Source organism: Pseudomonas sp. NY15435, from assembly GCF_048068295.1.
Taxonomy (GTDB): domain Bacteria; phylum Pseudomonadota; class Gammaproteobacteria; order Pseudomonadales; family Pseudomonadaceae; genus Pseudomonas.
Genome location: NZ_JBLUQA010000005.1, coordinates 451,737 through 507,717 on the forward strand (window position 1 = coordinate 451,737; position 55,981 = coordinate 507,717).

50 protein-coding genes (2 of these 50 only partly in view) are annotated in these 55,981 nt (G+C 65.7%); 26 read left to right on the forward strand and 24 right to left on the reverse strand.

Annotation, left to right across the window (positions count from 1 at the left end):
- Positions 1-297 carry the end of a LysR family transcriptional regulator gene (locus tag ACNFH5_RS14960; RefSeq protein WP_416747121.1) on the forward strand. Its footprint begins 627 nt before the window's first position, so the window shows 297 of its 924 coding nt (coding positions 628-924); the start codon falls outside the window, past its left edge; the stop codon is at positions 295-297.
- On the opposite strand, the gene ACNFH5_RS14965 is transcribed toward ACNFH5_RS14960, so the two are convergent.
- Positions 294-935, reverse strand: coding sequence for an HD domain-containing protein (locus ACNFH5_RS14965; RefSeq protein WP_416747123.1), 642 nt, complete (start codon positions 933-935; stop codon positions 294-296). The genes ACNFH5_RS14960 and ACNFH5_RS14965 overlap by 4 nt on opposite strands.
- 290 nt (positions 936-1,225) lie before the next feature.
- Between ACNFH5_RS14965 and ACNFH5_RS14970 the strand changes: the two genes are divergently transcribed.
- From ACNFH5_RS14970 to ACNFH5_RS14980, 3 genes are read left to right on the forward strand one after another with little or no spacing between them, the layout of a single operon-like run.
- Complete coding sequence (locus ACNFH5_RS14970; protein ID WP_416747125.1) at positions 1,226-2,392, forward strand: aromatic ring-hydroxylating oxygenase subunit alpha; 1,167 nt, start codon at positions 1,226-1,228, stop codon at positions 2,390-2,392.
- 3 nt (positions 2,393-2,395) lie between these two features.
- Positions 2,396-4,054, forward strand: a complete 1,659-nt coding sequence (locus ACNFH5_RS14975; protein ID WP_416747128.1) for a choline dehydrogenase — start codon at positions 2,396-2,398, stop codon at positions 4,052-4,054.
- Positions 4,055-4,063: 9 nt separating this feature from the next.
- Entirely contained in the window at positions 4,064-5,086 is a 1,023-nt protein-coding gene (locus tag ACNFH5_RS14980) for a GlxA family transcriptional regulator (RefSeq protein WP_416747130.1), read from the forward strand.
- Between the two features lie 738 nt (positions 5,087-5,824).
- On the opposite strand, the gene ACNFH5_RS14985 is transcribed toward ACNFH5_RS14980, so the two are convergent.
- Together ACNFH5_RS14985 and ACNFH5_RS14990 are read right to left on the reverse strand one after the other, a co-directional pair.
- Positions 5,825-6,580, reverse strand: coding sequence for a class II aldolase and adducin N-terminal domain-containing protein (locus ACNFH5_RS14985; RefSeq protein WP_416747132.1), 756 nt, complete (start codon positions 6,578-6,580; stop codon positions 5,825-5,827).
- A gap of 132 nt (positions 6,581-6,712) precedes the next feature.
- On the reverse strand, positions 6,713-7,900 hold the full coding sequence (locus tag ACNFH5_RS14990; RefSeq protein ID WP_416747133.1) for an NAD(P)/FAD-dependent oxidoreductase: 1,188 nt from the start codon (positions 7,898-7,900) through the stop codon (positions 6,713-6,715).
- A 209-nt stretch (positions 7,901-8,109) separates the two neighbouring features.
- Between ACNFH5_RS14990 and ACNFH5_RS14995 the strand changes: the two genes are divergently transcribed.
- The 10 genes from ACNFH5_RS14995 to ACNFH5_RS15040 all read left to right on the forward strand — a co-directional run bounded on the left by ACNFH5_RS14995 (position 8,110) and on the right by ACNFH5_RS15040 (position 23,123).
- Positions 8,110-10,311: an OsmC domain/YcaO domain-containing protein gene (locus ACNFH5_RS14995; RefSeq protein ID WP_416747136.1), complete on the forward strand. Its 2,202-nt coding sequence runs from the start codon at positions 8,110-8,112 to the stop codon at positions 10,309-10,311.
- Positions 10,312-10,999: 688 nt separating this feature from the next.
- Positions 11,000-11,500, forward strand: a complete 501-nt coding sequence (locus ACNFH5_RS15000) for a VOC family protein (protein ID WP_416747138.1) — start codon at positions 11,000-11,002, stop codon at positions 11,498-11,500.
- Positions 11,501-11,531: 31 nt separating this feature from the next.
- Entirely contained in the window at positions 11,532-11,921 is a 390-nt protein-coding gene (locus ACNFH5_RS15005) for a VOC family protein (RefSeq protein WP_416747140.1), read from the forward strand.
- Between the two features lie 56 nt (positions 11,922-11,977).
- Positions 11,978-12,610, forward strand: coding sequence for a LysE family translocator (locus tag ACNFH5_RS15010; RefSeq protein WP_416747142.1), 633 nt, complete (start codon positions 11,978-11,980; stop codon positions 12,608-12,610).
- A gap of 147 nt (positions 12,611-12,757) precedes the next feature.
- Positions 12,758-13,042, forward strand: a complete 285-nt coding sequence (locus ACNFH5_RS15015; RefSeq protein ID WP_416747144.1) for a hypothetical protein — start codon at positions 12,758-12,760, stop codon at positions 13,040-13,042.
- A 330-nt stretch (positions 13,043-13,372) separates the two neighbouring features.
- On the forward strand, positions 13,373-13,873 hold the full coding sequence (gene tpx, locus ACNFH5_RS15020) for a thiol peroxidase (RefSeq protein ID WP_024762304.1): 501 nt from the start codon (positions 13,373-13,375) through the stop codon (positions 13,871-13,873).
- A gap of 232 nt (positions 13,874-14,105) precedes the next feature.
- Positions 14,106-15,404 carry an MdtA/MuxA family multidrug efflux RND transporter periplasmic adaptor subunit gene (locus ACNFH5_RS15025; protein WP_416747146.1) on the forward strand — a complete coding sequence of 433 codons (1,299 nt, stop codon included), beginning with the start codon at positions 14,106-14,108 and terminating at the stop codon, positions 15,402-15,404.
- Complete coding sequence (locus ACNFH5_RS15030) at positions 15,401-18,523, forward strand: MdtB/MuxB family multidrug efflux RND transporter permease subunit (RefSeq protein WP_416747148.1); 3,123 nt, start codon at positions 15,401-15,403, stop codon at positions 18,521-18,523. The genes ACNFH5_RS15025 and ACNFH5_RS15030 overlap by 4 nt, the downstream gene beginning before the upstream one ends.
- Positions 18,523-21,639 (forward strand): multidrug efflux RND transporter permease subunit, encoded by a 3,117-nt coding sequence (locus ACNFH5_RS15035; RefSeq protein ID WP_416747150.1) that lies wholly within the window; start codon positions 18,523-18,525, stop codon positions 21,637-21,639. Before ACNFH5_RS15030 ends, ACNFH5_RS15035 begins: the two co-directional genes overlap by 1 nt.
- A gap of 26 nt (positions 21,640-21,665) precedes the next feature.
- Positions 21,666-23,123, forward strand: coding sequence for an efflux transporter outer membrane subunit (locus tag ACNFH5_RS15040; protein ID WP_416747334.1), 1,458 nt, complete (start codon positions 21,666-21,668; stop codon positions 23,121-23,123).
- Between the two features lie 6 nt (positions 23,124-23,129).
- On the opposite strand, the gene ACNFH5_RS15045 is transcribed toward ACNFH5_RS15040, so the two are convergent.
- The 7 genes from ACNFH5_RS15045 to ACNFH5_RS15075 all read right to left on the reverse strand — a co-directional run bounded on the left by ACNFH5_RS15045 (position 23,130) and on the right by ACNFH5_RS15075 (position 27,034).
- Positions 23,130-23,423, reverse strand: coding sequence for a hypothetical protein (locus tag ACNFH5_RS15045; protein ID WP_416747152.1), 294 nt, complete (start codon positions 23,421-23,423; stop codon positions 23,130-23,132).
- Between the two features lie 31 nt (positions 23,424-23,454).
- Positions 23,455-24,048, reverse strand: coding sequence for a C40 family peptidase (locus tag ACNFH5_RS15050; RefSeq protein ID WP_416747154.1), 594 nt, complete (start codon positions 24,046-24,048; stop codon positions 23,455-23,457).
- A gap of 112 nt (positions 24,049-24,160) precedes the next feature.
- Positions 24,161-24,589: a C40 family peptidase gene (locus tag ACNFH5_RS15055; protein WP_416747336.1), complete on the reverse strand. Its 429-nt coding sequence runs from the start codon at positions 24,587-24,589 to the stop codon at positions 24,161-24,163.
- A 366-nt stretch (positions 24,590-24,955) separates the two neighbouring features.
- A complete protein-coding gene (locus tag ACNFH5_RS15060; protein WP_416747156.1) occupies positions 24,956-25,381 on the reverse strand; it encodes a VOC family protein in 426 nt (141 codons plus the stop codon).
- 19 nt (positions 25,382-25,400) lie between these two features.
- Entirely contained in the window at positions 25,401-25,862 is a 462-nt protein-coding gene (locus ACNFH5_RS15065) for a hypothetical protein (protein WP_416747158.1), read from the reverse strand.
- Between the two features lie 93 nt (positions 25,863-25,955).
- Entirely contained in the window at positions 25,956-26,279 is a 324-nt protein-coding gene (locus ACNFH5_RS15070; RefSeq protein WP_138522940.1) for an antibiotic biosynthesis monooxygenase family protein, read from the reverse strand.
- Positions 26,276-27,034 (reverse strand): glutamine amidotransferase-related protein, encoded by a 759-nt coding sequence (locus ACNFH5_RS15075; RefSeq protein ID WP_416747160.1) that lies wholly within the window; start codon positions 27,032-27,034, stop codon positions 26,276-26,278. The genes ACNFH5_RS15070 and ACNFH5_RS15075 overlap by 4 nt, the downstream gene beginning before the upstream one ends.
- A 108-nt stretch (positions 27,035-27,142) precedes the next feature.
- Here ACNFH5_RS15075 and ACNFH5_RS15080 point away from each other — a divergent pair, with 108 nt between their 5' ends.
- A complete protein-coding gene (locus ACNFH5_RS15080; RefSeq protein ID WP_024762292.1) occupies positions 27,143-28,015 on the forward strand; it encodes a LysR family transcriptional regulator in 873 nt (290 codons plus the stop codon).
- Positions 28,016-28,061: 46 nt separating this feature from the next.
- Here the strand turns inward: ACNFH5_RS15080 and ACNFH5_RS15085 are convergent, their stop codons facing one another.
- Complete coding sequence (locus ACNFH5_RS15085) at positions 28,062-28,448, reverse strand: hypothetical protein (RefSeq protein WP_045207832.1); 387 nt, start codon at positions 28,446-28,448, stop codon at positions 28,062-28,064.
- Positions 28,449-28,675: 227 nt separating this feature from the next.
- Here ACNFH5_RS15085 and ACNFH5_RS15090 point away from each other — a divergent pair, with 227 nt between their 5' ends.
- Entirely contained in the window at positions 28,676-29,002 is a 327-nt protein-coding gene (locus ACNFH5_RS15090; protein WP_416747163.1) for an I78 family peptidase inhibitor, read from the forward strand.
- 63 nt (positions 29,003-29,065) lie between these two features.
- Here ACNFH5_RS15090 and ACNFH5_RS15095 read toward each other — a convergent pair whose 3' ends face one another.
- Together ACNFH5_RS15095 and ACNFH5_RS15100 are read right to left on the reverse strand one after the other, a co-directional pair.
- The gene (locus tag ACNFH5_RS15095; RefSeq protein WP_416747165.1) at positions 29,066-29,323 is read right to left on the reverse strand and encodes a hypothetical protein; all 258 of its coding nucleotides are present in this window, start codon (positions 29,321-29,323) and stop codon (positions 29,066-29,068) included.
- Between the two features lie 142 nt (positions 29,324-29,465).
- Positions 29,466-30,389 (reverse strand): LysR family transcriptional regulator, encoded by a 924-nt coding sequence (locus ACNFH5_RS15100; RefSeq protein ID WP_416747167.1) that lies wholly within the window; start codon positions 30,387-30,389, stop codon positions 29,466-29,468.
- Between the two features lie 123 nt (positions 30,390-30,512).
- Here ACNFH5_RS15100 and ACNFH5_RS15105 point away from each other — a divergent pair, with 123 nt between their 5' ends.
- Positions 30,513-31,286: a 3-oxoacyl-ACP reductase family protein gene (locus tag ACNFH5_RS15105; RefSeq protein WP_416747168.1), complete on the forward strand. Its 774-nt coding sequence runs from the start codon at positions 30,513-30,515 to the stop codon at positions 31,284-31,286.
- A 31-nt stretch (positions 31,287-31,317) separates the two neighbouring features.
- Here the strand turns inward: ACNFH5_RS15105 and ACNFH5_RS15110 are convergent, their stop codons facing one another.
- The gene (locus tag ACNFH5_RS15110) at positions 31,318-32,406 is read right to left on the reverse strand and encodes an FUSC family protein (protein ID WP_416747170.1); all 1,089 of its coding nucleotides are present in this window, start codon (positions 32,404-32,406) and stop codon (positions 31,318-31,320) included.
- 86 nt (positions 32,407-32,492) lie between these two features.
- Positions 32,493-33,920 carry an ArnT family glycosyltransferase gene (locus tag ACNFH5_RS15115; RefSeq protein WP_416747172.1) on the reverse strand — a complete coding sequence of 476 codons (1,428 nt, stop codon included), beginning with the start codon at positions 33,918-33,920 and terminating at the stop codon, positions 32,493-32,495.
- A gap of 117 nt (positions 33,921-34,037) precedes the next feature.
- Between ACNFH5_RS15115 and ACNFH5_RS15120 the strand changes: the two genes are divergently transcribed.
- Together ACNFH5_RS15120 and ACNFH5_RS15125 are read left to right on the forward strand one after the other, a co-directional pair.
- The gene (locus ACNFH5_RS15120) at positions 34,038-35,111 is read left to right on the forward strand and encodes a metallophosphoesterase (RefSeq protein WP_416747174.1); all 1,074 of its coding nucleotides are present in this window, start codon (positions 34,038-34,040) and stop codon (positions 35,109-35,111) included.
- 75 nt (positions 35,112-35,186) lie between these two features.
- Positions 35,187-37,250, forward strand: a complete 2,064-nt coding sequence (locus tag ACNFH5_RS15125; RefSeq protein ID WP_416747177.1) for a putative bifunctional diguanylate cyclase/phosphodiesterase — start codon at positions 35,187-35,189, stop codon at positions 37,248-37,250.
- Here the strand turns inward: ACNFH5_RS15125 and ACNFH5_RS15130 are convergent.
- Complete coding sequence (locus tag ACNFH5_RS15130) at positions 37,237-38,100, reverse strand: LysR family transcriptional regulator (protein ID WP_416747179.1); 864 nt, start codon at positions 38,098-38,100, stop codon at positions 37,237-37,239. The genes ACNFH5_RS15125 and ACNFH5_RS15130 overlap by 14 nt on opposite strands.
- A 123-nt stretch (positions 38,101-38,223) precedes the next feature.
- Here ACNFH5_RS15130 and ACNFH5_RS15135 point away from each other — a divergent pair, with 123 nt between their 5' ends.
- Genes ACNFH5_RS15135 through ACNFH5_RS15145 form a run of 3 tightly spaced genes read left to right on the forward strand, consistent with a single transcriptional unit; the run spans position 38,224 to position 40,545 of the window.
- Complete coding sequence (locus tag ACNFH5_RS15135; protein ID WP_416747181.1) at positions 38,224-38,859, forward strand: ankyrin repeat domain-containing protein; 636 nt, start codon at positions 38,224-38,226, stop codon at positions 38,857-38,859.
- Between the two features lie 25 nt (positions 38,860-38,884).
- Positions 38,885-39,340, forward strand: coding sequence for a nucleoside deaminase (locus ACNFH5_RS15140; protein ID WP_416747183.1), 456 nt, complete (start codon positions 38,885-38,887; stop codon positions 39,338-39,340).
- Positions 39,337-40,545, forward strand: a complete 1,209-nt coding sequence (locus tag ACNFH5_RS15145; protein ID WP_416747185.1) for a CynX/NimT family MFS transporter — start codon at positions 39,337-39,339, stop codon at positions 40,543-40,545. Before ACNFH5_RS15140 ends, ACNFH5_RS15145 begins: the two co-directional genes overlap by 4 nt.
- A 113-nt stretch (positions 40,546-40,658) precedes the next feature.
- Here the strand turns inward: ACNFH5_RS15145 and ACNFH5_RS15150 are convergent, their stop codons facing one another.
- From ACNFH5_RS15150 to ACNFH5_RS15170, 5 genes are all read right to left on the reverse strand, one after another.
- Positions 40,659-40,859, reverse strand: coding sequence for a hypothetical protein (locus ACNFH5_RS15150; RefSeq protein ID WP_416747187.1), 201 nt, complete (start codon positions 40,857-40,859; stop codon positions 40,659-40,661).
- Positions 40,860-41,185: 326 nt separating this feature from the next.
- Complete coding sequence (locus ACNFH5_RS15155) at positions 41,186-42,613, reverse strand: efflux transporter outer membrane subunit (protein WP_416747338.1); 1,428 nt, start codon at positions 42,611-42,613, stop codon at positions 41,186-41,188.
- Between the two features lie 5 nt (positions 42,614-42,618).
- Positions 42,619-45,822, reverse strand: coding sequence for an efflux RND transporter permease subunit (locus ACNFH5_RS15160; RefSeq protein WP_416747189.1), 3,204 nt, complete (start codon positions 45,820-45,822; stop codon positions 42,619-42,621).
- Between the two features lie 124 nt (positions 45,823-45,946).
- Complete coding sequence (gene mexE, locus ACNFH5_RS15165) at positions 45,947-47,182, reverse strand: multidrug efflux RND transporter periplasmic adaptor subunit MexE (protein WP_416747191.1); 1,236 nt, start codon at positions 47,180-47,182, stop codon at positions 45,947-45,949.
- A 342-nt stretch (positions 47,183-47,524) separates the two neighbouring features.
- Entirely contained in the window at positions 47,525-48,439 is a 915-nt protein-coding gene (locus tag ACNFH5_RS15170; protein WP_017517481.1) for a LysR family transcriptional regulator, read from the reverse strand.
- Positions 48,440-48,752: 313 nt separating this feature from the next.
- Here ACNFH5_RS15170 and ACNFH5_RS15175 point away from each other — a divergent pair, with 313 nt between their 5' ends.
- The 3 genes from ACNFH5_RS15175 (at position 48,753) to ACNFH5_RS15185 (ending at position 52,950) form a co-directional block, all read left to right on the forward strand.
- Entirely contained in the window at positions 48,753-49,772 is a 1,020-nt protein-coding gene (locus ACNFH5_RS15175; RefSeq protein ID WP_416747194.1) for a zinc-dependent alcohol dehydrogenase family protein, read from the forward strand.
- A gap of 463 nt (positions 49,773-50,235) precedes the next feature.
- Complete coding sequence (locus ACNFH5_RS15180; RefSeq protein ID WP_236200031.1) at positions 50,236-50,694, forward strand: (2Fe-2S)-binding protein; 459 nt, start codon at positions 50,236-50,238, stop codon at positions 50,692-50,694.
- 12 nt (positions 50,695-50,706) lie between these two features.
- Positions 50,707-52,950, forward strand: a complete 2,244-nt coding sequence (locus ACNFH5_RS15185) for a molybdopterin cofactor-binding domain-containing protein (protein WP_416747196.1) — start codon at positions 50,707-50,709, stop codon at positions 52,948-52,950.
- A 71-nt stretch (positions 52,951-53,021) separates the two neighbouring features.
- Here ACNFH5_RS15185 and ptrC read toward each other — a convergent pair whose 3' ends face one another.
- Positions 53,022-53,219: a type III secretion system co-regulatory protein PtrC gene (gene ptrC, locus ACNFH5_RS15190; RefSeq protein ID WP_416747198.1), complete on the reverse strand. Its 198-nt coding sequence runs from the start codon at positions 53,217-53,219 to the stop codon at positions 53,022-53,024.
- 209 nt (positions 53,220-53,428) lie between these two features.
- Here ptrC and ACNFH5_RS15195 point away from each other — a divergent pair, with 209 nt between their 5' ends.
- Positions 53,429-53,764 (forward strand): ribonuclease E inhibitor RraB, encoded by a 336-nt coding sequence (locus tag ACNFH5_RS15195; protein ID WP_024762270.1) that lies wholly within the window; start codon positions 53,429-53,431, stop codon positions 53,762-53,764.
- 541 nt (positions 53,765-54,305) lie between these two features.
- Here the strand turns inward: ACNFH5_RS15195 and ACNFH5_RS15200 are convergent.
- Complete coding sequence (locus ACNFH5_RS15200) at positions 54,306-54,965, reverse strand: DsbA family oxidoreductase (RefSeq protein WP_416747200.1); 660 nt, start codon at positions 54,963-54,965, stop codon at positions 54,306-54,308.
- Positions 54,966-55,137: 172 nt separating this feature from the next.
- A protein-coding gene (locus tag ACNFH5_RS15205; protein WP_416747202.1) for a TonB-dependent siderophore receptor crosses the window boundary here: on the reverse strand, positions 55,138-55,981 show its 3' portion. It continues 1,568 nt past the right edge of the window; 844 of the gene's 2,412 nt are visible here — the last part of the coding sequence; its start codon lies off the right edge, out of view; it ends in the stop codon at positions 55,138-55,140.

A 55,981-nucleotide genomic window follows, 5' to 3' on the forward strand; every position in this document is an offset into this window, starting at 1 on the left:
GAAGTGCGCTATGTGTCGATGGGCGGGGCGTTGTCGGTGAACAATGCCGAGGCCTACGAAAGCGCAGCGATGGGCGGGCTGGGCATCATCCAGGTGCCTATCCATGGCGTGCTCGATGACCTGGAAGCGGGGCGGCTGGTGCCGGTGCTGGAGCACATCCCGCTGCCGCCCATGGAAATCTCCCTGCTCTACGCCCATCGCCGCCTGCCGCAGCGGGTACGCGCCTTCATGCAGTGGCTGACGCAACTGCTTGGCGAGCCCGGTGTGCTGGGCACGCCCCTGGCCGCGAAGGCTTAGCTGGCCCAGTCGGAATTCAGGATCACCTCGCAGAAGTTGCCGCGCGCGAAGCTTGGGTCCTTCATTTCCAGCACGTCGGCCTTGACGTTGCCGAAGGTGGTTTGCGGCTTGGTTTTGATACCGTCGTAGAAGGCCTGCAGGATGTCCTGCTTGAACTGCCCGCCGCGCGGGTGGGCGGCGACCACGGCGTCGCGCTGGGCGTCGGGGAACTGCTGGTAGGCGATGCCCAGCACGTCCATTTCCACTCCGGCGGTGACCAGGGCGATCTCCGGCTTCATGTGCTGCGGGATGCCGGGCGTGGTGTGCAGGGCGATGGCGGTCCACACCGTGTCGATATCGCTTTCGGCGATGCCATGGCTGCGCAGGAACTGTGCCGCGCAATCGGCGCCGTCCACTTCGAAACGTTCGCACTGGCTGCAATAGCGAGGCATCAGGCCCATGTCATGGAACATCGCACCGGCGTAGAGCAGCTCGGCATCGAACTTCAGTCCCTTGCGCGCGCCGGTCAGCGCGCCCCAGTAATAGACGCGGGAAGAGTGGTGGAAGAGCAGCGGGGTGGCGTTGTCACGGACCATCTCGGTGATGGCCTTGGCGAGGCTGCTGTCGGGAACTTTGACACCGTTCAGATCGAGGCTCATGGCGGGCTCCAGGGCTGGATTGGCAAGGCGCGGCGCAGGCTGCATCGCGGTTGCATCCATTGGAAATCCGCAGGCGGTCGGCGACAACGAGGGCAAGGGAGCGAATCCGGACAGCCGTCGTTCGTTTGCTGCCAAGGGGCAATCTCCAGGCGAGTCGGCCTTGATGCGTCTGACGGAAAACTTGTCGTTTTTCATCAAGAGTCGCCGCAGGCCTGCCCCTAGATTTGTCCTCGAACCGAGCTGCCGGCCCATGAGCCGGCCACGCCAGAAGAAGCCGAGGAGAGTCGAACATGTCGTCCATCGAGAGCCTGAAACTGCGTACTTCCATCGACGGCTGGGACCGCCAGGACCCGGAGCAGGCCTTCACCCTGCCGTCGCGCTATTTCTTCGACGAGGCGCTGTTCAAGGCCGAACGCGACAACATCTTCCTGCGCTCCTGGCACGTCGCCGGGCACCTGAGCGAGTTCGCCGACATCGGCCAGTACGTAGTCTGCGACCTGTTCGACCAGAGCATCGTTATCGCCCGCAGCCGCAGTGGGGACATCCGCGCCTTCCACAACGTCTGCCAGCATCGCGGCAACCGCCTGCTGGAGGAACGCCGCGGCAACACCGGGGGCATCGTGCGCTGCGCCTACCACTCCTGGTGCTACGAGATGGACGGCGCGCTGCGCAGTGCGCCGCGCTGCGAGCGGATCAAGAACTTCGACAAGGAAGAATTCGCCATCCCGCAGGTACGCCTGGAGGAACTGGGCGGCTTCCTCTACTTCAACCTCGACCCAAACGCGCCGTCGCTGGCCGAGCTGTTCCCCGGCGCGGACGAGGAGATGCACCGGGTATTCCCGAACCTCGCCGACATGCGCCTGATCGAGGAGGCCGACGTCATCGTCCCGGCAAACTGGAAGGTGATCATGGACAACTCCATCGAGGGCTATCACTTCAAGCTGTCCGGGCCGTGCCACATCGACCTGGCCAAGCTGATCGACTTCAAGGGCTACCGCCTGACCAAGCGCGACAACTGGTGGACCTACATCGCCCCGGCGAATCTTGAGGCCGGCGAAGCTTACGGCGTGAAACTGCGCAGCGACCTCAACCCCGACGAGTGCTTCTTCAACATCGGCATGTGGCCGAACAACACCTTCTACACCTTCCCGTTCTCCGAGTTCCTCGGCACCTTCATCATGATTCCGCTGGACGCCGAACGTTCGCTGCTGCGCTTCGGCTACTACTCGGCGAACGAGCAGACCGCCGAGGTGAGCAAGGCCTGCATGCGCTGGATGAACGAGGAGTTGGGGCCCGAAGACATCGCCCTGAACATCAGCGTGCAGAAGGGCCTGCACTCCATGGGCTACGACCAGGGCCGCTACATGATCGACGCCGAGCGCAGCAACGAGAGCGAGCACCTGGTGCATCACTTCCATCGCCTGGTGTTCCAGGGCATTCACGGCGCGCAGCTCTGAGGAATGGTCATGGACTACGACTACGTCATCGTCGGCGCGGGGTCGGCCGGCTGCGTGCTGGCCAACCGCCTGGGCGCCGATCCGGCCGTGCGCATCCTGCTGCTGGAAGCGGGCCCAGCGGACGAAAGCTGGACCATCGACATGCCCTCTGCGGTGGGTATCGTCGTCGGCGGCACGCGCTACAACTGGAGCTACAGCAGCGAGCCGGAGCCGTACCTGGATGGCCGCCGTATCGCCACGCCACGGGGGCGCACGCTGGGCGGGTCGTCGTCGATCAACGGCATGGTCTACATCCGTGGCCACGCCCGCGATTACAACGGCTGGGCCGCGCAGGGTTGCGAAGGCTGGGACTACCAGCGCGTGCTGCCGTATTTCATTCGCTCGGAAAACCACGCCAATGGCGCCGATGATTACCACGGCGCGGCGGGGCATCTGCATGTCACGCCGGGGGATATCGACACGCCGCTGTGCGCGGCGTTCGTCGCGGCCGGCGAAGAGGCCGGCTACGGGCGCAGCAGCGATCTCAACGGCCACCGCCAGGAAGGATTCGGCCCGGTGGACCGCACCACGCGCCAGGGGCGGCGCTGGAGCACGTCACGCGGGTACCTGAGCGAGGCGCTGGGGCGCGGCAATGTCACCGTCGCCACGGGGGCGTTGGCGCTGCGTGTGGTCTTCGAGGGTGATCGCGCGGTGGGCGTGGAGTACGAACAGAACGGCCAGGCACTGACCGCCCGCGCGAACCGCGAAGTGCTGCTGACCGCCGGGGCGATCAATTCGCCGCACCTGCTGTTGCTGTCCGGTATCGGCCCGGCGGATGAGCTGCGCCAGCTGGGCATCGCGGTCAAGCACGACCTGCCCGGTGTGGGCCGGCGGTTGAACGATCATCCGGATAGCGTCGTGCAATTCATGTGCAAGGCACCGGTGTCGATCTATCCCTGGACCCGCGCGCCGGGCAAGTGGTGGATCGGTGCACGCTGGTTCGTCAACCACGATGGGCTGGCGGCGAGCAATCATTTTGAGGCGGGTGCTTTCATCCGTTCGCGCGCCGGCGTCGAACATCCTGATCTGCAACTGACCTTCATGCCGCTGGCGGTGCAGCCGGGCAGCGTGGCGCCAGTGCCGGACCATGCCTTCCAGGTGCACATCGACCTGATGCGGCCCACCAGCCTGGGCAGCGTCACCCTGCGCAGCGCCGAGCCCCGGCAGGCACCGCGCATCCTCTTCAACTACCTGCAGACCGAGCAGGACCGCGCCGACATGCGCGCCGGCGCCCGTCTGGTGCGCGAGCTGATGCGCCAGCCGTCGATGCGCGGGCTGGCGGGCGAAGAGCTGACGCCCGGCCCGCTGGCCCACAGCGACGCCGAGCTGGACGCCTGGGCGCGGCGGGTGACGGAGACCGGCTACCACGCCAGTGGCACCTGCAAGATGGGGCCGGCGCATGACCCTGAGGCGGTGGTCGATCCGCAGCTGCGCGTGCATGGGCTGCTGGGGCTGCGGGTGGTGGACGCGTCGATCATGCCGAGCATCGTCAGCGGCAACACCAATGCGCCGACGGTGATGATCGCCGAGAAGGCCAGCGATATGATCCGGGGATTGCCGCCACTGCCGGCGGCCAATGTGCCGGTGTGGCTGCACCCGCAATGGCAGTCCCAACAACGCTGAGGAGAGTCGATGGCCAGTGTTGCACCACCTTCCCGGTTTCGCCGCGAGCCCTTGCGGGTGGGGCTGTTGCTGTTGCCGTCGTTTCCCGGCCTGGGGCTGGCGGCGGTGGTGGAGCCGCTGGCCATCGCCAACTGGCTGGGTGGCGAGGCGCTGTTCGAGTGGAAACTGCTGTCGCTGGACGGCGAGCCGGTCACAGCCAGCAATGGCCTGACCAGCGTGGTGCACGAGGCCATCGACCCGGAGCGCGGCTGGGATGCCTGTTTCGTCATCGCCAGCTTCGACGTGCACAAGCATGCGCGCAATCGCCCACTGAAAAGCTGGCTGCGTCGGCAGGCGGCGTTCGGCACCACGCTGGCGGGCATCGAGACCGGCACCGAACTGCTGGCCGCCGCCGGGGTGCTCGATGGCTTTCCAGCGGCGGTGCACTGGGACAACCTGCAAGGCTTTCAGGAGAGTTACCCGAAGGTCCAGGCCCGCGCGCAGCTCTATACCCTCGACCGCCAGCGCCTGACCTGCGCAGGAGCCAGCGCCATCCTCGACCTGATGCTGGGCTGGATCGCCCAGCGGGTGGACGCCGACCTGTCGCGGGAGATCGCCATGCATCTCCTGCTGGGGGAAACCCGCGAGCCTGGCGCGCACCAGTTGCAGGGCCGGCAGAGCGACGCCCACGCCCACGGCGGCAAGGTGCGACGCGCCATCGCGCTGATGGAGCAGGCGCTGGAGGAACCGCTGGAGTGCGACGCCATCGCCGAGCGTGTCGGCCTCTCGCGTCGCCAGCTGGAGCGGCAGTTCAAGCAGCACACGGGGTTGTCGCCGCTCAAGTACTACATCGTCCTGCGCCTGGGGCGTGCGCACAGCCTGCTGCAGCAGACGCGCCTGAGCGTGGCGCAGGTGGCGGCCAGCTCCGGCTTCGGTTCGCTGGAGCATTTCTCCCGCGCCTACCGCGCGCATTTCGGCTGCCCACCCAGCGAGGACCGCACCCAGACCTACACCGCACCGGTGATGCGTCAGCCGTTGGGGCGCGATAGCTGACGGCGTAGAGGCTTTCGTAGGAGCGGACTTCGTCCGCGATGCTCTCCGGCGCGAAGCGGGGCCAATCGCGGACGGAGTCCGCTCCTACGCAGGTCTGCAATCAGGAGCGTCAGCTTCGTAGGGCGAGTAACCCGGAACGGGTTATCGGCCCTACGTTCCTGCGCCGGTGATGCGCCAGCCGTTGGGGCGCGATAGCTGACGGCATAAAGCCTTTCGTAGGAGCGGACTTCGTCCGCGATGCTATCTGGCGCGAAGTGGGGCCAATCGCGGACGGAGTCCGCTCCTACGCAGGTCTGCAATCAGGAGCGTCAGCTTCTCGTAGGGGGCGTAATCCGGAACGGGTTATCCGCCCTACGTTCCTGCGCCGGTGATGCGCCAGCCACTGGGGCGTGATAGCTGACGGCGTAGAGGCTTTCGTAGGAGCGGACTTCGTCCGCGATGCTATCCGGCGCGAAGTGGGGCCAATCGCGGACGGAGTCCGCTCCTACGCCGGTCTGCAATCAGGGGCGTCAGCTTCTCGTGGGGCGAGTAACCCGGAACGGGTTATCCGCCAGTCACGGCGGGTAACGCCCGTGGCGATATCCGCCCAACGTTCCTGCGCCGGTGATGCGCCGGCCACTGGGGCGTGATAGCTGACGGCGTAGAGGCTTTCGTAGGAGCGAGCTTGCTCGCGAACAACTCCTCGGCAGCTCGGTGCCTCCGGCGGTTCGCGAGCAAGCTCGCTCCTACAGGTATTCGTCATTGCGCGAAGCCGGGTTCGCTCTCCATCAGCATCTCCCGCAGCGCGGAGAAATGCCGCTCGGCAAACCCCGGATACTCCAGCCACTGCCGCATGGTCTTGCGCGCCACCTCGTCGCTGGCGATGCGCAGCGGGCGGCCGCTGGCCAGGGCGGTAAGGTAGACCTCGCAGGCACGCTCGAAGTAGTACAGGTCATCGAAGGCCTGGGCCACGCTGGGTGCCGCGACCAGCACACCGTGGTTGCCCATCAGCAGGATCGGCTTGTCGCCCAGCAGGTGGCTGACGCGCTCGGCCTCGTCGCCCAGGCCCATGCCGTCGAAGCCTTCGTCGATGGCCACGCGTTCGAAGAAGCGCATGCTGTTCTGCTCGATGGGTGGCAGGCGTGAGTCAGCCAGGCAGGCGAGGGCAGTGGCGTACTTCGAGTGCACATGCAGGATGCAACGCGCCTGCGGGTTGTTGCGGTGCAGTGCGCCGTGCAGCGCCCAGGCGGTGATGTCCGGCGCATCCGGGCGATTGAGTGCCTCGGGGTCGTCCGCGTGCAGGCGCAGCAGGTCGCTGGCGCGCATCTGCGAGAAGTGTCGGCCGTAGGGGTTGATGAGGAAGTCGCGGCCATCGGCGGACAACGCCAGGCTGAAGTGGTTGGCGATGGCCTCGTGCAGGTTCAGGCGCGCGGTCCAGCGGAAGGCGCAGGCGAGGTCGATGCGGCCCTGGCGTTCCAGGCCGGTGTCGAGGGTGCGGCTGGCAAGCGTTGGCATGGCGGCTCCGGGTTCGATACCCGTGCCGGGCTGGCCGGGTCTGGTGTCCCAGTCTAGGGCCGCGCCGCCGCCACACTTGATGCAGAACGACCGGGCGTGCCGCTCGGCCGGTCGTCGAATGCGTTGCCAGCCCTAGACGAACTGCGCCGCCGCGTAGCCCGAGGCCCAGGCCCACTGGAAGTTGAAGCCGCCCAGGTGGCCGGTGACGTCCAGCACTTCGCCGACGAAGTACAGGCCGGGGGATTTCAGCGACTCCAGGGTCTTGGAGGACACCTCGCGGGTATCCACGCCGCCCAGGGTGACTTCCGCCGTACGATAGCCTTCGGTGCCGGCCGGTACCAGCTGCCAGTCGCCCAGGCGCTCGGCGATCGCCTTCAGCTCGCCGGGCGTGTACTGCTTCATGGGCTTGGAGACAAACCACTGCTCGGCCAGCAGACCGGCCATCTTCTTGGTGAACAGCTCGCCCAGCAGCGTCTTCAGCTCACTGTTGGGGCGCTCGCGCTGCTGTTCGACGAGCCAGACGGGCAGGTCCACGCGCGGCAGCAGGTCGATGCTGATGGTGTCGCCAGGCTGCCAGTACGAGGAGATCTGCAGGATCGCCGGGCCGCTAAGGCCGCGGTGGGTGAACAGGATGTTCTCGACGAAGCTCTGGCCGTTGCAGCTGACCCGGCAGTCTTCTACCGAGGTGCCGGAAAGCTCGGTGCACAGCGCCTTGAGCTGCGGGTCAGTGATGGTGAAGGGCACCAGGCCGGCGCGGGTCGGCAGCACGCTGTGGCCGAACTGGCGGGCGACCTGGTAGCCGAAGCCGGTGGCGCCCAGGGTCGGGATGGACAGGCCGCCGGTGGCGATCACCAGGGATTGGCAACGGACAAGCCCGAGGCTGGTCTGCAACTGGTAGCCGCCTTCGTCGAGACGGGCGATCTCGCTCACCGAGGTATCCAGACGCAGGTCGACGCCGGCCTGCTCGCACTCGTCCAGCAACAGGCCGAGGATGTCGCTGGATTTGTTATCGCAGAACAGCTGGCCGAGCTTCTTCTCGTGGTAGGGCACGCCGTGCTTGGCCACCAGGGCGATGAAGTCCCACTGGGTGAAACGCGCCAACGCCGACTTGCAGAAATGCGGGTTCTGCGAGAGGAAGTTGACCGGCTCGCAGTACATGTTGGTGAAGTTGCAGCGCCCGCCACCGGACATGAGGATCTTCTTGCCGGCCTTATTGGCGTGGTCGATCAAGAGGACCTGGCGACCGCGCGCGGCGGCGCTCATGGCGCACATCAGTCCCGCGGCGCCGGCGCCGATGATGATGACCTGGGAGGTGAGCACGGTGGTTTCCTTGTAGTACGGGTTGGCTGACGCTGGAGGCGGCGCATCTTACCCGAAGCTCGGGCCTGCGCTCGACCATGCGTCGATTGCACATCTGCCGTGAGAGCAGGCTTCCCGACCGGCGCCGGGTACATCGGGATATCCCCGCGGCGCTTTTGTCCGGATAATGCCGGCCAGTTCGCTTTCTACTTTTTCGTGGTAATGCCCGCATGGAAATCAAGGTCAATTTTCTCGACAACCTCCGACTCGAAGCCAAGTTCGACGACTTCACGGTGATTGCCGACCAGCCCATTCGCTACAAGGGCGATGGCTCGGCTCCCGGTCCGTTCGACTACTTCCTGGCTTCCTCGGCACTGTGCGCGGCTTACTTCGTCAAGCTCTACTGCCAGACCCGCGACATCCCCACCGACAATATCCGCCTGTCGCAGAACAACATCGTCGACCCGGAAAACCGCTACAAGCAGATCTTCAAGATCCAGGTGGAACTGCCGGCGGACATCTCCGAGAAGGACCGCCAGGGCATCCTGCGTTCCATCGACCGCTGCACGGTGAAAAAGGTGGTGCAGACCGGCCCGGACTTCGTCATCGAGGAAGTGGAGAACCTCGACGCCGACGCCCAGGCGCTGCTGATGCCGAGCACCGACGCCGGCGCCAGCACCTATATCCAGGGCAAGGACCTGCCGCTGGAGCAAACCATCGCCAACATGTCGGAAATCCTCGCCGGCCTGGGGATGAAGATCGAGATCGCCTCCTGGCGCAACATCGTGCCCAACGTCTGGTCGCTGCACATCCGCGATGCGCAGTCGCCGATGTGCTTCACCAACGGCAAGGGCGCCACCAAGGAAAGCGCGCTGGCCTCGGCGCTGGGCGAGTTCATCGAGCGGCTGAACTGCAACTTCTTCTACAACGACCAGTACTGGGGCGAGGAAATCGCCAACGCGCCGTTCGTGCATTACCCCGACGAGCGCTGGTTCAAGCCCGGTGCCAAGGATGCACTGCCGGAGGAAATCCTCGACGAGTACTGCCTTGAGGTCTACAACCCGGGCGGCGAGCTGCGCGGCTCACACCTCTACGACACCAACTCGGGCAACACCGAGCGCGGCATCTGCTCGCTGCCGTTCGTGCGCCAGTCCGACGGCGAGACGGTTTACTTCCCGTCCAACCTGATCGAGAACCTCTACCTCTCCAACGGCATGAGCGCCGGCAATACCCTGGCCGAGGCGCAGGTGCAGTGCCTGTCGGAAATCTTCGAGCGCGCGGTGAAGCGCGAAATCCTCGAAGGCGAACTGGCGCTGCCGGATGTGCCGCAGGAGGTGCTGGCGAAGTACCCAGGCATCCTCGCCGGCATCAAGGGCCTGGAAGAACAGGGCTTCCCGGTGCTGGTCAAGGATGCATCCCTGGGCGGTGAATTCCCGGTGATGTGCGTGACCCTGATGAACCCGCGCACCGGCGGCGTGTTCGCTTCCTTCGGCGCCCACCCCAGCCTGGAAGTGGCGCTGGAGCGCAGCCTCACCGAACTGCTCCAGGGCCGCAGCTTCGAGGGCTTGAACGACCTGCCGCGGCCGACCTTCGAAAGCCAGGCGGTGACCGAGCCGAACAACTTCGTCGAGCACTTCATCGACTCCAGCGGCGTGGTGTCGTGGCGCTTCTTCAGCGCCAAGGCCGATTTCGAGTTCGTCGAGTGGGACTTCTCCGGCCATGGCGACGACTCCAACGTGCAGGAAGCGCAGACCCTGTTCGGCATCCTCGAAGAGCAGGGCAAGGAAGTCTACATGGCCGTTTACGAGCACCTGGGCGCCACGGCGTGCCGCATCCTGGTGCCGGGTTACTCGGAAATCTACCCGGTGGAAGACCTCATCTGGGACAACACCAACAAGGCGCTGGCGTTCCGCGCGGACATCCTCAACCTGCACAGCCTCAACATCGTTCGCCTCAAGTCGCTGCTCAAGCGCCTGGAGAGCTGCGAGGTGGACGACTACACCGACATCACCACGCTGATCGGCATCGAGTTCGACGACAACACGGTCTGGGGCCAGTTGACCATTCTCGAACTCAAGCTGCTGATCAACCTGGCTGTGAAGCGTTTCGAGAATGCCAAGGAACTGGTGGAGATGTTCCTCCAGTACAACGACAACACCGTCGAACGCGGGCTGTTTTACCAGGCGCTCAACGCGGCGCTGGAAGTGCACCTGGACGAAGAGCTGGAGATGGCCGACTTCGAGGCCAATTTCCGTCGCATGTTCGGCAACGAGCGCATGGACGCGGTGCTCGGCTCGCTGGACGGCAGCGTGCGCTTCTACGGCCTGACGCCCACCAGCCTGAAGCTGGAAGGCCTCGACAAGCACCTGCGCCTGATCGAGAGCTACAAGAAGCTGCACCAGGCACGGGCCAGGGCAGTGGCGGGCCGCTGATCCGGCGGGGTATTCAGCTGGCTCGCTGCCGGAGGGAAGATCGAGCGGTACCTGCAGGATGGCGTGGAGCGCAGCGATAGCTATCGACTCCGGAGCACGTACAACGCACGACGTTCTCTTCTGAATGTCGTGCACGGGATTCCCCTCTCCCTAACCCTCTCCCTGAAGGGAGAGGGGACCGTCTGGCGCGCTTTGGCAGTACCGCTGCTCGCCGGCTGACTGTGAGTCCACCTCTTGCGCCGATCAGCTCCCTAACCCTCTCCCTGAAGGGAGAGGGGACCGTCTGGCGCGGTTTGGCAATACCGCTGCTCGCCGGCTGACTGTGAGTCCACCTCTTGCGCCGATCAGCTCCCTAACCCTCTCCCTGAAGGGAGAGGGGACCGTCTGGCGCGCTCTGGCAGCACCGCACTCGCCGGCTGACTGTTGAGTCCACCTCTATGCGCAGAGCACTCCCTCTCCCTTCAGGGAGAGGGCGGGGGAGAGGGGCGCGAGCACAGCGCAGGACTTCACAGTGAGGCAAAACGTCGAATTGCTGGCGGCGACTAATCTGATTCCGCGCTCCGCATGCCGCTCGACCGGTCGTCCGGTGAGGCGCGAAAGTCCGCCTAGACTTGTCGATTCCGTCGTCGCCCAGGCGACCAAGCTGCATGCCGGTCAAGCCGACCGCGCGAGAATCAGGAGATTCACCATGTCCAGCCTGCAACGCGTCACTCCCTGCCTGTGGTTCGACGGCAAGGCCGAGGAAGCGGCCGAGTTCTACACCGGGATATTCCCCAACTCACGGATCGTGCAGACCGCCTATTACCCCGAGGCCGAGAAGGACCGCCATGGCGGCGTGCCCGGCTCGGTGCTAACGGTGGAGTTCGTGCTGGACGGCCAGACCTTCATTGCCCTCAACGGCGGCCCGGCGTTCAACTTCACCGAGGCGCTGTCGCTGCAAGTGATGTGCGACAGCCAGAAAGAGATCGACCACTTCTGGGACAAGCTGGGCGCTGGCGGGCCGGTGGAGTCACAGATCTGCGGCTGGCTGAAGGATCGCTACGGGGTGTCCTGGCAGATCTGCCCGCGGCATGTCGGCGACATGGTCGCCGACCCGGACAAGGCCAAGGCCAGCCGCACGCTGCAGGCGGTAATGGGTATGAAGAAGCTGGACATGGCCGCCATCGAGCGCGCCCACGCCGGCAACTGAGGTCGGAAGCCGAAAGAGGAGGGCGCACGGCATGTTCAGCCATATCACCGTTGGCACCAACGACCTGCCGCGCGCCATCGAGTTCTACAGCAAGGTGCTGGGTGCGCTGGGGATCGTCCTCAAGGCGCATCGCCATGCGCCGGAGCGGGCGATCTTTGCCCATCCGGATAGCGACGTGGTGTTCTGCGTCTACGAGCCCATCGACGGTGAACCGGCCAGCGTCGGCAACGGCAGCCTGGTTGCCTTCGAGGCGCGTACGCGGCATCAGGTGGACAGCTTCCATGCCCGTGCCCTGCAACTGGGTGGCGTCGAAGAAGGCGCGCCGGGCCTGCGCCTGAACTACTCGCCCAGCTACTACGGCGCCTATGTGCGCGACCTGGATGGCAACAAGCTGTGCTGCGTCTGTCATCTGGAAGAGTGAGACGCGCGCTAGGGCGCTACACTGCGCCTTTGCCCTTGTTTCAACGAGAACGCCCCATGACTGCCAGCACCTTCGCACCGCTGCTATCCGTGGCCCTGCTGTGGACCGTGGCGGTGATTACGCCCGGCCCGAACTTCTTCACCACCGCGCGCATCGCCGCCGTGCATTCGCGCCGCCATGGCTTGATCGCCGCGCTGGGTGTGGCCAGTGGCACGGTCATCTGGGGCCTGGCTGGCGGTCTCGGCATCAAGTCGCTGTTCAATGCCGCGCCCTCGCTGTACCTGCTGTTGAAGCTGGCCGGTGGCGCCTACCTGATCTACCTCGGCATCAAACTGATCAAGCGCAAGGCGCCAGCGGACGGTGGCGAAAGCCTTGCCGAGGTGGCGCGACAGCGCAGCGCCTTTTCCGCCTTCCGTCTCGGCCTGCTGGGCAATCTCACCAACCCCAAGACGGCACTCTTCGTTGCCACCCTGTTCGCCACCGCCATGCCCGCCTCGCCCTCGGCACCCTTGCTGGCCATGGCTATCGCGCTGATGGTGACGCTCTCGTTCAGCTGGTACTGCTGTGTGGTGCTGGTGTTCGCCAGCGAGCGCATGGCCGGGGTCTACCGGCGGTTCCGCCAGGCGCTGGATCGCTTCGCCGGCTGCTGCTACCTGCTGTTCGGCGCGCGGATGGTGGCGACACACTGACGCTCGTCCACGTCAGAAAATTCGAACCTGCCAGCGCAGCGGCTCGTCCAAGTCCCTGAGCGTCGCAGTCAACCGGCACGCACCGATTGCCCGTCTGCGGCACCGCCAAGCGGCGAGGGTGCGCTCGCCGGACAGGGAGAATCTGCGATGGTCACTCACTACAAGGTCAAAGGTCATCTGGCCTGCGGGCACGCGGGCAAGCACCTGGAGTCCACCAGCGAACTGAACCGGGTGAAATGCCGGAGCTGCCGCAACACCGAGGTCTACAAGGAGGCGCGCCGCGACGCGCGTAACGCTGCGCGCCGAGCTCAACGTAAGGCCCGCGCCGAGGCGGTACACAATGATTGGCGCAGCTTCTGGGAAAAGCGCCTGGTTGCCATGCCGGGCAGCCAGCGCCTGCCGCGTGGGTTCCACGACCAGCCGTTTGTCTGAGCCGGGCGTTAGGGAGGCAGAGGGTAGGGCGGTCGGGGCAACGGTCATCCCCTGGGATGTCGGTGCCAGTGCCTTCCCTCATCCCAGCCCTTTCCCTGGGGATAGGGGCAGATCGTGCCGGCTGATGCTTGGATGTCTGCCTGCATCGCACGGCCCCCTCTCCCGCTTGCGGGAGAGGGCTGGGGTGAGGGGCACTTGATCTGGGCGGAACGGATGCATGCCCGAGTAAACCACTCGGGAAAGTCGTGCTAGCATCTGCTCCGGCCCCGAATCCTCCTGCGGCGCTGGCAACCCGCCAGCGCCGCCATCCCTCACAGAAGGACCCAAGCAATGGCTCAAGTCACCCTCAAGGGCAACCCGGTTTCCGTCGACGGCAAGCTGCCGCAGAAAGGCGAGCAGGCTCCGGCCCTGTCGCTGGTCGCCGGCAACCTGTCCGACGTCACCCTGGAAACCTACGCTGGCAAGCGCAAGGTGCTGAACATCTTCCCCAGCGTCGACACCCCGACCTGCGCCACCTCCGTGCGCAAGTTCAACGCCGAGGCGAGCAAGCTGGCCAACACCGTGGTGCTGTGCATCTCCGCTGACCTGCCGTTCGCCCAGGCGCGCTTCTGCGGCGCCGAAGGCCTGGAGAACGTGGTGAACCTGTCCACCCTGCGTGGCCGCGAGTTCCTCGCCAACTACGGCGTGGCGATCGCCGACGGCCCGCTGGCTGGCCTGGCCGCCCGCGCTGTCGTGGTGTTGGACGAGCAGAACAAGGTGCTGCACAGCGAGCTGGTCGGTGAAATCGCCGACGAGCCGAACTACGCTGCCGCCATCGCCGCCCTGGCCTGATGACGCTGCTGCTTTCGTGAGAAAGCCGGGCCGACCCGCCAGGGTCGGTCCGCCAGGTCGGGAACCCTTCCGGCCATTCCGGGTCGCAATGCCCCGGCAATTCGTAACTCCCGGTAAATCAAAGGTAAATAGCGGGTAAAGAGACTTTGCCTGCGGCCTGGCTGTGCTTATCGTTCAGCCTCGGTATTCTCACTTCTTTGCGCCAAGCCCCCTTTTCAAAAGACAGAGCCCCATGACAGCAAGCAACGGATCGCCCTCGAAACTTCGCACCCTGCGCCCCTGGCTCATCACCGCGCTGCTGTTCGCCGCCGTGGTGGGGCTGATCATGTGGCTGCACTCGACGTCTTCGGGAGCGCCGGCAGCCCAGGGTGGGCGTGGCGGGCGTCCGGGGCCGGGGCAGATGGCCGCGGGACAGGGCGGCACGGCGGTAACTGTCAGCGTCGCGCCGGTGACCAAGGGCGACCTGCCGGTGCATTACCACGCTCTCGGCACAGTGACGGCCTACAACACCGTCAACGTCCGCGCGCGGGTCAGCGGCCAACTGATCAAGGTGCCGTTCCAGGAAGGCCAGGAAGTGAAGGCCGGCGATGTCCTTGCGGTGATCGATCCGCGTCCGTTCCAGGCTGCGCTGGACCAGGCCCAGGGCACCTTGCTGCAGAACCAGGCGCAACTGAAGAACGCGCAGATCGACCTCGCCCGCTACAAGGGCCTGTATGCCGAAGACTCCATCGCCAAGCAGACGCTGGACACCCAGGAAGCTCAGGTTCGCCAGTACGAAGGCACCCTGAAGACCAACCAGGGCCAGGTCGCCGACGCCAAGCTCAACCTCGAATTCACCCAGGTGCGCGCGCCCATCTCCGGCCGCGTCGGCCTGCGCCAGGTGGACGTGGGCAACCTGGTCACCTCTGGCGACACCACGCCGCTGGTGGTCATCACCCAGGTCAAGCCGATCTCCGTGGTGTTCAGTCTGCCGCAGCAGCAACTGGGCACCATCGCCCGCGAGCTGTACAGCAACAAGCCGGTGCCGGTCGAGGCGCTGGACCGCAACCAGAACCAGACCCTGGCCACCGGCGTGCTGAAGACCCTGGACAACCAGATCGACACCACCACCGGCACCGTCAAGCTCAAGGCCGGTTTCGAGAACGACGACCACAAGCTGTTCCCCAACCAGTTCGTCAACGTGCGCTTGCTCGCCGAGACCCTGCCGGGCGTGCTGACCATCCCGGCCAACGCCGTGCAGCGCGGCAACGACGGCACCTACGTCTACCTGGTCGGCGAGGAGAGCAAGGCCAAGCGCCAACTGGTCACCCTGGGCACCAGTGAGAGCGAGCGCGTAGTGGTCACCGATGGGCTGAAGGAGGGCGACCGCGTCGTCGTCGAAGGCACCGATCGCCTGCGCGACGGCACCCGCATGAACATCGCCAGCTCCGATGAGAAAGCCCGCGCGGCCGCGACGGAAGAGGGCGACAAGTCCACCGCCAAACCGTTCGGTTCGGACACTCCGGTCCAGGACAGCGGTAAGAGCGAATGAACCCGTCCCGCCTGTTCATCCTGCGGCCGGTCGCCACCACGCTCCTGATGGTGGCGATCCTGCTGTCGGGGATCATTGCCTACCGCTTCCTGCCGATCTCGGCGCTGCCGGAAGTGGATTACCCGACCATCCAGGTGGTGACCCTGTACCCCGGCGCCAGCCCGGACATCATGACCTCCTCGGTGACCGCGCCGCTGGAGAACCAGCTGGGGCAGATTCCCGGCCTGAACGAGATGTCCTCCACCAGCTCCGGCGGCGCCTCGGTGATCACCCTGCAGTTCAGTCTGCAGATCAACCTCGACGTGGCCGAACAGGAAGTCCAGGCGGCGATCAACACCGCGCAGAGCCTGCTGCCCAAGGACCTGCCGAACCAGCCGGTATACAGCAAGGTGAACCCGGCGGACGCACCGATCCTGACGTTGGCGGTGATGTCCCCGGACATGCCGCTGCCGCAGATCCAGGATCTGGTGGACACGCGCCTCGCACAGAAGATTTCGCAGATTTCCGGCGTCGGCCTGGTCAGCATCAGCGGCGGCCAGCGCCCTGCCGTGCGTATCCGCGCCAACCCCGGCGCCCTGGCGGCAGCCGGGTTGAGCCTGCAGGACCTGCAGACCACCGTCACCAACAACAACCTCAACGGCCCCAAGGGCAGTTTCGACGGCCCGACCCGCTCCTCGACCCTGGACGCCAACGACCAGCTCAAATCCGCCGACGCCTACCGCGACCTGATCATTGCCTATAAGAACGGCTCGCCGCTGCGCGTGCGGGACGTCGCGAGCGTGGAGGACGACGCCGAGAACATACGCCTGGCCGCCTGGGCCAACACTTCGCCGGCCGTGGTGCTGAACATCCAGCGCCAACCCGGCGCCAACGTCATCGAGGTGGTGGACAGCATCAAGAAGATGCTTCCGCAGTTGCAGGCAACGCTGCCGGGCAGCCTGGAAGTTTCAGTGCTTACCGACCGCACCACGACCATCCGCGCCTCGGTGGCGGACGTGCAGTTCGAGCTGTTCCTCGCCGTCTGCCTGGTGGTGATGGTCACCTTCCTGTTCCTGCGCAATATTTCCGCCACGCTGATCCCAAGCTTTGCCGTGCCGCTGTCGCTGATCGGCACCTTCGGCGTGATGTACCTGGCCGGCTTCTCGATCAACAACCTGACGCTGATGGCGCTGACCATCGCCACCGGCTTCGTGGTGGACGACGCCATCGTCATGGTGGAGAACATCGCCCGCTACCTGGAGAAGGGCGACCCGCCACTGGAAGCCGCGCTCAAGGGCTCCAAGCAGATCGGCTTTACCATCATCTCGCTGACCTTCTCGCTGATCGCCGTGCTGATCCCGCTGCTGTTCATGGGCGACGTCGCGGGGCGGTTGTTCCGCGAATTCGCCATCACCCTGGCGGTGGCGATCCTGATTTCCGGCTTCGTTTCCCTGACCCTGACACCGATGCTCAGCGCCAAGCTGCTGCGCCATGTCGAGCCGGAGAAGGAAGGGCGCTTCGCCCGCGCTGCCGGGCGCTTCATCGACAACATGATCGAGCGCTATGCCGCGGCCCTGCGCGTGGTCCTGCGTCACCAGCCGCTGACCCTGCTGGTAGCCATCGGCACCGTGGTGCTCACCGCGCTGCTGTACATCTTCATGCCCAAGGGCTTCTTCCCGGTGCAGGACACCGGGGTGATCCAGGGCATCGCCGAGGCGCCGCAGTCGATTTCCTTCCAGGCCATGGCGAGCCGCCAGCAGGACCTGGCGAAGATCGTGCTGCAGGACCCGGCGGTGGAAAGCCTGTCCTCGTTCATTGGCGTCGATGGCACCAACGCGACGCTCAACACCGGGCGCCTGCTGATCAACCTGAAACCTCACGCCGACCGCGACGTCACCGCCAGCGAGGTGATCCATCGCCTGCAGCCGGAGTTGGACCAGATCGCCGGCATCAAGCTGTACATGCAGCCGGTGCAGGACCTGACCATCGAAGACCGCATCGCCCGCACCCAATACCAGTTCACCCTGCAGGATGCCGACCCGGACGTCCTCGCCGACTGGGTCCCGCGCCTGGTGGACCGCCTGCAGCAATTGCCGGAGCTGGCCGATGTAGCCACCGACTGGCAGGACAAGGGGCTGCAGGCTTACATCAACATCGATCGTGACACCGCTTCGCGCCTGGGCGTGAGCCTGTCGAACATCGACAGCGTGCTGTACAACGCCTTTGGCCAGCGGCTGATTTCCACCATCTTCACCCAGGCCACGCAGTACCGCGTGGTGCTGGAAGTGGCGCCGGAATTCCAGATCGGCCCGCAGTCGCTGGAAAACCTCTACGTGCCGGCCAGCGACGGCACCCAGGTGCGCCTGTCGAGCCTGGCCAGGGTGGAGGAGCGCCACACCCTGCTGGCGGTCAACCACATCGCTCAGTTCCCGGCCGCGACCATCTCCTTCAACCTGGCCAAGGGCGTTGCCCTGGGCGAGGCGGTGCAGGCGATCCGCGACGTCGAGGCGCAGATGGAAATGCCCGTCAGCCTGCAGGGCAGCTTCCGCGGTGCGGCGCAGGCATTCGAGGCCTCGCTGTCCAACACCCTGCTGCTGGTGCTGGCATCCATCGTCACCATGTACATCGTGCTCGGCATCCTCTACGAGAGCTTCATCCACCCGGTGACCATCCTCTCGACGCTGCCCTCGGCGGGCGTGGGCGCGCTGCTCGCGCTGATGCTCTCGGGGCAGGACATCGGCATCGTGGCGATCATCGGCATCATCCTGCTGATCGGCATCGTGAAGAAGAACGCGATCATGATGATCGACTTCGCCCTGGACGCCGAACGCAACGAGGGCAAGCCGCCCCATGAGGCGATCTACCAGGCGTGCCTGCTGCGCTTCCGGCCGATCCTGATGACCACCATGGCCGCGCTGCTCGGCGCGCTGCCACTGATGCTCGCCGGCGGCGCCGGCGCCGAACTGCGCCAGCCGCTGGGCGTCACCATGGTCGGCGGCCTGCTGGTCAGCCAGTTGCTCACCCTGTTCACCACGCCGGTGATCTACCTGTACTTCGACCGCCTCGCCACGCGCTGGGCCAACTGGCGGCAGCGTCACGGCCTGGACGTGAACAGCATCGACCCGGCGGAGCGCGGCTGATGGGCGGCTTGTCTCGCCTGTTCATCCTGCGCCCGGTCGCCACCTGCCTGCTGACCCTGGCGTTGATGCTGGCCGGTGCGCTGTCGTTCAGCCTGCTGCCGGTGGCGCCTCTGCCCAACGTCGATTTCCCGACCATCCTGGTACAGGCCTCGCTGCCTGGCGCCAGCCCGGAGACCATGGCGTCCACCGTGGCGACGCCGCTGGAGCGCTCGCTCGGGCGCATCGCCGGGGTCACCGACATGACCTCCAGCAGCTCCCTGGGCAACACCACCATCATCGTGCAGTTCGACCTCTCCAAGGACATCGACGGCGCCGCCCGCGAGGTGCAGTCGGCGATCAACGCGGCGATGAGTCTGCTGCCCACCGGCATGCCGAACAACCCGACGTATCGCAAGGCGAATCCGTCCGACATGCCGATCATGATCCTCACGCTCACCTCGGACACCTACACCCGCGGCGAGATGTACGACCTGGCCTCGACCATCGTTTCGCCCAAGCTGGCGCAGGTGAAGGGAGTGGGGCAGGTGAGCATCGGCGGATCGTCGCTGCCGGCGGTGCGTGTCGACGTGAACCCCGACCAGCTCAGCCACTACGGCATCTCCCTGGATACCGTGCGCACCGCCATCAACAACACCAATGCCGACGGGCCCAAGGGTTCGCTGGAGTTCGGCGAGCGCCATTGGCAGGTGGACTCCAACGACCAACTGCGCAAGGCCAGCGAGTACGCCCCGCTGATCGTCCACTACAACGCCGAGACCGGCGCGGCGGTGCGCCTCAAGGACGTCGCCACAGTCACCGACTCGGTGGAAGACGTGCGCAACGCCGGCTTCTCCGACGACCTGCCGGCGGTGTTGCTGATCATCACCCGCCAGCCCGGCGCCAACATCATCGAAGCCACCGACGCCATCCACGAGCAGCTGCCGATCATCCAGGACGTGCTCGGCCCGCAGGTGAAACTATCGGTGATGGACGACCGCAGCCCGTCGATCCGCTCCTCGCTGGAAGAGGCCGAGCTGACCCTGATCATCTCCGTGGTGCTGGTGATCCTGGTGGTTTACCTGTTCCTGCGCAACGGCCGCGCCACGCTGATCCCCAGCCTCGCGGTGCCGGTTTCGCTGGTGGGCACCTTCGCGGTCATGTACCTGTGCGGCTTCTCGCTGAACAACCTGTCGCTGATGGCGCTGATCATCGCCACCGGCTTCGTGGTGGACGACGCCATCGTCGTGGTGGAGAACATCGCCCGGCGCATCGAAGAGGGCGATCCGCCGATCCAGGCCGCCATTCGCGGGGCTAGAGAGGTGAGTTTCACCGTGCTGTCGATGACCCTGTCGCTGGTAGCGGTATTCATCCCGCTGCTGCTCATGGGCGGCATCACCGGACGGCTGTTCCGTGAATTCTCGGTAACCCTGGCGGCGGCCATCCTGGTGTCGCTGGTGGTGTCGCTGACGCTGACGCCGATGCTCTGCGCGCGCCTGCTCAAGCCCATGGAGCGGGGGCCGAAGAAAGCCTCGGTGGAGCGCCAGAGCAACCGCTACTTCGTCGCCTTCATGCAGCGTTACCGCGCCAGCCTGAGCTGGGCGCTGGAGCACTCGCGGCTGATGGTGGTGATCATGCTCGGTTGCATCGCGCTGAACTTGTACCTGTTCGTGGTGGTGCCCAAGGGCTTCCTGCCGCAGCAGGACTCCGGGCGCCTGCGCGGCTTCGCGGTGGCCGACCAGAGCATTTCGTTCCAGGCGCTGGACAAGAAGATGGCGCAGTTCCGCAAGATACTCTCCGAGGACCCGGGCGTGGAAAACGTGGTGGGCTTCGTCGGCGGCGGCAAGTGGCAGTCGAGCAACACCGGCTCCTTCTTCGTCACTTTGAAGGACATCACCGAGCGCGATTCCGCCGAAGCCATCGTCAACCGCCTGCGCAAGAAGCTGGCGGAAGTTCCCGGTGCCAACCTGTTCCTGGTCGCCGGCCAGGACGTGCGCATCGGCGGGCGCCAGGGTAACGCGCAGTACGACTTCACCCTGCGCAGTGACGACCTCAACCTGCTGCGCGAATGGGCGCCCAAGGTCGAGGCGGCGATGAACAAGGTGCCGCAGATCGTCGATGTGAACAGTGATGCCCAGGACAAGGGCGTGCAGAGCCGTCTGGTGATCGACCGCGACCGCGCGGCCAGCCTGGGAGTGAACGTCGCCGAGGTGGACGCGGTGCTGAACAACTCCTACGGCCAGCGCCAGGTCTCGACCATCTTCAACCCGCTGAACCAGTACCACGTGGTGATGGAAGTCGCCCAACCGTACCAGGAAACCCCCGAGGAGCTGCGCCAGGTCTACGTGATCAACAGCGAAGGCGAGCGCATCCCGCTGTCGGCCTTCACCCACATCGAACCCAGCCGCGCACCACTGGAGGTCAACCACCAGGGCCAGTTTGCCGCGACCACCTTCTCCTTCAACCTGGCCCAGGGCGCGCAGATCGGCCCGGCGCGCGATGCGATCCTGGCGGCGGTGGAACCCATCCACCTGCCGATGGAAATCCAGGCCACCTTCGAAGGCAACGCCGGCGCGGTACAGGACACGCAGAACGACATGCCCTGGCTGATCCTGCTGGCGCTGGTATCGGTCTACATCGTGCTGGGTATCCTCTACGAGAGTTACGTGCACCCGCTGACCATTCTCTCCACGCTGCCCTCGGCGGGCGTCGGTGCGCTGCTCACGCTGATGCTGTTCCGTACCGAGCTGTCGCTGATCGCGTTGATTGGCGTAATCCTGCTGATCGGCATCGTGAAGAAGAACGCCATCATGATGATCGACTTCGCCCTCGACGCCGAGCGTACCCTCGGCCTGTCGCCGCGCGACGCGATCCTCGAAGCGGCGATGAAGCGTTTCCGGCCGATCATGATGACCACCCTGGCCGCCATCCTCGGCGCGCTGCCGCTGATCTTTGGTATCGGTGGCGATGCCGCGCTGCGTCGCCCCCTAGGGATGACCATCGTCGGCGGCCTGATCGGCAGCCAGTTGCTGACTCTGTACACCACCCCCGTCGTCTACCTCTACCTCGACCGCCTGCGCCATTGGGTCAACAAGAAGCGCGGCGTGCGCACCGACGGCGCCCTGGAGACACCCGTATGATTCGCTCCCGTTCACTGCTTTCTCCAATGGCGGCCCTGGCGCTGGCCGTGGCCCTGGCCGGTTGCGCCATCGGCCCGGACTACCAGCGTCCCGAGCTGACGGTGCCCGCCAGCTTCAAGGAGGGCGAGGGCTGGCAACTGGCGAAGCCGCAGGACGGCTTCAACCACGGTGCCTGGTGGGAGCTGTATGGCGACGCCACGCTGAACGACCTGCAGACCCGCCTGGTTGCCGCCAACCAGACCCTGGCGCAGTCGGTCGCGTCCTACCGCCAGGCCCAGGCGCTGGCAAAGGGCGCGCGCTCCTCGTTCTTCCCCACCATCAGCGCCGACGTCGGCAAGACCCGCTCCGGGCAAGGCACCGGCAGCGGCGGCAGCGTGCGCCTGCCTGACGGCTCCACCGTCAGCAGTGGCGGCGGCAGCAGTTCGATCAGCAACAGCTATTCGGCGAGCCTCGGAGTGAGCTGGGAGCTGGACCTCTGGGGCAAGCTGCGCCGCCAGCTGGAGGCCGATAACGCCAGCATGGATGCCAGTGCCGCGGATCTGGCCAACTCGCGTCTTTCCCTGCAGTCCCAGCTGACCCAGAACTACCTGCAGCTGCGGGTGATGGACCAGCAGATCAAGCTGCTCAACGACACGGTCACGGCCTACCAGCGTTCGCTCAAGCTCACCGAGAACCAGTACAACGCCGGCATCGTCACCAAGGCCGATGTCGCCCAGGCGCGCACTCAGCTCAAGAGCACCGAGGCCCAGGCCATCGACCTGAAGTACCAGCGTGCGCAGCTTGAGCACGCCATCGCGGTGCTGGTCGGCGTCCCTCCGGCGCAGTTCTCCCTGGCTGTCGTGGACGGCGTGCCGAACCTGCCGGCAGTGCCGGCGTTGCTGCCGTCGGAGATGTTGCAGCGCCGCCCGGACGTGGCTTCCGCCGAGCGCCAGGTGATTTCCGCCAACGCCAAGATCGGCGTGGCCAAGGCCGCCTGGTTCCCCGACCTGACCCTCACCGCCGCCGGTGGCTATCGCAGCGGCAGCTTCCAGAACTGGATCGAGACACCCAATCGCTACTGGTCCATCGGCCCGCAATTCGCCATGACGCTATTCGATGGCGGGCTGATCGCCTCCCAGGTGGAGCAGGCCGAGGCGAGTTACGACCAGACCGTGGCCAGTTACCGGCAGACCGTGCTGGACAGCTTCCGCGAGGTCGAGGACTACATGGTCCAGCTCAAGGTGCTGGAAGAGGAGAGCGGCGTGCAACAGGAAGCGCTGGATTCCGCCCGCGAGGCGCTGCGCCTGACCACCAACCAATACAAGGCCGGTACCATCGACTACAGCAACGTGGTCACCACCCAGACCAGCGCGCTGTCCAACGAGCGCACGTTGCTGACCCTGACGGGCAGTCGTCTGACCGCCAGCGTGCAACTGATCGCCGCGCTGGGCGGCGGTTGGGATGCGGCGAAGATCGCCGAGGAAGGGCAGGCGAAGCGGGACTGACGATGGTCAGTCCTCGATCAGGGCGCTCAGGGGGATCCGGAAACGGTACTCACCGTCCAGTGACTTGATGCCGCGAGGCTGCGCGGTGCTGACCAGCACGGCGCCGCCCTGACGCTCGAGCACTTCGCAGTCGATACGCCCGATGGCGGGCAGGCGATCATCCTGGCTGTCGGTGCGCAGGCGCGCGCGCGGCTTGAGGAAGCGCCAGTCGCGCCCACCGACATCGATCAGGCGGCACTCGGCCCAACCGGGGAAGCACTCTTCCGTGTAGCGCACTATCTCGACCAGCAGGCTGGGCATTGTCAGGGGTCCGGTTACAGGGAGTAAGAGGTCAGCCGTTGAAACGGCGGGCGGTGGTGTAGCTGCGTTCCCAATAGTGGTCGTCCAGCGAGTCCATGCGGATGCGCTCGCCGGAGCTGGGGGCGTGAATGAACCGGTTGTTGCCGATGTACAGCCCGACATGGCTGACATTGCCGCGGCCGTTGTGGTTGAAGAACACCGCATCGCCCGGTTTGAGCTCGCCACGGCCAACGCGCTTGCTTTCGCCTTCGATCATCTCGGCTGTGGTGCGAGGCAGTTTCATGCCCGCTTCGGTGCGGAACAGGTAGACCAGCAGCCCGCTGCAATCGAAGCCATCGTCCACTGTAGTGCCGCCCCGTCGATAGGGAATGCCGATCAGTTGCCGGGCGCGGGCGACCACGCGGGTGCTGGCAATCGTCTGGGGCCTGTGCAGACCAGCCGGCGACGGCTGCTTCACTGTGTGGTGCGGGCGAACGTTGTTGTGATTGAAGGGCTTGGCGTGGGACGTGCGCGACAGGCTCGATGTGGTCTTGTGGAGCGGAGGGCTCTTGGACTCCCGCGCCTCAGCGACCGGGAGCGAAAGAGCAAGCAACAGGGCAGTGCTCAGCAAGGTGAGGGAACGCATATCGGGTACATCGTGTGACTAACTGGCTGAACGGGGCGCTATCTTAGAAACCTCCTCGTAAGCGGGAACGTGGCAAGAATCCGAATGCCTGTAGGTATTTTCTGATCGAAATTCAGCCGCTGAAGCGTCGGGCCGTCGTGTAGCGGCGTTGCCAATAGCTGTTGTCCAGGGAGTCGATGCGAATGGTCTTGCCGGTGCGCGGGGCGTGAATGAAGCGCCCGTCGCCTATGTACAGGCCGACGTGGCTGGTCCTGCCGCGGCCGTCATGGTTGAAGAACACCGCATCACCGGGTTGCAGTTCGTCCTGGTCCACGGTGTTGCGTTTCTGCGCGACCATGGATGCCGTGGTGCGCGGCAGCTTGCGGTTGGCGATGGTGCCGTACAGGTAGACCAGCAGGCCGCTGCAGTCGAAGCCGGACTCTTCGCTTTGGCCGCCCCAGCGGTAGGGCGTGCCGATCAGTTCGTGGGCTCGCTCGACGATGCGCGAGGTGTCCACCGGGCTGAAATTCCTGCTGCCCTTCTCGTACCTCGAGGAGGTCATGAACATGGCGGATCGCGTACCCGTTTCGGCCCGGGATGATGTAGCAGGCCCGCCGCCTCGCAGATGGAGGCTTGCGTCGGGCTGCTGCCCCCGGTATGCCGGCTGGCCTGCAGGGGCGAAGGTCCGGTCGATGGGGGAGGCATCGAGACGACGCCAGCCAGGCGCCTCGAAATCATCGGCGAAGGCAAGCGGCGCTCCGAAGGTGCAGAGCAGATACAGAGGAAGCCAGCGGAGTGGGCGCACGTCGAGTCACCTCAGGGTGAACGGTGGAGACGGGCGCCATCCTAGGAATGGCTAGGAAAATTCTATGTAGGAAATTTCCAGTAGATTTGAAGGTAGATTCCAGGGTGGATGATCGGTCGCCATTCAGCGAGCAAAGAGCTGGCCGATGTCCTTGAATGCCTTGAACTCCAGGGCATTGCCGCAGGGGTCGAAGAGGAACAACGTGGCCTGTTCGCCCACCTGGCCCTGGAAGCGCACGTGGGGTTCGATGACGAACTGCGTGCCACGCTCCCGCAGCCTTTGCGCCAGGCGCTCCCAGTCTTCCCAGGGCAATACCACGCCGAAGTGCGGTACCGGCACGTCGTGACCGTCCACGGCATTGGTGTGTGCCGCTTCCTGGCTCGCCGTGCGCGGGTGCTCATGGATCACCAGCTGGTGGCCGAAGAAGTCGAAGTCCACCCACTGGGCGCTGCTGCGGCCCTCGGCAAGACCGAATACCTCGCCGTAGAAGTGCCGGGCCAGCGCCAGGTCGTAGACCGGGATCGCCAGGTGAAAAGGTGATAACGCCATGGACGTGCTCCCGTCAGGTTCAGGCCGCTACAGCCAGCAGGCGGCTGATGGTGGCCTTGGCTGCGTTCATCTGGCCTTCGCGGGCGAGGCGAGTGAACTCCAGCAGCGCATGTTCGTGCTCGGCAAGGTCGTCGAGAATGTCCCGGTCATCGTCGTCGCCCTCTAGGGCCAGGCTGTCGTAGCGCTGGACGTAAGGCTCCACCAGCACTTCGAGTTTTGCCAGGGTCTGCGGCCAGTCGAGCCCGAGCCAGTCGGCGGCGCGTTGGCGGCCCTGGGCGGCGGCGTGGGCGGTGTCGCCCAGCGGCAGGCCGTGACGCTGCAGCAGCCGCGCCATGCGCAGGCCGGTCTGGCGTTCCAGTCGCGCCAGCAGGAGCATCGAGGACGCCCCCTCCGGCAGTTGCTCGGCCAGGCCGAGGAAGAAGTTTTCACCGCGGACTTCGCCCAGGTAGGCGGCCTGCAGTTCACTGGCTTGTCGGTGCATGCGTCGGTCCCCCTTTGCTCAATGGGGACCAGCCTAGACGATGTGCGTCGGGCATCGAACCCGGCATGTCGTGTCTGGGCCAGAAGGGGTCGCTCAGCGTTCGAAACCGTATTCGCGCTCGACCCGGCTGATGCGCACGCGGAAGGCACTGTACCAGTCGCGCCGGCCGGCCTGCTGGGCCATGCGGTGCTCGGCCTGCTGCTTCCACTGGCGGATGGCGGCTTCGTCGCGCCAGTAGGACACGGTGATGCCCAGACCGTCGGCGCCGCGGGCAGATTCGACGCCGAGGAAGCCGTCCTGCTGCGCGGCCAGTTCCAGCATGCGCTCGGCGGTGGCGCCATAGCCTTCGTCCAGTTCGGTGCGATAGGAGGTGAAGGTCACGGCGTAATAGGGCGGTTGTGGTGTGCTGGCGATCATGCGGGGCTCCTGATGTGGCTGGGCTCTTGACTGGATTGGCGGCTGGACTGATGGCGGAATGCAGCGGACAGGAGCGCTTCGGCCAGCGGCACGGCGATGCCGGCCAGTGCCTTGCGTTCGGGTTGGAACAGGGTGGCGATGAAGAAGGGGTGGTCGGTGGCTTCCAGTGCCCGGATGCTGTCGTCTTCGCCGCGGGCGCAGGCGCGGAGCGAGCCGCCGAAGAGGATGTCCTGGAACTCCGGGTTCACCCCGTAGCTGCAGCGGTAACCTTCACGAATCTCCGCCAGGCCGTAGATCGCGGCCAGGTTCGAGCCGGGCATGAGGCGAATGGTCTCGCTGACTTCCACCAGTGAACAGGGCAGGGCATGGACTACCGCACGCGCTGCCCCCGGGTCCATCTCGGCATGGGCTGCGTCGCTCCAGCCGAGGACGTTGCGGGCGCGCTCCAATAGCGCATGCTGGAATCCACCGCAGGTGCCGAGGAAGGGCACCTGGTTTGCGCGGGCGAAGGCGATCGCCCGCAGCGCGCCGTCGGTGTTCAGGTAGGGACTTCCGGGGATGCACCAGAAGCCGGAATACGGCTCAAGGTCCAGGCCCTGGGCGAGGCGCGGGGTGTCCAGCCAGTCCACGCGCAGGGTGCCCGAATGTGGCAGCAGCGATTGCTGCAGGGCCAGGGGAATCGCCCAATGGGCGGTGACGCGGCTGTCGCGGTCGCCGATCAGGCCGATCCGCAGTGCTTTACGACGTTTTCCCATCCTTTGTTCCCCCAGGCGTCGTGGCCCATTGGCGGGCCCATGGGCAGCAATTTATAGTTGCGCAGGCGCAATCGAAAATGGGCGGTTGCGCAACCTTGGAGTGCGTCGATGCAATACCGTCTCGAATACGCCGATCTCGCCCTGGTGCTGGCGCTGGTGCGTGGTGGCAGCCTTGCCCGTGCCTCTGAATTGCTCGAGGTAGACGTCTCCACCGTATTCCGTGCCGTGCGCCGTCTGGAAAAGGCGCTGGGCACTGCGCTGTTCGAGAAGGGCCGCAATGGCTACCTGGCCACTGCCACCGCGCAGCAGTTGGCGACCCAGGCCGAACTCGCCGAGCAGGCGCTGGAGGCGGCGCGCCTGGGCCTGGAACAGGGCCACGATGTGCTCAGCGGAACCGTGCGGCTGACCTGTTCCGATACCGTCCTGCAGGGGCTGCTGCTGCCGGCTCTGGCGCGCTTCATGAAGCGCTACCCGGCGCTCAACCTGGAGCTGACCACTTCCAACGCCTTCGCCAACCTCAGCCGCCGCGACGCCGACATCGCCCTGCGCCTGACCAATGCGCCGCCCGAGCATCTGGTGGGACGCAAGCTGGGCGAGGTGCACTACGTCCTCTGTGCCCATCGCGATTATCTGGCCGAGCAGGGCGAACGCCCCTGGCAGGAAATGAGCTGGATCGCCCCGGATGACTTTCTCCCCGATCACTCCAGCGTTGCCTGGCGTCGCCAGGCTTACCCCTCGGTGCTGCCGGCCTACCGCTGCAACAGCATGCTGTCGGTGCTGGACCTGTGCCGCGCAGGCCTGGGCTTGGCGGCGCTGCCAGCGTTCCTGCTGCGCCCGGACGACGGCTTGCAGGTGCTGGAGCCGGAACTGCCCGGCTGCAGCATCCATCTCTGGTTGCTGACCCGGCCGGACTGCCGGGCGCTGCGTGCGGTGGTAACGCTGTTCGAGGAACTGGCCGGGAGCATTCGTTTGCCGGCCTGAATGAAAAGACCCCGCCCGGAGGCGGGGTCTTTGCTCTGTAGCGGCTCTACCAGTGACGGTAGTGCCCCGGAGGGCCGTAGTAGCCGGGTCCGTAATAACGCGGCGGACCGTAGTAGCGCGGCGGGCCGTAGTAACGCGGGCCAGGCACCACCACGACCGGGCGGTAGACCGGCTGGTACACCGGTTGATACACGGGCTGGTAGACCGGCGCCGGCTGGTAGTAGACCGGTTGCGGCGGGTAATAGGCCACCGGGGGCGGCGGAGCGTAATAGGGCGCCGGTGCGGGCTGCGAGCCGGCGACCACTGCACCCCCGACAACGGCGCCGACCACCGCGCCGATCGCGGCAGCATCGGTGTTGCTGTTGGCCGCAGCCTGGCCGGCGAGGGCAAGGCCGGCGCAGAGCAGGGCGATCTGGGGGAGACGGTGAAGCATGATGCACCTCCTGAGGAACCCGGCGAGGAACCAGGTATCTATGAGACATCGGCCTTGAAAGAATCGTAACGCCGCCGGTGTAAAGGTTGTGTAAATGGCGCCGTGCGGCTCTGCGACGGGGCATTGCATGTATCAGCCTGCAATATATCCATCGCGCCGCCGCAGCCCTCGGGCTGGTAAGGTGGCGCCTTTCGCGTTTTTTCCATGAAGAACCAGGGAGACCTTCCATGCCCTTCAACCGAGTGACTCTCTTGTCGCTTCTCGCTGTCGCCGCGCTCGCCGGTTGCAGTTCCAAGGATTCCTCGTCCGATGCCGCCCAGCCGGCTGCGGGCGACTCGTCGGCCATGACCGGCACCTGCAACGCTAAAGCAGTGCAGTCGATCGTCGGCAAGGTCGTTACCCCGACGCTCACCGAGGAAGCCCGCCGCGACGCGGGCGCCAGCGTCGCCCGCGTACTCACCCCACACCAGCCGGTGACCATGGAGTACAACTCGCAGCGCCTGAACATCGATGTCGATGACAGCCAGGTGGTGAAGCAGGTTTCCTGCGGCTGAAGCGTGGCCAGCTGCCCATGAAAAAGCCCCGCCTAGGCGGGGCTTTTTCATGTCCGACAGCGATCAGCGGTTGGCGGGCTTCTTGATCACGCGCAGTGCCTGGCTCGACTGGTTGACGCATTCCTCGTAGTTGCCGGCCTTCTTGGCTTCCTCGGCCTTGGCGACGTACTCGTGGACCGCATTGACCTTCACGCCGGTCGCGTTCTTGCTGGCGGTCTTGAGGAAGTCGTTGATCTGCTGCAGGTTGCCGTCGCACAGCGCGCTGTCAGCGAAAGCCGGTACGGAAAACACCATGGCCAGGAGCAGGGCGTACTTTTTCATGCAGGTTCTCCTTGCATCTCGAATGCCGAATCGAAGAAATTCGAAATTACGTTAGCTTGCTAACAATCGACAAGCATTTACCCCGCGAATTCATTTCATTTCTGACGCTAGTCAGGAAAAGCCCGCTCTGCCGTGTCGCTGGTCAGATCGCACTGAACTTGCGCTCCAGGCCCTGGCTGCGAAAGTGCTCGATGACGTAATCGACGAATACCCGCGTCTTGGCCGGCAGCAATTTCTGCGCGGTGTAGTAGAGCGCGGTGTTGCCGGCGTCCACGTACCACTCCGGCAACACGCGCACCAGCCGCCCGCTGTCCAGGTAGGGTACGGCGTGCTGCATGCTCACCAGGGTTACGCCCAGGCCCATGAGTGCGGCGACGCAGGCGGCTTCCGGGTCGCTGAAGGTCATGCGCTCCTTCAGCGCGATCGGCGCCTGGGCCTGCTGGCGGTTGGTCAGCGGCCAGGGCCGCACACGGCCGGTCTGCGGCGAACGGATGCGGATGCCATCGTGGCTGGGCAGGTCCGACGGATAGCGGATCGCCGGGCGCCCCTCCAGGTAGGCAGGTGACGCCAGCAGCACCAGGTGCGCCGGGCTCAGCTTGCGTGCCACCACGCCGGGCGGCAGCTCGAAGCCACCGCCGATGGCCGCGTCGAAGCCTTCGGCGATGAGGTCGACCTGGCGGTTGTCGAAGTGCCAGTCCGGGCGGATCGCCGGGTAGCGCCCGAGGAATTCTCCCAGCAGCGGCAGGATGTAGTCGCGGCCGAATACCAGCCCCATGCTCACCTTCAACATGCCGCTGGGCTGGCCGTCGGCGCTGGCCAGGTTGGCGATGGCGCTCTGCAGGCTGGCCAGGCCGCCGCTGGCCTCGTCGAGAAATCGCTCGCCGGATTCGGTCAGGGTCAGGCTGCGGGTACTACGCTGGAACAGCCGCACGCCCAGGTTGTTTTCCAGGCGGGCGACATTCTTGCTCACCGCCGCTGGTGTCAGGCCCAGCCGCCGCGCGGCGGCGGCGAAGCTGCCGGCCTCGGCGCTGCGGACGAAGCATTCGATACTGATCAGGCTTTCCATGGGTGGTATTCCGGACGTTTGGTATCGACTGAATATAGCGATTACTGGCTACCGGGTCAGGAGTGCGAGCGCGAAACTGGCCCCGTCGAACTTACTCCCCCACTAGATTCCTGGAGATACGAAATGACCACCACGCAAACCACCTCGCCCTCCACCTCCAAGCCGCTCGCCGGCAAAGTCGCTTTCGTCCAAGGCGGTTCCCGCGGCATTGGCGCCGCCATCGTGCAACGCCTGGCCCACGAAGGTGCCGCCGTGGCCTTCACCTACGTCAGCTCGGCGCAGAAGGCTGAAGACCTCGCCGCCAGCATCGAAGCCGCCGGCGGCCGCGCCCTGGCGCTCAAAGCCGACAGCGCTGACGCAGCTTCGGTGCAACAGGCCATCGATACTGCCGCTCAGCGCCTGGGCGGCATCGATATCCTGGTGAACAACGCCGGCGTACTGGCTATCGCTCCGGTGGAAGAGTTCAGCCTGGAAGACCTCGACCGCACCCTGGCAGTGAACGTGCGCAGCGTCTTCGTCGCCACCCAGGCTGCCGCGCGGCACATGGGGCAGGGTGGGCGCATCATCACCATCGGCAGCACCAACGCCGACCGCATGCCCTTCGGCGGCGGCGCGGTCTACGCCATGAGCAAGTCGGCGATCGTCGGCCTGACCAAGGGCCTGGCCCGCGATCTCGGCCCGCGCGGCATCACCGTGAACAATGTGCAGCCTGGCCCGGTGGACACCGACATGAACCCGGCTGACAGCGACTTCGCGGAATCCCTGATGGAACTGATGGCGGTCGGCCGTTATGGCCGCGCGGAAGAAATCGCCGCCTTCGTCGCCTACCTTGCTGGTCCGGAAGCCGGCTACATTACCGGCGCCAGCCTGACCATCGACGGCGGCTTCGGGGCCTGATCGGGTCCTGATAACTGCAGCGCGACCGGGCTCAGGCCCGGTCGCGACTCTGAATATTCCAGTGTGCGGAGGTGCCGGCGAGTTTTGCCGAGAGCATCTCCACCTGCTCGTAGAGGCGCAGGGTGAGCCAGTAGAACCCCTGCTTCTCGAACGAGTCGGTCAGGTTGTGCGGCCGAGCCGGCAGGCTCTCCAGCCCCTGGCAGGCCTGTGCCAGCTTGCTGGTGCGACTGAATTTCAGGGCATGGGCCGATTGCAGCAGCAGGCGGCCGATGATCTGCCGGTGCGTATCGAGGCTGGCCGGCACCGGTTCTATCTCCCCGGCCTGGGCGGCGAACTGCCGCGAGGCGATCAGCGACTCCAGGGTGCCCATGATCGCGCGGTGGATGCGCTGGATGATCTCCAGCTCGCGCAAGGGCATCGCCGTTTCCTTCGATACCGGCCCAAGATGCGCCCGGGACGCCACCAGGCGATGGTCCAGCTCTTCCAGTTGGCGGGCGAAGTGCTCCGGGGTGAAGTCGTGATTGGACGATAGTTGCCCATACATCCGCGCGCAGGCCCGAAGGTTGTCCGAGAGCAGGTAGCGCCAGACGTAGACCGCCCGCAGCGGGTAGATCTGCGAGAACAGCAGCGCCACCGCGACGCCGATCAGCACGTTCGCCGAACGCCACAATCCCTCGGTGAAACCGGTCTCGCCGGGGCCGGCGACAATGCACATGGTGATCCCTGCCAGCAACGCCACGTAGCCGGGCCGACGAATCGCGAAGAAGGCCGAGGCTGCGCCCAGCACCGACATCACCAGGTAGGTGAGGGTGAGTGAACGCGTCCGGTCATAGACGGCGATCACACAGAGCCCCAGCAGTGCGCCGACCAGCGTGCCGAGCACCCGCTCGTAGGACTTGCCGCGAATAGTCCCCTGGTGCACCAGCCCGCCCATCACCACCAGTACCGTGACCGAGGCCCAGAGACCGTGGGGCAGCTTCAGCGCGCTGGTCAGCAGCATCGAGGCGAGCAACGCGAGGCCGACGCGCACGCAATGAATCCAGGCGGCATAGCGATAGCGGGTATAGGGATTGGCCAGGCGGCGGAACGGCAGGGTGAGGATCGAGGGTTGCTTCGCCAAGGGAAGCGGCTCCTGTGCGGGCGGTGGCGATGCAGCAAGGTTAGCCGCTCCTGGCTGGCAGGGGCGGCCTTGAGTCAATCTCCTGGTTACTGCTGGCCGACGAAGTAGTAGTCGCGCTCGCCGACGCGGAAGTGCTGCAGCACGCTCAGCGGCGCTTGCGGCACCGTCTCGCTTTCCAGCAGCGCGATATGTTCGTCTGGCTGGCTGAGGAAGTTCGTCAGCTCCTCAGTAGTCTGCAGCGCCGGCAACAGGCTGCGGCTATAGAAAACGCTGGCGCCGGCGAGGCGCTCGCTGGGCTGGAACAGCGCCACCTGGCGCCCGGCCATCTGGTGCTGGCGAATCCGTTCGGTCAGCGGGAGGAAGGATTCCTGCTGATCGGCGCGGGGTTCGATCCAGATGGCATATCCCAGGTAACAGGCGGGTACCAGCAGCGCCAGGAACAGAGCGGCACCGCGTACCCGGCGCGAAGCACGGGCATGCCAGCGTAATAGCAGAACGTGGCCATACTCGGCGGCGATCACCGCTGCCGCCGGTGCCAGTGCCATCAGGTAGACCATGCGCTTGCTGGAAGCGAGGGTGAGCAGGGCGAACTGTGCCGCCAGCCACAGGCAGAAGAACAGCAGGTAGCGGTCCTGCGCCAGGCGTTTGCGCCAGTGCCAGAGCCCCAGGTAAAGCAGGATGTTCCACGGAAGGAACGCCTGCGGCAGACGCACCAGGTAGTAGTAGAAGGGCTCGAAGTGCCCGGCTTCGCTGAATGATCCGTTGAAGCGGCCGATACTGTTGGTCCAGAGGATTTCCTCCAGCGCCGCGCTGCCACCGTCGCGGTAGAGGAACAGCAGCCAGATCAGCAGCGGCAGCAGGCCCGGCATCGTCCACAGCAGGGGGCGCAGCCAGGCGGGGATTTCCAGCCGGCGCCGCGCCAGGCTGTCCCACAGCAGGCAGGTGAAGATCACCACTGCCGGCAGTGCCAGCCCCAGCACGCCCTTGCTCAGGGTGGAGATGGCGATCCCCGCGGCGAACGCCAGCCAGTGCTCGATGCGCCCCGGCGGCTTGAGCCAGGCCTGCAGCAAGGACAGCAGCGCCAGGGTCACGCCCAGCGTGAGCAGGGCGTCTTCGCCCACCTGACGGGCATTGGCCCAGAAGCTCGCCAGGGTCATCAGCATGATTGAGGCCAGCAGCGCTAGCGTCGCGGGCCGGCCGATGCGCCGGAGTACGCCATAAAGCAGCAGTACACAGAGCAACCCGGCGAACGCCGAGGCCAGCCGCACGGCCAGTGTGGTCGGGCCGAACAGGCGGATGGCAGCGACGTCCAGCCACAGGCTCAGTGGCGGCTTCTCCAGGAACGGCTGGCCGTTCAGGCGCGGCGTCACCCAGTCCCGGTCGAGGTGCATTTCCATCGCGATGCCCGCCACCCGAGGCTCGGTGGAACCCTGCAACTGGTGATTACCCAACGCGCAGAAGAACAGCAGGCCGCCCAGCACGAGCAGGACAAGAAGGTGGCGGCGCTGGGGCATGGGAAATCCGCGGCTGGTCAGGAGTCTCTGCATGTATAGGCGACATTTAGTTAACGCGAAATTAACCTTCGCGATGCTTCACTGCGACCCTCGCCCGGTACTCCCCTGGGGGTCGCCATGTCCGCTCGCCTGCCTGATTCCCAAGTCGCCTTCCCGCGTCGCCTTCGCCGCCGCTATCTGTTGCTGGCGCTGGCCGTGCTGATCGTGGTGGCCGGCTGCCTGGCCGGTTTCATGGTGCTGGTTCCGCCACCGCCGTACACGCCCTTGCCGGGCCAGAATCCCTCGCAGGTCATCCTGCTGGCGCTGGGCGACCAGGGCAGTGGCGACCTGCAGCAATGGCGTGTGGCGGAGGGCATGGAGCGCGTCGCGGAAAGCGAAGGCGGGGTGAACATGGTCCTGCTGCTGGGCGACAACTTCTATGGCAAGACCTTGAGCGGCGTCGATGACCCGGCCTGGCAGCTCAAGTTCGAGCGCGTCTACCACGGGCGCTGGCTCAGCCATGTGCCCTTCTATGCGGTGCTGGGTAATCACGACTACCCGGCTTCCGCTGCCGTCGAACTGGACTACGCCAGCCGGCGCGTGGGCTCCGGTCGCTGGCAGATGCCGGCGCCTTTCTATACCCGCGACTTCGGTGAGGTGGACGGGCGCCCGCTGTTGCGCGTGGCCTTCCTGGACACCAATGAAGATGCCGCCGGCCGTCAGCGCCAGGCAGCCTTCCTGCAGCGGGAGTTCTCCCGGCCGGGCTCCGCACCGCTGTGGAAGATGGTAGTGGCGCACCACGCTATCCGCAGCAGTGGCGGCAAGCATGGCGATGACAGCGAGTTGCTGCAGCAACTGCTGCCGGCGATGCAGCGCAGTGGCGTGGACCTCTACCTGTCCGGCCACGAGCACAACCAGGAAGTGATAGTCCGCCCCGGTGAGCCGGCCTGGCTGGTCTCCGGTGGTGGCGGCCAGACTCTCGACGGGATCAGGCCCGGCGCGCCGGCTGAAGGCACGCTGTTCGCCGCCGAACAGCACGGCTTTGCGCGGTTGGCCTTCAGCGCGGATCGCCTGCAACTGGCTTACTACGACCCGCAGGGGAACCGCGAGCAGGGCTTCCTCTGGGCTCGGGCCTGCCCGTGGATGGCGCAGGGTTGCCTGAAGCAGAACGATGGTGCCCAGTTGGCGACGAACAGGGCCACTGGCCAGTAGTTGTGCCCTGGGGGTTTTCGTTAGAATCCCGCACTTTTGCGCGCAGGGACCGCGTGAGCCTATCCGAGAACCCCCATGCTTACCGGTAGTTACGATCCCGCCCTGGTCCTGATTTCGCTGTGCGTCGCCATGCTGGCGTCCTACACCGCGCTGGATCTTGCCGGGCGCATCGCCACTACCCGTGGTTGGCCGGTGCTGCTGTGGATCGGTGGAGGCGGGGTGGCCATGGGCATTGGTGTGTGGTCGATGCACTTCATTGGCATGCTCGCCTTCAGCCTGCCCATCCCGCTGGGTTACGACCTCACCCTGACGCTGCTGTCGCTGGCTATCGCCGTGCTCAGTTCGGGCTTCGCCCTGGCGTTGGTCAGCCAGGACCGCCTGCCGCTCTGGCAACTGGTCTGCGGCGCGCTGGCCATGGGCGCCGGAATCAGCTGCATGCACTACCTGGGCATGTACGCGATGCTGATGCAGCCGGGCATCGATTACGACCCGACGCTGTTCGGGCTCTCCTTGCTGATTGCCGTGGCGGCTTCCGGCGCCGCGCTGTGGATCGCCTTCAGGCTGCGGCAGAACACGCCCTACGTACGCCTGGCCCGTGCTGGCGCGGCGCTGGTCATGGGCGTGGCCATCGTCGGCATGCACTACACCGGCATGGCCGCCGCGCGCTTCCCCGAGGGCAGCTTCTGCGGCGCATCCCCCAGTGGACTGAACAGCGACTGGCTGGCGCTGCTGATCATCATTGTTACCCTGGCCGTGATCGGTATTGCGTTGCTCACTTCGGTGCTTGATGCACGCCTGGAGTCGCGCACGGCTCAGCTCACCTCGTCACTGGCCCTGGCCAACCAGGAGCTGACCCAGCTCGCCCTGCACGATAACCTCACGCGCCTGCCCAACCGCATCCTGCTGGAAGACCGCATCGAGCAGATGATCGGCAAGGTGCAGCGCGGCGGCGGGCATTTCGCGCTGATGTTCCTCGACCTCGACGGCTTCAAGCCGGTCAACGATGCCTTTGGCCACCACGTCGGCGACCTGCTGCTCAAGGCCGTGGCCCAGCGCCTGCGCGACAGCCTGCGCAGCGAAGACACGGTGGCGCGCATCGGCGGCGACGAGTTCGTGGTGCTCGCCGAACTGGCCGAAGCCGAGGATGCAGTAACCGTCGCCGGGCAGCAGATCAGCCTGCTGGCCCAACCGTTCCAGGTAGCCGGGCAGGAGCTGCGCATTGCCGCCAGCGTCGGCATCGTGGTCTATCCTGGCGACGGCGCCAGCCAGCACGAACTGCTGCGCAACGCCGACGCGGCGATGTACCACGCCAAGGGCAACGGCAAGAACGGCTACAGCTTCTTCGAACAGTCGATGAACACCAACGCGCGCAATCACCTGCAGTTGCTGCACGACCTGCGCGCAGCCCTCGATCGCCGCGAATTCATCCTGCACTACCAGCCCAAGTTCGCCGCCAGCGGTGAGCCCATTGGCGCCGAGGCGTTGTTGCGCTGGCAGCACCCGCAACGCGGCCTGCTGATGCCCGACACCTTCATTGCGCTTGCTGAGCGCACCGGCCTGATCATCCCCATCGGTGACTGGGTGCTGGACGAGGCCTGCCGGCAGATGCGCGAGTGGTACCTGCAGGGCCACGAGAGCTGGCGTGTGGCGGTGAACCTGTCGGCACTGCAGTTCTGCCATGCAGCCCTGGTGCAGTCGGTGGCCGATGCGTTGCAGCGCCATCAGCTGCCGGCGCGCTGCCTGACCCTGGAGATCACCGAAACCACCGCCATGCGCGACGCCGATTCCAGCCTGGAGATTCTCGGCAAGCTGTCGGACATGGGCGTGGACCTGTCCATCGATGACTTCGGCACCGGCTACTCCAGCTTGCTGTACCTCAAGCGCCTGCCGGCCAACGAGCTGAAGATCGACCGTGGCTTCGTCCGCGACCTGGAGCAGGACAGCGACGACGCTGCCATCGTCTCGGCCATCGTTGCCCTGGGCCAGGCGTTGGACCTGCGCATCGTCGCCGAAGGGGTGGAAACCTCCGGCCAGCAGAATTTCCTCACCCGCCTGGGTTGCGACTCGCTGCAGGGCTTCCTGCTCGGCAAGCCGGTGCCGGCCGAGCAATTCCTCGAGCGCCTTTCTACGCCGGCGTAATCGCGGCCAGCTGGGAGCAGAGTTCACGTAACTGCTCGCACAGGCTGCGCCCGGCGCTGCCCAGTTCGGGGCGTGCGTAGAGTGCCAGCTCCAGTCCCTCGATAGGCGCGAAGCCATCCTCGGCGCTCAGCACGCGGTGCCCTTCGTGACAGCCGCGCAGGGGCAGCAGGCTGACACCCATGCCGGCCGCCACCGCCGCCGACAGGCTCGCCAGGCTGGCGCTGCTGTAGCTGATGCGCCAGCGCCGGCCGCTGGCTTCCAGGGCGTGGATCATCTCCTGGCGATACAGCGCGCCCAGCGGGAACACCACCAGCGGCAGCGGGTCGCGCATGGCGGCGGGGGTGGTGGCGCTGTCCTGCCAGGCCAGGGGTTCGGGCCAGTGGGCGAGGCAGTCGCTGTCCGCGCCCCATTGCTTGACCAGCGCCAGGTCCAGCTCGCCGCTGCGGTACTGGCGCAGCAGTTCCTGGCTGAGGCCGCTGGAGACTTCCAGGCGCAGCCGCGGGCGCTCGGCGCTGAAGGCCGCGAGCAGCGGCATCATCCGTTCGCCGGCAAAGTCCTCCGGCATCCCCAGGCGCAGCACGCCCTCACTGTGCTCGCTGCTCAGCGCCTCGCGCGCTTGCGAGCCCAGTTCGAGAATGCGCCGCGCGTAGCCCAGCAACCGCTCGCCCTGTTCGGTGGGCAGCACCTGGCGTTGGCTGCGGTCCAGCAGGCGGCAGTCCAGGCTCTGCTCCAGGCGCAGGATCTGCTGGCTGACCGTGGACTGGGTGAGATGCAGCAACTCGGCGGCGCGGGTGAAGTTGCCGGCGTCCACGACCATTACGAAGCTGCGCAGCAGGTTGGGGTCAAGCATTGCGATTCCCACTGAAAGTCATGTTTCTATTTAATTTCAGCATAGAACATCCCTCCGTCATACTGCATCGGCTCATTGATTGAGCGTGATTCGAGGCACGACAGCCATCACGGGGGAGCGCCCATGGATATGCCGACCGTTCAGACTGAGGACGTACACAGCCGTGCCGCCGCAGAAGCACTGCTGGCTGCTGCCAGCGAAGGTGATGAAGCCGAGGTCGCGGCGCTGCTCAAGCGCGGCGTGCCGGTGGATGTGACCGACGGGCAGGGCAATACGCCGCTGCTGCTGGCCACCGCGCAGAACCGTGTGGAAATCGCCCGGCTGCTGGTTGCCGCTGGTGCCGACGTCAACCGGCAGAACCGCATCCACGACAGCGCCTACCTGCTGGCTGGGGCGTCGGGGCGCCTGAAAATCCTCCAGCTGACTCTGATCCATGGCGCCGATCTGCGCAGCACCAACCGCTATGGCGGTACGGCGCTGATCCCGTCGTGCGAGCGTGGCCACGTGGACGTGGTGGCGACGCTGCTCAAGGCTGGCGTCGATCCCGATCACGTCAACAAGCTGGGCTGGACGGGGCTGCTCGAAGCCATCCTGCTCAGCGACGGCGGCCCGCGCCACCAGGCCATCGTGAAACAACTCATAGAAGCCGGGGCGAACCTGAACCTGGCCGACAACGACGGCGTCACGCCGCTGCAACACGCCCGCCAGCGCAACCAGACCACCATCGCCAGGATGCTGGAAGTCGCCGGCGCGCATTGATCCGACTGTTTTGCTGGAAACTGCCATGTCACACGAAGTCTTTATGCGCGAGGCCCTGCAACTGGCCCGCGACAACATCGAGGCCGGCGGCCGCCCGTTCGGCGCCGTGCTGGTCAAGGACGGCCGGGTGATTGCCCGCGCCGCCAATTCCATCCACGTGGATTTCGACCCCACTGCCCACGCCGAGCTGCTGGCGATTCGCCGTGCCTCGGCGGTGCTGGGCTTGTCGCGCCTGGATGGCTGCGTGATCTATGCCAGCGGCCATCCGTGCCCGATGTGCCTCGCCGCCATGCACCTGTGTGGCGTGGAGGGCGCGTACTTCGCCTACTCCAACGACGATGGCGAGCCGTTCGGGCTATCCACCGCCGCTGTCTACCAGCAGATGACCCAGCCGCCGCAGTGGCAGGCGGTGCCGCTGCGCCCGTTGCGCCCCGATGGTGAAGAGGGGTTGTACCAGCATTGGCAGGAGCATCGCTCGTGAGCCGGGGCATGGCCATGCCGGTCGAGGAGAGCGGCAGTCACGCCGGCTGGATCGGACTGCTGGTGATCGTCGCGCTGGGCATCAACCTGCGGCCGATCCTCACTTCCATCGGCCCGCTGCTGGCCGATATCCACGACGCCACCGGCCTGGGCTTCCAGGGCCTGTCGATGCTGACGGTGCTGCCGGTGCTGTGCATGGGCCTGTTCGCCCTGGGCCTGCCGTGGGTCGGCCCGCGCCTGGGCGAGAGCCGGGGCATGGTATTTGGCCTGCTGGCCATCGGCGCTGCGTGTTTCTGGCGGCTGTTGCTGGACAGCGGCTTCGCCCTGATCGCCAGTGCGGTATTGGCGGGCTGTGGCGTGGCGGTCATCCAGGCGTTCGTGCCGGGGGTGATCAAGCGCTGGTTCCCGCATAAGGTGCCGTCCGCCATGGGCCTGTACTCGGCTTCGCTGATGGCCGGTGGTGGCAGTGCGGCGGTGCTGGCGCCGGTGGTGTCGGAGCACTTCCAGCGCTGGCAGGACGGCCTCGGCGCCTGGCTGCTGCTGGCGGTTGTCGGCCTGCTGCTCTGGACAGTCGCACGTCCGCGCGAAGTGCCGGTGGCCGCGCCGCCACGACAGAAGGCGCAGCACTATTTCGGCAGCCGCCGCGCCTGGCTGCTGGCCTTGTACTTCGGCCTGATCAATGGCGGCTACACGAGCATGGTGGCCTGGCTGCCGGTGTACTACCGCCAGCTCGGCTGGACAGCCCAGGCCAGTGGCCAACTGATCGGCCTGATGACCATCTTCCAGGTGATCGCTGCGCTGACCATCCCACTGCTGATCCGCCGTTCGCTGGATCGCCGCGGCTGGCTGTGCCTGTGCCTGCTGATCCAGCTTGCCGGCTTCGTCGGGCTGATCTGCGCGCCGTTGCACCTGCCGGGTATCTGGGTGGCGCTGATCGGCTACGGCCTGGGCGCCTGTTTCGCCCTGAGCCTGACCCTGACCCTGGATCACCTCGCCGATGCCGGTGCGGCCGGGCGTTTGGCGGCCTTCGTGCAGGGCATCGGTTTCATCGTCACCGGCATCGTGCCCTACGTCACCGGCGCTCTGCGCGACAGCACCGGCAGCTTCCAGGCGTCGTGGATTCTGTTGGCCATTTCAGTGGTGCTGATGCTGGGCGTGACCCTGCGCTTCTCGCCCAAAGGCTATGCGCGGGCGATGCAGCGGTAGCGGGGGATTGGCGTTTGCGGATATCTATCGCGGACGAAGTCCGCTCCTACGCAGATATTCACCTCTCGTAGGAGCGGACTTCGTCCGCGATCGCTTTCAGGCGCGCGCCGCGGCTAGACCGAGGTGGCGACATAGATGCGGTAGGCGATGATCGACAGCATGCTCAGCGTGCCGACCCACATCAGGAACACGCCCACCGGGCGATGACGGATGGTGAAGCCGATGCCCAGCATGAACATGCCGAAGACGATGATGCCGAGGGTGATGAAGAGGGATGTGGGGTCCAGTGGGATGAAATGAGCAGTGGCGTCCACGGCAAGTCCTTGTCTGAAATATCCGATATGGAAAGTCTAGGCCAGAGTAGGACCGAACTCCTTTGATCCCTGGCAACTTGAGTCGGATCATAGCGACCTCGGACACTCAGCCCAAGCTCGGGCCTCGGGTGAGAGCCTGCCTTTGCCATCGAGGGTGGGTTGCACACCGCAATATCCGCCGACTCCTCAACCTGTTCCTGCGCCGCGTTGAGCGGCACCGATGCCGGAGTCTCTGCTGGTTCGGCGGGCATAAAAAAGCCCCGCGGTCCGGAGCGTCAGACCGCAGGGCCAGAACGGTCGAGAGATTCTCGACCGGGGAGGACCGATCAGGCCGCCGGTGTCGGCTGCCAGCCGCCGCCAAGGGCCTTGTAAATCGCCACGATGCCGCGATACACGTCGACTTCCGCCAGGGCCTGGGCGTCCTCGGCGGCGAGTTGCTCGCGTTCGGCGTCCAGCAGGTTGAGGAAGTCCACGGTGCCTTCGCGGTACTGCAGGCCGGCCTGTTGCGCGGCATTGCGGCTGGCTTCGGACTGACGCACCAGTGAGACCAGACGCTGCTGGCGCTTGCCGTAGTCGCTGAAGGCGTTCGACGACTCTTCCAGGGCCAGCAGGACCTGTTGCTCGTAGGTCGCCAGGGCGCCGTCGGCATCAGCCTTGGAGGCGCGCAGGCGGGCCCGCACGCTGCCCAGGTCGAAGGCCGCCCAGGTGATGCTCGGGGCGACGCCCCAGGCGCTGGCGGCGGACGAGCCGATCTGCGAGCCACGGCCGGCGGTGTAGCCGAGGAAGCCGCCGAGGCTGACTTTCGGGAACAGGTCGGCGGTGGCCACACCGACGTCCGCCGTGGCGGCCGCCAGGCGGCGTTCGGCGGAGGCCACGTCCGGTCGGCGACGCAGCAGCTCACCCGGATCGCCGATGGGCAACGCCTTGGCGATGGCCGGAAGTTTCTTCGGCGACAAGTCCACGGAGAGCGCGTCCGGGCGCTGGCCGAGGAGGGTGGCGATGCGGTTGCGCTGGCGCACTTCCTCGGCCTGCAGTTGCGGCACGCTGGCTTCCGTGGCGGCCAGGCGGGCTTCGGCGCGCTGCACGTCCAGCTCGTTGCCGACACCGGCGTCACGCAGCTGGATGGTCAGGTCACGGGATTCGCGCTGGTTCTCCAGGTTGCTCCTGGCGATGCTTTCGCGCAGTTGTGCGCCGCGCAGCTGCCCGTAGGCATCGGCCAGTTCGGCGAGCAGGCTGACCTGCAACTGCTGCAGGTCGGCCACGGTGGCTTCACTCAGCGCGTCGCTGGACTCCAGCTGACGGCGCACACGGCCGAACAGGTCGACTTCCCAGATCATGTCCAGGCCCAGGTCGTAGCGCTCCTGGTTGACCCGGTCCTCGGTCTGGCCGGGCACCTGGCCCTTGCCGACCTGGCCTTCGGCACGGCTGGTGACCGTGGGGAAACGGTCATTGGCCACATCATCGCGGATCGCCCGCGAAGCCAGCACGCGGGCATAGGCCACGCGCAGCTCGCGGTTCTCCTTGAGCGATCGCTCCACCAGCTGGGTCAGCACGGGGTCGTCGAACTGTTTCCACCAGGCGTCTTCGTAACGGCTGCGGTCGTAGTTCTGTACCTGGGCGTTGCTGTCCAGTTGCGCCGGCGTGGTGTCCGGCTTCTGGTAGTCGGGGCCGACCATGCACGCGCTGAGGGCCAGCGCGAGCAGGGAGGGGACGAACAGTTTCACGGCACTCTTGCTCACAGCATTGATGGTCATGACGCTCATGCCTGATGGGCCTCGTTATGGTTCGTGTGGCTCAGGGCAGCACGCGCCTGCTTCTTCGCTTCACGGGCTTCCATGAAGCGGCGGATCAGCACATAGAAGACCGGGGTCAGCAGCAGGCCGAAGAAGGTCACGCCGAGCATCCCGGAGAACACCGCGACACCCATGGCATGGCGCATTTCGGCGCCGGCACCGGACGACAGCACCAGGGGCACCACGCCCATGATGAAGGCGATGGAAGTCATCAGGATCGGCCGCAGACGCAGGCGGCAGGCTTCCAGTACCGCACTCAGGCGGTCCATGCCTTCGTCCTGTTTGTCCTTGGCGAACTCGACGATCAGGATCGCGTTCTTGCACGCCAGGCCCACCAGTACGATCAGGCCGATCTGGGTGAAGATGTTGTTGTCGCCACCGGACAGGATCACGCCCGCAATGGCCGACAGCAGGGTCATCGGCACGATCAGGATCACCGCCAGCGGCAGGCCCCAGCTCTCGTACAGCGCGGCCAGCACCAGGAAGGCGAGCAGCACGCAGAGCGGGAACACGTAGATCGCGGAGTTGCCGGCGAGGATCTGCTGGTAGGTCAGCTCGGTCCATTCGTAGGTCATGCCATTGGGCAGTTCCTGCTTGAGCAGGCGCTCGATGGCGGCTTCGGCCTGGCCGGAGCTGTAGCCCGGTGCGGCGGCGCCGTTGATCTCGGCGGTGATGAAGCCGTTGTAGTGCATCACGCGGTCGGGGCCGGAGGTGTCGCTGATCTTGATGAAGGTGGCCAGCGGGACCATTTCACCCAGGTTGTTGCGCACTTTCAGCTGGCCGATCTGCTCGGGTTCGAGACGGAACTGCTGCTCGCCCTGGACGTTCACCTGGTAGGTGCGGCCGAAGCGGTTGAAGTCGTTCGCGTACAGCGAGCCCAGGTAGACCTGCAGGGTGTCGAAGATGTCGCTGATCGCCACGCCGTGGGTCTTGGCCTTTTCGCGGTCGATGGCAGCATCCACCTGCGGCACGTTCACCTGGTAGCTGGTGAACACCGACATGGGGTTGAGCTCCGGCAGCGCGCGGGCCTTGTTGAGGATGTTCTGGGTCTGTGCGTAGAGCTCCTCGTAACCGGCGTTGCCGCGGTCTTCGATCTGCAGGCGGAAGCCGCCGATGGTGCCCAGCCCCTGTACCGGCGGCGGCGGGAAGATCGCGATGTAGGCGTCCTGGATGTCGGCGAACTGCTTGTTCAGCTCGGCGGCGATCTCGTTGGCCGACATGCCCGGGCCTTTACGCTCGCTGAAGTCTTTCAGCGGGGTGAAGACGATGCCGCTGTTGGGGCTGTTGGTGAAACCGTTGATCGACAGGCCCGGGAACGACACGGTGTGCTCGATGCCCGGGTGCTTGCCGGCGATTTCCGACATGCGCTTGATCACGGCTTCGGTGCGGTCCAGCGTGGCGGCGTCGGGCAGTTGCGCGAAGGCCACCAGGTATTGCTTGTCCTGTTGCGGCACGAAGCCGGTCGGGGTGCTGGAGAAGCCCAGGTAGGTCAGGCCGATCAGCCCCGCATACAGCAGCAGCGCGATGGAGCTGCCGCGCAGCACGCGGGTGACGGTGCCAACGTAGCCATGGCTGGCGCGGTCGAAGAAGCGGTTGAACGGACGGAACAGCCAGCTGCCCAGCAGCTTGTCGAGGATCACCGAGAAGCGATCCTTCGGCTCGTGGTGCCCCTTGAGCAGCACGGCGGATAGCGCCGGCGACAGGGTCAGCGAGTTGAACGCGGAGATCACCGTCGATATCGCGATGGTCAGCGCGAACTGCCGGTAGAACTGCCCGGTGAGGCCGGAGATGAACGCGGTCGGGATGAACACGGCGCACAGCACCAGCGCAGTGGCGATGATCGGCCCGGTCACTTCCTTCATGGCGCGCTTGGTCGCCTCGACGGGGGTGAGCCCCAGCCCGATGTTCCGCTCGACGTTCTCCACCACCACGATGGCATCGTCCACCACGATACCGATGGCCAGTACCAGGCCGAACAGCGACAACGCGTTGAGCGAGAAGCCGAAGGCGTGCATCACCGCGAAGGTGCCGATCAGCGACACCGGTACGGCGGCCAGCGGGATGATCGAGGCGCGCCAGGTCTGCAGGAACAGCACGACCACCAGCACCACCAGGATCAGGGCTTCGAACAGGGTGTGCACCACCGCTTCGATGGAGCCGCGCACGAAGATGGTCGGGTCATAGACGATGGAATAGTCCACGCCCTGGGGGAAGTCCTTCTTCAGCTCGGCCATCTTCTCGCGCACCAGGTTGGAGATGGCGATGGCGTTGGAGCCGGGACGCTGGAAGATCGGGATGGCGACCGCCGGCTGGTTGTCCAGCAGCGAGCGCAGGGCGTACTGGCTGGAGCCGAGTTCGACGCGGGCGATGTCCTTCAGGCGGGTGATCTCGCCGTCCGGGCCGCTGCGGATGATGATGTTCTCGAACTCTTCCTCGGTGACCAGGCGACCCTGGGTGTTGATCGACAGCTGGAAGCTGGTGTCGCTCGGCGAGGGCGGTGCGCCCAGGGCGCCGGCGGCGACCTGGCGGTTCTGCTCGCGGATCGCGGCGACCACGTCGGTGGCGGTCAGGTTGCGCGAGGCGACCTTGTTCGGGTCGAGCCACACGCGCAGCGAGTAGTCGCCCATGCCGAACAGCTGCACGTCGCCCACACCGTCCAGGCGAGCCAGCTCGTCCTTGATGTTGAGGATGGCGTAGTTGGACAGGTAGAGCATGTCGTAGCGGTTATCCGGCGAAGTCAGGTGCACGACCATGGTCAGGTCGGGCGAGGCCTTGTCGACGGTGATGCCGATACGGGTGACTTCCTCGGGCAGCTTGGGCTGCGTACGGGTGACGCGGTTCTGCACCTGCACCTGCGCGTTGTCCAGGTCGGTGCCCAGGGCGAAGGTGATGGTCAGGGTCATCTTGCCGTCGGCGGTGGACTGCGAGGACATGTAGAGCATGTTCTCGACGCCGGTGATGGCCTGTTCCAGCGGCGCGGCGACGGTCTCGCCGATCACCTTGGGGTTGGCGCCGGGGAAGTTGGCGCGCACCACCACGGTGGGCGGCACCACTTCGGGGTATTCGCTGATCGGTAGCTGGAACAGCGAGATGGCCCCGCCGATCAGGATGATCAGCGAAAGCACGGCGGCGAAGATCGGCCGCTGGATGAAGAATTGCGAAAAGTTCATGGCTGGTTCCTGTCGCGAACGCTGCGGTTCGCCAAACCCGGGACAAAGGTCACCCAAGGCCCTGGTGGGACAGGGCCTGGTACATCAATCGTTTAAGACAGGGGGTGGTTCAGTCAGAGAGTGCTCAGCCGCGCGGCGCGCCCGGCTTGGCGGATTTCTCGGCCACCTTCGGCGCCTCGAAGCTCTCCAGCGCACGACGCTGGCTTTCAAGCTTGGCGAGGGTCGACTGGCTGGCCATCTCGACACCCTGGGCGTCGACCTGGGCACCGGGGCGAACCCGTTGCAGGCCGTTGACCACGATGCGATCACCCTTCACCAGACCGCTGCGGACGATGCGCAGGCCTTCGAGTTTCGGGCCCAGTTCGATGCCGCGGTATTGCACCTTGCTGTCCTTGTCGAGCACCAGCACGAACTTCTTGCCCAGGTCGGTGCCGACCGCTTCGTCCTTGATCAGCGCGGCGGGGTAGGTGCCGCTGCCGACCAGCTTGATGCGGGCATACAGGCCGGGGGTGAACTGGTTGGCGTCGTTATCGAACACGGCGCGGCCACGGATGGTGCCGGTCTTGGGGTTGACCTGGTTGTCGAGGAAGTCCAGGCGGCCCTGGTGGGGGAAGCCGTCTTCGCCGGTCAGGCCCAGGTACACCGGGCTGGTGCCGCGGGCGTCCGGGCCACCCTTGCGGGCGAGGTCGACGTACTTCAGGTAGACGCGCTCGTCGGCGTCGAAGTAGGCGTAGACCTTGTCGGTGGAGACCAGGGTGGTCAGCACGCTCTGGCCACTGTTCACCAGGTTGCCGGCGGTGACTTCGGCGCGCGAGACGCGGCCGTCGATGGGCGCGGTGATCTGGGTGAACGACAGGTTCAGGCGGGCGTTGTCCAGTTCCGCCTGGGTCGCGGCGACCACGGCTTTCGCCTCGGTGGCGGCGGCCGTGCGGGCGTCGGCAAGTTCCGCGGAAATGGCGTTGGTGGCGCGCAGGCGATCACCGCGGGACGCTTCGTTGACGGTACGGGTTTGGTTGGCGCGAGCCTGTTGCAGCTGGGCTTCCAGACGATGGACTTCGGCCTGGAACGGCCGCGGGTCGATCTGGAACAGCAGGTCGCCTTTCTTCACCAGCGCGCCTTCACGGAAGGCGACGCGATCGATATAGCCCGAGACGCGCGGGCGCAGTTCAACGGATTCCGGAGCCTCCAGGCGACCAGTGAATTCGTCCCATTCGTTGATCGGCTGTTCGATGACGTCCGCCACGCTGACCTTCGGCGCGGCCATGTTCTGTGCCGCGTCCTGGCCTTTGCCGCAGGCGCTGAGAACCAGCACAGCGGCCAACGCCAACGGAATACGCAAGGTGTTCAGATTTCGCTCCATGGAAAGACTCCGGCGTTCTAATTGGTTTATGGATTTCTAATGGAGCGGAGTCTGCGTTCGCGGGGGCGCTGGAACTAATCGAACGAGCAGATTTTGATTATCACGCGCAGTGATAAATGCTTTTGCACTATGCGCAGGAATAGATAGAAGGAGTGGGCACGGACATTGCCCGGCAAGGCTCTTGGTAGGAGCGAGCTTGCTCGCGAAGCTTTTCCACCCGATGCACTGTGCCATGCGGGTTCGCGAGCAAGCTCGCTCCTACAAGGTCAGGTTGCATAGGGCGGTGTCAGGTGTATCGGCGTACAACCGCGAACGGTTGTACGCCCTACGGCGCGAGCGGGTTCAGAGGCTGTCCGGATCGCCCACGAACATGGTGATCCGCGAACGCAGCCAGCGCTCGGCCGGGTCCTGGTCCTGGGCGCCGCGCCAGACCATGGAGAGCTCGGCCAGGCGGGTGGGGAAGGGCGGCTCCTCGGCGCGCAGGCCGCCGGCGGCGGTGAGCGCCAGGGCCACGTACTCGGGCACGGTGGCAATGATGTCGGTGCCGGCCAGCAACTGGGCGAGGCCGACGAACTGCGGCACCGCCAGCACCACCTGGCGCTTGCGGTCCATCTCGGCGAGGGTCTGGTCGACGAAGCCGTCCAGGTCGCCGGCGTAGGACACCAGCGCGTGCGGGCGCGCGCAGTAGTCATCGAGGGTCAGCGCGCCGGGGATCGAGTCGGCGCGCAGGATCTTCCAGGTGCTGCGGCGCAGGGTCTTGCGCTTGGCGTTGGCCGGCAGCTCGTCGGTGTAGCTCACGCCCACGGAGATTTCCCCGGACGACAGCAGTTGCGGCATCAGCAGGTAGTTGGCGCGACGCACCACGAGGGTGATGCCCGGCGCCTCGGAGCGCAGGCGGCGCAGCAGCGGCGGCAGCAGGCCGAACTCCACGTCATCGGACAGGCCGATGCGGAACACTGCCTTGCTGGTGGCCGGGTCGAAGTCGGCGGCGCGGCTCAGGGCGGTGGAGATGGAGTCCAGCGCCGGCGAGAGGTGGCCGAAGATTTCCTGCGCCCGCGCAGTGGGTTCCATGCTGCGCCCGGTGCGCACGAACAGCGGATCGTCGAACAGACCGCGCAGGCGCGCCAGGGCCGCACTGATCGCCGGCTGGCCGAGGAACAGCTTCTCCGCGGCGCGGGTCACGCTGCGCTCATGCATCAGCGTCTCGAAAACGATCAACAGGTTGAGATCAACCTTGCGTAGGTCGTTGCGGTTCATGGGGACTCCCTGGCGATGGGGGAAAAGTGAGGCCGAGCGTGTCCTGAGTCAAGTCTGTCAGATAAGTCCTTGATCAATTTCCACTTTTTTAATGAGAATCTCGCCCCGGCAGTGTGGTCTGACTCTGTAGGAGCAGAGCCACCACGGCCCCGTGGACAACCCCGTCGCAGAGCCTTGCAGCCGCGCCGGACAAGGCTTGCAGCGCGGGCCGAATCATCGCCGTTTATGTCAATTATCAATGGTGAACGGTGGCGTCACCCCTAAAGCCCGGATAGAGTCCGTGGCTATGAGCACTACTAAGGCGAGGTATGTGATGTCCCGCATGATCCGTTTCCACCAGTTCGGTGACGCCTCGGTCCTGAAGATCGAGGAGATGCCGACCCCGCAACCGGGGCCGGGTGAAGTACTGATCCGCACCCAGGCGTTGGGCGTCAGTTGGCGCGACGTACTCTGGCGGCAGAACCTCGCCCCGGATCAGGCCAAGCTGCCGGCGGGTATCGGTTATGAACTCTCCGGCATCGTCGAAGCCGTGGGCGAGGGCGTTGAAGACCTCGAGCCCGGCGTGGCGGTGGCCAGCTTCCCGGCGAACTCGCCGAACCTCTACCCGGCCTGGGGTGACCACGTCATCCTGCCGCGCACTTCGCTGACCCGCTATCCGGATGTCCTGACCCCGGTCGAGGCGGCGGTGCACTACACCGGTTTGATGTATTCGTACTTTGCGCTGGTGGAACTGGCGCAGATCAAGCCGGGCCAGCGCGTGCTGATCACCGAGGCCGGCCATTGCCTGGCTCCGCAAGCGGTGCAGTTGGCCAAGGCGCTGGGCGCCCAGGTGATCGCCACCACCAGCCATGAGGAAACCCGTGAGTTTCTGAAGGGCCTGGGTGCGGACAAGATCATCTACACCGAGGAGCAGGACCTGGTGCTGGAAGTCGAGCGCTTCACCAAGGGTGAGGGCGTGGAGATCGTCCTCGACCAGTGCGCCGGCCCGCAGATGAAACTGTTGGGTGACGTCGCTGCCCAGCGCGGCAAGCTGATCCTGTATGGCATCAATGGCGGCAACGACGCAGCCTTCCCGGCCTGCGCGGCGTTCAAGAAGCACCTGCAGTTCTACCGTCACTGCGTGCTGGACTTCACCGGGCAACCGGAGATTGGTCTGACCCGTAACGACGACGCCGTACAACGGGCGCTGACCGCGATCAACCAGATGACCGCCGACCAGTTGCTCAAGCCGAGCATCGACCGGGTGTTCGACTTCGCCCAGTACCGCGATGCCAACTACTACATGGAAACCTGCCCGGGCGGCGGCCGTGTGGTGATGAAGATGCCGGAGTGATCGGACTCTTCGTTCGGTAGCCTCAGAAAGCCACTCTTCGGAGTGGCTTTTTCATGCGCGCAGTATTTCCGGGCATCCCTGTAGGAGCGAGCTTGCTCGCGATCCATGTATCCGGCCGCATTGGCGTCAAGCGGGTTCGCGAGCGAGCTCGCTCCTACATCCAATCGTCAGGGGCGTTCCTGGCTCACCGGTTTGTGGGATGGGTGGAGCATCAGCGGCATTTCCGAATTTGGCTTCAGCGGCATTCGTGGGCCGCAACGCTTCGAAATAGAGCCGTCTATACACCGCTACATCCCCCGCAGTATCAGGCAAGCCTGAAGAGAACCAGGCAAACCGCTCGGCGCTTTCCTCGCGTATTGTCGCGGCACCTGTCGGCCCCTGCGCCTAGGCTGAACCCATTGCGTGTCGGAGCCGTTGCGCTTCGCCTCCATTCCATCACCCGCATGAAGAGGTGAACTCCCTGATGATTACCGTGAACCTGAACGGCAAGGACCACGAACTCGACGCCCCCGGCGAAATGCCGCTGCTCTGGGCCATCCGTGACGTCGCCGGCCTGACCGGCACCAAATACGGCTGTGGCATGGCGCTGTGCGGCGCCTGCACCGTGCACATCGACGGCCAGCCGACGCGCTCCTGCGTCACCCCGCTGGCGGCGGTGGCCGGCAAGAAGATCACCACCATCGAAGCGGTGGCCGAGCAGGCCGCCGGCAAGGCCGTGCAGGACGCCTGGCGCAAGCTCGACGTGGTGCAGTGCGGCTACTGCCAGTCCGGACAGATCATGTCGGCCACCGCGCTGCTGGCCTCGAACAAAAAGCCCAGCGACGCCGACATCGACGCCGCCATGAGCGGCAACATCTGCCGCTGCGCCACCTATGCGCGGATCCGCGCGGCTATCCATGACGCCGCCCAGACCCTGGCCTGAGGATAAGAAATCATGCTCGAACCTCGTACCGACGAACAGCCGGCGCAGCCCGGCAGCATCCTCAACGTCAGCCGCCGCAGCTTCCTGCGTGGCGCCGGCGGCCTTGCGCTGGGCATCTACTTCGCGCCGCTGCTGGGCAAGCTGGGTGACGCCCAGGCCGCCAGCGATTTTGAGCCCAACGCTTTCGTCCGTATCGCCCCGGACGGCACTGTCACCGTGATCGCCAAGCACGTGGAAATGGGCCAGGGCAGCTACACCGGCCTGGCCACCCTGGTCGCCGAGGAGCTGGACGCCGACTGGAGCCACGTGCAGGTCGAAGGCGCACCGGCAGATGCCAAGCGCTACGCCAACCTGGCCTTCGGCAACCTGCAGGGCACCGGCGGCAGCAACGCCATGGCCAACTCCTTCGAGCAGATGCGCAAGGCCGGCGCCAGCGCTCGCGCCATGCTGGTCGGCGCGGCGGCGGAGCAGTGGAAAGTGCCTGCCGAGCAGATTCAGGTGCAGAGCGGCGTGGTCAGCCACGGCCCATCCGGGCACAAGGCGAGCTTCGGAGAACTGGCCGAGGCAGCGGCGAAGCAGCCGGTGCCGGCGGACGTAAAACTGAAGGACCCGAAGGACTTCAAGCTGATCGGCCAGGTGCAGTTGCCGCGCAAGGACAGCCCTTCCAAGACTGACGGCACCGCACAGTTCACCCAGGACGTGCACCTGCCGGACATGTTGGTGGCGGTGGTCGCCCACCCGCCGCGCTTCGGCGGCGTGCCGGCGAAAGTCGATGCGAGCAAGGCCAAGGCCGTGGCGGGCGTGGTGGATGTGGTGCAGTTCCCCGGCAGCGATCGGCGTTTCGCTGGCGTCGCCGTGCTGGCGAAGAACACCTGGGCGGCGCGCCAGGGCCGCGATGCGTTGCAGGTCGAATGGGACGAGAGCAAGGCCTTCAAGATGGGCAGCAAGGAGATCTTCGCCCAGTACCGCGACATGGCCAGCAAGCCGGGCCTGGTGGCGCGCAACGATGGCGATGTCGCCAAGGCGTTGGAGCAGCCGGCTCACCTGATCGAAGCGGAATACCAGTTCCCGTATCTCGCCCATGCCGCCATGGAGCCACTGAACTGCGTGGTTTTCCTCAAGGAAGACGGCTGCCAGATCTGGAACGGCGAGCAATGGCAGACCGGCGACCAGATGTCGGTGGCGCAATTGCTGGGCATGCAGCCCGAGCAGGTCACCATCACCCAGCTGTATGCCGGTGGCAGCTTCGGCCGCCGCGCCAACCCGCACTCGGACTACGTGCTTGAGGCGGTCGCCATTGCCAAGGCCGCCCGCGAGCAGGGCGTGAAGGTACCGATCAAGATGGTCTGGACCCGCGAGGACGACACCCGTGCGGGCTACTATCGCCCGGCCTTCCTCCATCGCGCGCGGTTGGCGGTGGACGCCCAGGGCAACCTGGTGGGCTGGGAGCAGCGGCTGGTGGGGCAGTCCTTCATCGTCGGCACGCCGTTCGAGAAGTTCATGGTCAAGGACGGCGTCGACAAGATCGCCGTGGAAGGCGCCGCCGATCTGCCCTACGCCGTGCCCAACCTGCGCGTCGAGCAGGCGCTGGCGGACAACGTGACGGTGCCGACCCAGTGGTGGCGCTCGGTGGGCCACACCCACACGGCGTTCTCTACCGAGACGTTGATTGACGAGGCAGCCATTGCCGCCAAACAGGACCCGTACGAGTTCCGCCGCAAGCTGCTGGAGAAGCACCCGCGTCATCGCGGCGCGCTGGAACTGGTAGCGCAGCGGGCGAACTGGCTGGCGCCGCTGGAGAAGGGCAAGGAGGGCGAGCAGCGCGGGCGCGGGATAGCCGTGCACGAATCCTTCGGCAGCTTCGTTGCCCAGGTGGTGGAGGTGACTTACAAGGCGGACAAGAGCTTCAAGGTGGATCGCGTGGTCTGCGCGGTGGATTGCGGCCTGGCGATCAACCCGGACGTGATCAAGGCGCAGATGGAAGGCGGTATCGGCTTCGCACTGTCGGCGGCGCTGCACAGCGCCATCACCCTGACCGACGGCAAGGTCGACCAGTCCAACTTCCACGACTTCCAGGTCCTGCGCATCAACGAGATGCCGGTGGTGGAGGTGCACATTGTGCCGTCGGCCGAGCCGCCGACTGGTGTCGGTGAGCCGGGTGTTCCGCCGCTGGCGCCGGCGCTGGCCAATGCGCTGTTCGCGGCGACCGGCAAGCGCATCCGCACCCTGCCGATCGGCAATCAGTTACAGGCCTGAGTTCCGCCCAGTGACACAAATGCCCCGCATGAGCGGGGCATTTGCCTTTCAGGGTCTAAGCTTTCCTGAAGTCAGGCGACCAGGGCCTGCTGTTCGTGAGCCTCGCAGATCAGCTCGCGCAGTACCCGGCGTTCTTCGGGCAGCGTGGCGGCGCGGTGCAGGGCGACGCTGCCTTCTGCATCGGTAACGGCGACTTCCGTCTCGAAATGCAGTTGGAGTTCGTCCAGGGTGATGTAGGTGATGCGGTACGCCTCGTCAGTGCTGTGCATGGTCGCAGGCTCGATGTTGTGGGAGGGCACAGGCCCGATGGATGCATCGTCGCGCCGCACCGGCAAGGGTGGAAGTGAAACGCCGTGATGGTGAACATCACGAAAGGCGATGGTGCCGGCGAGATTTTCCGGCATCTGTCATGCAGGACGGGTATCCTGCGCGGGCGTGCCCACATCGGGCACTTTGTAAATCGAATTGGAGCAGTGACATGAGCCGCGACAAGCAGCTTTTCCCGGAAGACGAAATCGGCGATGCCCTGTGGGCCCTGCAGGAAGACGGCGAAGACCTCTCCCTCGAGCATGAGGTGGAGTTCGCGGTGATCTTCCCGGACGAGCAGTCCGCCCTGGACTTCGCCATCATGCTGCTGCAGAACGGGCAGAAAGTGGCGTACTCCGAGTATGACGGCAATGACAAGCTGCCCTGGCAGGTCCTGGCCTATCCGGTGATGGAGCTCAGCCACGAGCACATCAGCGGCTATGCGGCGCTGCTGTCCGAGCACTCCGCTGACCTGGGTGGTCAGATGGACGGCTGGTCGGCGCTCTGATCGGCTGATGCTGCATGAAAAACGGCGCCTTCGGGCGCCGTTTTTCTATGTGTCAGTCATCGAGTTCCGTACCCCCTGTGGAGCCCCTCTCCCTCACCCTCTCCCTGAAGGGAGAGGGGACTGGGTTGTGCCGGCTGAGGCTTTGGTATCAGCCGGCACGGGTTGCGTCCTCTCCCTTCAGGGAGAGGGCGGGGGAGAGGGTTGGCCCCGAGAACAAATCTTCCCCCATGTAATGAGCACCCTTGCGCCACGTATAACCCGTCAGCGTTATCCGCCCTACGTCCTGAGGTTTTGGTATCAGCCGGCACGGGTTGCTCCCTCTCCCTTCAGGGAGAGGGCGGGGGAGAGGGTTTGGCCCCGAGAACATATCTTCCCGCATGTAATGAGCACCCATGCTGTAGGAGCGAGCTTGCTCGCGAACAGGCTTTCCCGGCAGTAACAGCGTTGGGCGGATTCGCGAGCAAGGACTAGGCGTCCCCCTCGGTCCTACGAAGTGCCAAAGGCCCGCGCGATGCGGGCCTTTGCCATGACGCCGGACACGTCACTCCGGCAACGGCGCATGGCGCGCCACCTGGCGCAGCGCCTGCTCGTAGTAGTCGGTGCTCTGCGCCCCGGAGATCAGCTGGCGGCCGTTGAGGATCACCGCCGGCACCGCGCGGATGCCATGGCTGGTGTAGAAATCTTCCTCGGCCACCACTTCGTCGCCATACGCATCGCTGTCGAGAATCTCCCGTGCGCGCACGGCGTCCAGGCCTACGCTGATGGCCACTTCCAGCAGCACTTCCGGGTCGCTCGGGTCGCGCCCTTCGCCGAAGTAGGCGTGCAGCAGCGCCTGCTTGAGGGCTACGTCGCGGTGCGATTCCGCCGCCCAGTGCAGCAGGCGATGGGCGTCGAAGGTGTTGTAGATGCGGCTGCGCTTCTTCAGGTCGAAGTGCACGCCGACTTCCTCGCCCATGGCGCGCAGGTGCTCCTGGTTGCGGGCAATGTCCTCGGCGCTGCTGCCGTACTTGCGTTGCAGGTGCTCCACCAGGTCTTCCCCTTCGGCGGGCATGTCGGCATTGAGCTCGAAGGGCTTGATGCGCAGCTCCACGGTCAGTTCGCCGTCGACCCGGCGCATGGCCTCCAGCAGGCCGTTGAGGCCGATGGCACACCAGGGGCAGACCACGTCGGAGACGAAATCGATGGTGATGGCGTCGCTCATGGGGCGAACTCCGGCAAATGGGCGAGCAACTAGCATGGACCCGGAAGGGGGATTCGATCCAGTCACGAGACGGCCGGGAGTGCTTCGACAGGCTTGCCGGTTGTCAGCGCTTCAGGGCTGAAGCGCTGGCAGCGGGTCTGGAATAGGGGCGACGTCCGTGTCGCGAAGAGGGTCAGAAGTCCACGGTCATCGATAGCTTCAGGGTGCGCGGATCGCCCTGGGTCAGATAGCCACCGATGGTGGAGGCCCAGTAGGACTTGTTGGCGACGTTCTCCAGGTTGGCGCGCAGGGTCACGTCACGCTCATCCACCTTGAAGGCGTAGCGGGCGCCGAGGTCGAAGCGGGTCCAGGCGGGGATGCTCAGGTCGTTGGCGGCGTCCAGGTACTGGCCGCCGGTGCGCAGCACGCGGCCGTTGATGGCTGCACCCTGGATACCCGGAACATCCCAGTCGGCGCCCAGGTTGTACTGGAAGGTCGGCACGCCCACGGCGCGGTTACCGTCGGTCTTGCCGCCGGCGGTGTTCTTCAGCTCGGTGTCGATCCAGGTGCCGCCCGCCAGCAGGCGCAGGCCGTCGACCGGCTCGCCGAAGACGTTCAGCTCGACGCCGCGGTTTTCCTGCTCGCCGTCGACGCTGAAGATCTTCGAATCCGGGTCAGTGGTGCTGAAGGGTTGCTCGATGCGATAGAAGGCCAGGTTGCCGCCGTAGCTGCCGAAGTCCAGCTTGGCGCCCACTTCCACCTGCTTGGAGCGGTTCGGCGCGAAGACTTCGCCGAAGTTCGCAGCGCTGCTGGGGGCGGTCGGCCCTGCGGCCAGGCCTTCGATGCGGTTGGCGTAGAGCGACAGGTACTCGGTGGGCTTCACCACCAGGCCGTAGACCGGTGTGGTGATGGACTCGTCGTAGCTGGCGGTGCGCTTGCCGACGTAGTTCCAGCCGTCGGTGCCGATGCTCTGCCGGCGCACGCCGACGGTCAGCAGCACACGGTCATCGAGGAAGCCCAGGGTATCGGCGGCGGCC

Excerpts from the sequence above, each read along its gene's own strand:
- ACNFH5_RS14965 (WP_416747123.1), bottom strand. The coding sequence starts at position 935 with ATGAGCCTCGATCTGAACGGTGTCAAAGTTCCCGACAGCAGCCTCGCC.
- ACNFH5_RS14970 (WP_416747125.1), top strand. The coding sequence starts at position 1,226 with ATGTCGTCCATCGAGAGCCTGAAACTGCGTACTTCCATCGACGGCTGG.
- ACNFH5_RS14975 (WP_416747128.1), top strand. The coding sequence starts at position 2,396 with ATGGTCATGGACTACGACTACGTCATCGTCGGCGCGGGGTCGGCCGGC.
- ACNFH5_RS14980 (WP_416747130.1), top strand. The coding sequence starts at position 4,064 with ATGGCCAGTGTTGCACCACCTTCCCGGTTTCGCCGCGAGCCCTTGCGG.
- ACNFH5_RS14985 (WP_416747132.1), bottom strand. The coding sequence starts at position 6,580 with ATGCCAACGCTTGCCAGCCGCACCCTCGACACCGGCCTGGAACGCCAG.
- ACNFH5_RS14995 (WP_416747136.1), top strand. The coding sequence starts at position 8,110 with ATGGAAATCAAGGTCAATTTTCTCGACAACCTCCGACTCGAAGCCAAG.
- ACNFH5_RS15000 (WP_416747138.1), top strand. The coding sequence starts at position 11,000 with ATGTCCAGCCTGCAACGCGTCACTCCCTGCCTGTGGTTCGACGGCAAG.
- ACNFH5_RS15005 (WP_416747140.1), top strand. The coding sequence starts at position 11,532 with ATGTTCAGCCATATCACCGTTGGCACCAACGACCTGCCGCGCGCCATC.
- ACNFH5_RS15010 (WP_416747142.1), top strand. The coding sequence starts at position 11,978 with ATGACTGCCAGCACCTTCGCACCGCTGCTATCCGTGGCCCTGCTGTGG.
- ACNFH5_RS15015 (WP_416747144.1), top strand. The coding sequence starts at position 12,758 with ATGGTCACTCACTACAAGGTCAAAGGTCATCTGGCCTGCGGGCACGCG.
- tpx (WP_024762304.1), top strand. The coding sequence starts at position 13,373 with ATGGCTCAAGTCACCCTCAAGGGCAACCCGGTTTCCGTCGACGGCAAG.
- ACNFH5_RS15025 (WP_416747146.1), top strand. The coding sequence starts at position 14,106 with ATGACAGCAAGCAACGGATCGCCCTCGAAACTTCGCACCCTGCGCCCC.
- ACNFH5_RS15030 (WP_416747148.1), top strand. The coding sequence starts at position 15,401 with ATGAACCCGTCCCGCCTGTTCATCCTGCGGCCGGTCGCCACCACGCTC.
- ACNFH5_RS15035 (WP_416747150.1), top strand. The coding sequence starts at position 18,523 with ATGGGCGGCTTGTCTCGCCTGTTCATCCTGCGCCCGGTCGCCACCTGC.
- ACNFH5_RS15040 (WP_416747334.1), top strand. The coding sequence starts at position 21,666 with ATGGCGGCCCTGGCGCTGGCCGTGGCCCTGGCCGGTTGCGCCATCGGC.
- ACNFH5_RS15045 (WP_416747152.1), bottom strand. The coding sequence starts at position 23,423 with ATGCCCAGCCTGCTGGTCGAGATAGTGCGCTACACGGAAGAGTGCTTC.
- ACNFH5_RS15050 (WP_416747154.1), bottom strand. The coding sequence starts at position 24,048 with ATGCGTTCCCTCACCTTGCTGAGCACTGCCCTGTTGCTTGCTCTTTCG.
- ACNFH5_RS15055 (WP_416747336.1), bottom strand. The coding sequence starts at position 24,589 with ATGACCTCCTCGAGGTACGAGAAGGGCAGCAGGAATTTCAGCCCGGTG.
- ACNFH5_RS15060 (WP_416747156.1), bottom strand. The coding sequence starts at position 25,381 with ATGGCGTTATCACCTTTTCACCTGGCGATCCCGGTCTACGACCTGGCG.
- ACNFH5_RS15065 (WP_416747158.1), bottom strand. The coding sequence starts at position 25,862 with ATGCACCGACAAGCCAGTGAACTGCAGGCCGCCTACCTGGGCGAAGTC.
- ACNFH5_RS15070 (WP_138522940.1), bottom strand. The coding sequence starts at position 26,279 with ATGATCGCCAGCACACCACAACCGCCCTATTACGCCGTGACCTTCACC.
- ACNFH5_RS15075 (WP_416747160.1), bottom strand. The coding sequence starts at position 27,034 with ATGGGAAAACGTCGTAAAGCACTGCGGATCGGCCTGATCGGCGACCGC.
- ACNFH5_RS15080 (WP_024762292.1), top strand. The coding sequence starts at position 27,143 with ATGCAATACCGTCTCGAATACGCCGATCTCGCCCTGGTGCTGGCGCTG.
- ACNFH5_RS15085 (WP_045207832.1), bottom strand. The coding sequence starts at position 28,448 with ATGCTTCACCGTCTCCCCCAGATCGCCCTGCTCTGCGCCGGCCTTGCC.
- ACNFH5_RS15090 (WP_416747163.1), top strand. The coding sequence starts at position 28,676 with ATGCCCTTCAACCGAGTGACTCTCTTGTCGCTTCTCGCTGTCGCCGCG.
- ACNFH5_RS15095 (WP_416747165.1), bottom strand. The coding sequence starts at position 29,323 with ATGAAAAAGTACGCCCTGCTCCTGGCCATGGTGTTTTCCGTACCGGCT.
- ACNFH5_RS15100 (WP_416747167.1), bottom strand. The coding sequence starts at position 30,389 with ATGGAAAGCCTGATCAGTATCGAATGCTTCGTCCGCAGCGCCGAGGCC.
- ACNFH5_RS15105 (WP_416747168.1), top strand. The coding sequence starts at position 30,513 with ATGACCACCACGCAAACCACCTCGCCCTCCACCTCCAAGCCGCTCGCC.
- ACNFH5_RS15115 (WP_416747172.1), bottom strand. The coding sequence starts at position 33,920 with ATGCCCCAGCGCCGCCACCTTCTTGTCCTGCTCGTGCTGGGCGGCCTG.
- ACNFH5_RS15120 (WP_416747174.1), top strand. The coding sequence starts at position 34,038 with ATGTCCGCTCGCCTGCCTGATTCCCAAGTCGCCTTCCCGCGTCGCCTT.
- ACNFH5_RS15125 (WP_416747177.1), top strand. The coding sequence starts at position 35,187 with ATGCTTACCGGTAGTTACGATCCCGCCCTGGTCCTGATTTCGCTGTGC.
- ACNFH5_RS15130 (WP_416747179.1), bottom strand. The coding sequence starts at position 38,100 with ATGCTTGACCCCAACCTGCTGCGCAGCTTCGTAATGGTCGTGGACGCC.
- ACNFH5_RS15135 (WP_416747181.1), top strand. The coding sequence starts at position 38,224 with ATGGATATGCCGACCGTTCAGACTGAGGACGTACACAGCCGTGCCGCC.
- ACNFH5_RS15140 (WP_416747183.1), top strand. The coding sequence starts at position 38,885 with ATGTCACACGAAGTCTTTATGCGCGAGGCCCTGCAACTGGCCCGCGAC.
- ACNFH5_RS15155 (WP_416747338.1), bottom strand. The coding sequence starts at position 42,613 with ATGACCATCAATGCTGTGAGCAAGAGTGCCGTGAAACTGTTCGTCCCC.
- ACNFH5_RS15160 (WP_416747189.1), bottom strand. The coding sequence starts at position 45,822 with ATGAACTTTTCGCAATTCTTCATCCAGCGGCCGATCTTCGCCGCCGTG.
- mexE (WP_416747191.1), bottom strand. The coding sequence starts at position 47,182 with ATGGAGCGAAATCTGAACACCTTGCGTATTCCGTTGGCGTTGGCCGCT.
- ACNFH5_RS15170 (WP_017517481.1), bottom strand. The coding sequence starts at position 48,439 with ATGAACCGCAACGACCTACGCAAGGTTGATCTCAACCTGTTGATCGTT.
- ACNFH5_RS15175 (WP_416747194.1), top strand. The coding sequence starts at position 48,753 with ATGTCCCGCATGATCCGTTTCCACCAGTTCGGTGACGCCTCGGTCCTG.
- ACNFH5_RS15180 (WP_236200031.1), top strand. The coding sequence starts at position 50,236 with ATGATTACCGTGAACCTGAACGGCAAGGACCACGAACTCGACGCCCCC.
- ACNFH5_RS15185 (WP_416747196.1), top strand. The coding sequence starts at position 50,707 with ATGCTCGAACCTCGTACCGACGAACAGCCGGCGCAGCCCGGCAGCATC.
- ptrC (WP_416747198.1), bottom strand. The coding sequence starts at position 53,219 with ATGCACAGCACTGACGAGGCGTACCGCATCACCTACATCACCCTGGAC.
- ACNFH5_RS15195 (WP_024762270.1), top strand. The coding sequence starts at position 53,429 with ATGAGCCGCGACAAGCAGCTTTTCCCGGAAGACGAAATCGGCGATGCC.
- ACNFH5_RS15200 (WP_416747200.1), bottom strand. The coding sequence starts at position 54,965 with ATGAGCGACGCCATCACCATCGATTTCGTCTCCGACGTGGTCTGCCCC.